Genomic DNA, 57,671 nt, shown 5'->3' on the forward strand with positions numbered 1-57,671 from the left:
GCTAATTTTAACGCTGCTTCATTTGCTTCTGTTCCGCTATTGCAAAAAAATACTAATCTATCTTCCGCGCCAACAATCAGTTCGGCAACTTGATCTTGCAAAGCCGATTCATATAAATTGGATGTATGCCATATACGGCTTAATTGGTTTTGGATTGCATTAGTGATATTTTCCGGGCAGTGGCCCAAATTGCAGACTGCTATTCCGCTTGTGAAATCAAGATATTTTTGACCCGTTTCAGCTGTTACAACGGTCCCTTTTCCTTGGACTAAATCAATTGGAATTCTAGTATATGTTGGGAAGACATGTTTCATTATATCGCCACCTTACTTGTTATTTTAGTGCCTACTGATAAAAGAGAATCAGTAATAATTACTTGTTTAACCCCATTTTCTACGGCAAAAGCAGCACTTGCTAATTTTGGAATCATACCACCCATTATAATACCGGTTGTTTGTAGTTGTTCCATGTCTGAACTAGTTATTTCCGTAAGTATTTCAGATCCATTTCTTACTCCTGGAACATCTGTTAAAAGATAAAGAGCCTCTGCTTTTAATGAACTTGCAACCTCACAAGCTACCGAATCTGCATTTACATTTAACCAGTTGTATTCTTTAGTTACCCCAAGTGGCGCAATAACTGTAATCATATTTTCTCCAAGTAGCTGCTCTATTAAAGTTATTTTTACTTTGGTTATTTCACCAACAAAACCAAGTTCGCAATCACTTACTTGGACAGCTTCGAGCAAACCAGTATCTCCAGCATTTAAACCAATCACAGCCATCCCTCGTTTTTGAAAAGCTGTTGTAATTGCTGGCTGGACCTGACCAATTAATACCATTTTGGTTACGTCTAAAGTGGCTTGATTGGTAATACGCAATCCGTTTTTTGTCTCTACAGGAATGTCCATTGCTTGCATCATTTTCGATACATAATGACCGCCACCATGAACAATAACTATTTTCTTTCCATCAGCTTGCCAATGAGCGATTTGTTCAAAGAAAGCTTCTGTCAAATTATCACTTGCTACCCCACCCAATTTGATTACAATCGTATTTTCCATCTTTTTTCACTCCTTACGTCCGGTAACAAGCATTGATTTTAACATAGTCATAACTCAAGTCGCAGCCCCATGCAGTTCCTGATTCAAGACCGATATGCAAGTCCACTTCGATAACGATATGTTCTTCTTCTAAATAATCATCTAATGCTTGTTGATTAAAAATTGTTTGGTTGCTATGATTTAAAATTTCAATACCACCGATTTTAATCGTAATATTATCTGGGGCAAATCGACCACCCGAATAGCCAATTGCACAAATGATTCTTCCCCAATTACCATCACCACCAAATGCAGCTGTTTTAACAAGACTAGAGGATACTATTTTTTTAGCGATCATTCGTGCATCTTCTGTTTTTGTTGCTCCATTTACTCGTACTTCAATCAGTTTGGTTGCTCCTTCACCGTCACGAGCAATGCTTTTAGCTAAATGTTCTGTCACCGCTTGAAACATTGTTGCGAATTTTTCAAAGTCAGCCGTTCCTTCTTGGAGTAATGGATTTTCTGCACAACCATTTGCCATTACAACGACCATATCATTGGTTGAAGTATCGCCATCTACTGTTATTTGATTGAATGTTTTGTCTACTTTTACTTTTAATAATTTTTGCAATAATGGAGCTGGAATCACTGCATCGGTTGTTATAAAAGCAAGCATCGTCGCCATATTTGGATGAATCATTCCTGAACCTTTTGCAACACCTGACATTGTCACTGTTTTTCCACTTAGTTCTGTTTGAAAGGTAATTTGTTTTTGAAATGTGTCTGTTGTCAAAATAGCTTCTTCAAAATCAGCCGCATTTCCAGCCTGTTTTTCAAGCATATCAATACCAGCAATAATTTTATCCATCGGCAATAGTTCTCCTATAATTCCTGTAGAAGCCACTGCCACTAACTCGGCTGCAATCTGTAAATTTTCAGCAGTTTTAGCACGCATTGTGAGCGCATCAAGCATTCCTTGATTTCCATTACAGGCATTTGCATTACCACTATTTACAATAATTGCTTGTAAATTAGCACTACTAGCAAAAGAATCTTTTGTTACAAAAATCGGCGCGGCTTGCATTTGATTCATTGTATAGACAGCTGCCGATTCTGCTGGTTTTTCTGAATAAATCCAACCTATATCATTTCTCTTCCTTTTTAATCCAGCATGTTTTCCATCTGCGTAAAAACCAATTGGTGAGGCTATATTGCCTTTTATTTGTTTCATCGTCTTCTTCCCCCTTTATGGATAAACTGGGATAAAATTTAATCCATCATTTTCAGCAAAATTAGCGATAATATTTAGGTTTTGAATGGCTTGACCAGCCGCTCCTTTTACTAAATTATCAATAACCGAAATGATCGTGATTGTATTAGTTTTTTCATTATAGGCAAGTCCAATATCACAATAATTCGATGCTATTACTTGTTTTATAGTTGGATAGCAATCCTCTGACTGAATTCGGACAAATGGCGAATTTTCATAAGTCGTTGTATAAAGTGTATGTAATTGTTTTTTTGTTAGTGGATTTTTAGGTTTTACATAGATAGTTGTGAAAATTCCTCTTGTGATGGGGATTAATGAGGTGGAAAATTGAATAGCTGGAATACTCTCATCCCAGCTATTTAACTGTTGCATAATTTCCGGAATATGTTGATGAGCATTCATTTTGTAAAGTGTCATATTTTCATTCGTTTCTGTAAAATGCGTACTAGCAGAAGGGGCTTTCCCTGCTCCTGAAAGACCTGACTTGCCATCCACAATAATAGACGTTGGCTCGATTAACTGATTTTTCACGAGTGGGGCTAAACCAAGTAATGTTGCTGTTGCGTAACATCCCGGGTTAGCGATAAATGTTGCTGCTGTGTTTGTTTGAAATTCGGCTAAACCATATACAGCCTTAGCTAAATAATGCTCTGCTGCTGCACTTTTTCCGTACCATTTTTCATATACTTTACCGTCTTTTAAGCGAAAATCCCCTGATAAATCAATGACGTTTAAACCAGCTTCCAAATATGGCGTGGCAATATCTTTAGAAATACCAGATGGCGTTGCTAAAAAAACAGTTTCACTTTTATCTATAATTTCTGCTGGATTTAGATGATTTAAGGGGCTAGACTCTAAATTTTTTAAATGTGGATAAACATCAGCCAATGTTTTTGAGTGTGTAGAAAAGCTATGTAACGAAGCAATGTCAATCAGTGGATGATGATGAAGTAACCGAATTAACTCCAAACCACCATATCCTGTTGCCCCAATAATCGAAACTTTCATCCTAACCCCTCCCGTTAATTATTAAATGATACTTTTCATTATAATGATGTATATTTATAATGTCAAATGGTTTTTTATTAAATTTTAAAACTATTTTATGCATAAAAACAAATCATTCGTGTATATAGTATACAAAAAACCGTTTACCTTCATAAAAAAGGCAAACGGTTTTTGTTTTAAAATAAATCGGCAAACTCATCTTTGACTTGCTCCGTTTCTGCAATATTCACAGAAATGGTTTCAATTTGTTCAAGTGCTTTACTTATTAATGAATCAAAGTCAGTAAAGCTTTCATAATGCTCGATTTTATCAAGTTTTGGTTTTGTTTTTGGGGATGGTGGTGTAAAAATCGTACAGCAATCTTCAAATGGTTGTACAGATAAATGATACGTATCGATTTTTTGTGCAATTTGTATGATTTCATTTTTGTCCATTGATACTACCGGACGAATAATAGGCGTTGCTGTAACTGCATTAATAGCTAGCATGCTTTCTAGTGTTTGGCTGGCAACTTGTCCTAAACTTTCTCCATTTACAATTGCAAGGCCATTTCTTCTGCGGCGAATCTCATCTGTAATTCTAAGCATCATCCGACGAGTAACAGTCATGATGACGCTCTCCGGAATTTGTTGTTTAATGACCTCTTGAATTTCTGTAAATGGTACAATATGCATCTGCACTTGTCCGCTATATTTAGCAAGTTTTGCTGCTAAATCAATTGCTTTTTGCTTTGCTTGCTCACTAGTGTATGGGGGACTATGAAAATGAACTGCTTCGATTTCCACGCCACGTTTTTGTGCTAAATAACCAGCTACTGGACTATCAATTCCACCTGATAACATTAACATTGCTCGACCAGATGAACCAACTGGAAGACCAGCCGCACCAAGAATAGTTCGGCAAGATAAAAATACGCCTTCTTTTCGAACATCAATAGTTAGCTTCACATCCGGATTTTTCACATTAACTGTTAAATCTGCTATATTTTGAAGTACGTGAGCGCCAATTTCTTGGTTTATTTCATTAGAATCTAGTGGGAATTCACGATGACTTCTTCTTGCCGCCACTTTAAATGTTCCATTCTCTTTATGCGCATCTTGAACTAAAGCGAGTGCTGCATTTTTCACTTCTTCCAAATCCAAATCCACTCGAACAGCTGGACTAAAAGATTGAATCCCAAAAATCGGTTTTAAACGTTCTTCTGCAAGCTGATAATCCGCGCCATTTAAAATAATATACATCCGGTCGCGTTCGCCGTGTATCCGAACTTCCGGTAAATCCTTCATAGCCCGCTTCACATTTTGCGCTAGCTTTGTGACAAACTGTTTTCGGTTTTTTCCTTTTGTAGATAATTCTCCGTATCTAATTAACATTCGATCAAATTCCAATTTATTTCACCACTTTATTTAGATTTTCGATGATTTCTTGCAGTTTTTGAATAAATATTTTTGCTTCTGACAGGCGATTTTCATAAGATAAACTTACTCGAACCGCACCAGTTGCTTCTTCGTCCGTCACACCCATTGCTTTTAATGTGCTACTTGCTAATTTTTGTTTGGATGAACAGGCACTTGTTGTGGAAATGTATATATCTTCTTTTTCAAGTGCATGGACGAGAATTTCACCGCGATGTCCTTTTGCTGAAAAACAAACGATATGTGGTGCAGCAACCACCTTTTTTGTATGAACGGTCATATCGGGCATCTTTGCAATCTCCGTTAATAGAAAATCGCGAATTGTAACTATATCTGTTTGCTTTTGTTGCTGTTCTAAAGCAAGTCTTAGAGCTTTGGCAAGTGCCACAGTTCCAGCTAGATTTTCCGTTCCACTACGGTAACCCATTTCCTGACCACCGCCAATAATTTCAGGATGTAAATGCACATTTTTCCTTTTAAAAAGCACACCTGAACCACGTAAAGCATGAAATTTATGACCTGAAATAGTTAGTAGGTCAATATGATGTTCTTTTATTTTTACAGGGATTTTCCCAATTCCTTGGACAAAATCAACATGAAAAAAAGTATCTGGTCGTTCCGCTGTTAATTGACCAATTTCTCGCAGTGGTTGAATACTTCCTACTTCATTATTTACGCCCATAATGGATACTAAAATAGTGTCATCGGAAAGTGCTTGTTTTAATTCCGTTAGATTGATGACACCACTCTTATCTACTTTTAAATAGGTTACCCTAAACCCTTCTTGCTCTAGCTCCTCCATCACGAGTCGTACAGACGGATGTTCAATGCTTGAAGTTATAATATGTTTGCCGCGGTTTTGATAGCTATAAGCAAGCCCTTTAATGGCTAAATTATTCCCTTCCGTTCCACCAGATGTAAAAATAAGTTCTTCTGGTAAAACTTCTAACATCGTTGCTAGTTGCTTTCTTGAAGTATCCAGTAATTCTTTAGATTTAGCTCCAAAACGATGTAAGGAAGAAGGGTTGGCAAAATAAGTACTTGCCACTTTCGTATATGTTTCAAGCACGGCACTATTTGGCTTTGTTGTCGCACTATTATCGAAATAAATCATACAGACTAGATTCTCCTCCCCAATATTCCACTTATCATTTTATCATAATTCCATTACAATCCAACTACTATTTTCATAAAAAAACAGGATTCCTATAAAAAATAGAAATGCCTGTTTTTGTTTTTATTCAATATCATCTACACTAACTTTAGCTTCATACGCTTTTTCGACTTTTTTAAATGCACCTGTTTCTACTTTTTCAAGCGCTGTTACAGCAATTTCTAACGCTTTTTTGTATTGGTAATCATTGTAAAAGTGATTTTCAGCTTGAACTAATTCATTCGCTAGCTCTTGATTACGTAATCGGTATCGGTTAGCGTACTGGATAACATGCTCGACTAAACGAACATTTTCCATCATTTCTTCCGCTTTTTCTGTCAAATGCGTTAAATCTTCTTCAGCAACTCGCCAATCTTGACTAACAGCTTTCATATTCAAAGGCTTTTCTTCCAAACGTTTTTCTAGCGCATCAATGGACTCTCCCATATGAGCGCGTAACGATAGATACTCTTCCGGAAGTCCAGGCAAGCGTTCTCGTTCCATCTTACGGTCTAGTGTGATAATAGCCCGACGCATACGCTCTGCATCATCACGTGCTTCTAATTCATCTTTACGAAGCGAACGTAATTCTTCAGCAAATTTGTCTTGTTCTGTGCTAATAGTAATAAGTGCTGCATCAATTTCTTTTAATGTATCTTGCGCTGCTGAGTAAGCAATTTCTCCACTAGCTATTAGCGCTGTGAGTTGTTCAAAGTTCTCTTTTGCTTCACTTAATTTAGCACTCGTTTTCAAGTATATAGCTAAATCTTCTTCTCCAACGTGATAAGTTTGCTTCACTTCTGTAATTTGTTCAGCAAGTGCATCAGATACCACATTTTGACGTTGCAATTTATCTGAAGTTGGACTGTGATTTTCTTTAACGAAATGACGTGCTTCTGCTTCATGTTCCAATGTATCATAGAATAAGTCAATTTCTGTGTGCAACTCTTCTATGCCTTGCTCTGCTGCATCCAAATCTAGATTGATTACATTTTGTTTCATTTTATCCATTTGTGTCTTCATCCGAGAAATTTCTTTATCTAGTTCCATTTGAGCTAAATAATAGCCTTTACGAACCATTTCTTCGTAACCAATACGTAGTTTACTTATTTCTTCAGGTAAAATAGTATCTGTCTCATGTAATAATGAAGGAATACGATCCATTTGGCCTTCGATAACTTTCATTTCTTTTTGGACAACTAAAACAATTTCTCGGGCTTCTAAGTGATCGCCTTGGTCTGTTAATAAGTCATATTGATTTAGACTTTCTGCAAGTGTATCTAGTTTTGTTTCAACATAACTTAATGTATCACCTAGTTTAAATCCTCTTGTTAAAACTTCACGGCGAAGCTCTGCAAATTTTTCTTTGGTCATACGGCTTTCTTTTGCATTTTTTTCTTCACTAATAAGTAATTCTTTTAAACCACCAAGAATTTGATCCATTTGTTTTTCAATGACAACAAGCATTTGTTCGATATCATTTTCAACGTATGTAGCAGAACGAAATTTATAACGATCTGTATTCATCTCAGCTTCGAGTAACACTTCTTCTAAATCAGGAAATAATCTTGTTTCAATTTCGTCCCAAGATGTTCGCCATGACTCAAAAAGCGCTTCTGTTTGACCAGTAAGCTTTAACTTTTTGACTTTGGTCAGTTCATCAATCACAGGTCTCTCTCTAAGCTTAATTTTCATTTCTTCTAACTCATTTATTCTTTGGTAATGTTTTCTTTTTAATATGTAGCCTGCACCAATGACCGCAATTACTACGATAATAAAACCAATTAACATGTAGTACATCCAAAATCCTCCCATCAACGTCAACTTGTGAAAGAAAAACAGCCAAACTTGTGCTGCTCATACATTTTTTCCATTATGTACATCTTTCCATATGTAGCCTATTTTATTCTTCCTTTTTAGCTAATTATACACATCTTTTATTTTAACACGATTTGCCAAGAATTACTTGCGTTTAGCGAAAAAAATTTCAAAGCATCCTTTTTTTATTTTTGACTAAAACAAAATTCCCGAAATCCCCTACTGTTCATGCTATACTATAATCATTATTTGAAAAGAAAAGTGGGGATACTTAATGATTGAAATATCAAAAATGACTGGTTCAAAAGAAGAGAATTATGCACTCGCTTTAAAACAAGTGCAAGCAATGATTGCTGGTGAAACAAACCTTATCGCGAATTTAAGTAATGTTTCTTCTATATTAAATCAAGCGCTAACAAATATTAATTGGGTTGGCTTTTATTTACTCGAAAAAGAAACGAACCAATTAGTTCTCGGTCCATTCCAAGGTTTGCCAGCCTGTATCCGCATTCCTCTTGGTAAAGGTGTATGTGGTTCTGCTGCATCCGCTCAAAAAACATATATTGTAGAAGATGTCCATCAATTCCCCGGACATATTGCATGTGACGCTGCTTCAAACTCAGAAATCGTTCTACCACTTGTTAAAAATGGACAGCTTCTTGGTGTGCTGGATATTGATAGCCCTTCTACTGCTCGTTTTGATGAAGTGGATCAATTTTGGCTTGAGAAAATTCGTGATGCCATCGTTCACGAATTACCTAACGAAATCAATTGACAACAGACTACTAATTATACTATACTGGAAGATGTGTAAAATGCAGCTTGAGTGAAATGAATGAGTGTGTTGTTTACCCCCAGATTAATTCTGTGGTATATCGCGTAACCGGCGGCTGCTATGGTGATGGTATATGAAGGTAAACTGCCCTGATTTGGTTTTACGTCACGTTTGTTTTATACCAAAAACAAATAAAAGGAGGAGTCTCTTATGGCTCGTTATACAGGTCCAAGCTGGAAAGTTTCCCGTCGTTTAGGAATTTCACTTTCTGGAACAGGTAAAGAATTAGAACGTCGTCCGTATGCTCCAGGTCAACACGGCCCAACTCAACGTAAAAAAATCTCAGAATATGGTTTGCAACAAGCTGAAAAGCAAAAATTGCGTCATATGTATGGATTAACTGAACGTCAATTCAAAAACACGTTCAACAAAGCTGGTAAATTACAAGGTAAACATGGTGAGAACTTCATGATCTTACTAGAACAACGCCTTGATAACATCGTTTACCGTCTTGGTCTTGCTCGTACTCGTCGTGCAGCTCGCCAACTAGTAAACCATGGCCACATCACTGTAGATGGCAAACGCGTAGATATCCCTTCTTACCAAGTTTCTGTTGGTCAAGTGATTTCTGTTCGTGAAAAATCTGCTAAAAACTCTGCAATTGCTGAAAGCCTTGACGTTTCAAGCTTCGTGCCTGATTACGTAACTTTCGATGCAGAAACTCTAACTGGTTCACTTAACCGTATTCCAGAACGTTCTGAACTTGCTGCTGAAATCAACGAAGCATTTATCGTAGAATTCTACAGCCGTTAATTAGAACTAATCGCCTTGCAAATCATGACTTTTGTTGTGATTGCAAGGTTTTTTGTTGCAAAAAAACACTCGCTTGAAAAATGTAGTGAGACCCAAAAGTTAGAATAAACACCAATCAAAGAAATCTGCGTGGTATTTTTATTCAGTTATCCATCGCAGTACTGAAAAGAACTAGGTTGCTTAGTTCTTCCCCATTTAGATAGGCTTTCACTACTTTTCCTTGAATTCATCATATTTAGCCAATTAAAATACGCCTTTAAAGTTGGATTAAAAAATCTAACTTTAAAGGCGCACTACAAATTGGTATTCTTCCTCATATTACTAACTATGTCTCAGCTTGTACTACGTCGCTTTATCAGCTTCACTAACAAAATAATAATAAGTATGGGCACGAGCACCATTATAGTTTGCGCTGCACCTAAAACCAGAGCCCCAATAATAGTTGATACATTCACATCAATAATTAGCATAATATCCATAAAGCTAAGCATTATAAAAAGCGACATTGCTACAATTAAAATAGTTTTTTTCATTAATTTGTCCTCCCTCTCCCATGCACCTATCGAACTACAGATGACTCACTCACCTTGCCCAAATGATGACATTCCAGATTTACGCGAATGTATTTCTCCTCCACTACGAGCCCATTCCCTTTATACGTAATGCCCGATTTAGCTGTAGCTTGTTGATATACTACTCTTTTCTTAGTACTCGGTTTTTGTACGCTATTTTTTATTACTTATAAGAAACTAAGAAATACTTCTTCTTCCCACGTCTTACAATCGTAAATTTATTTTCGATGCGATCACTTTCACCAATAGCTTTTTCTAAATCTTGCACTCGCTCGCCATTAATGTATATTGCCCCATTCATTACATCTTCACGAGCTTGGCGTTTTGATGGTTCAACCCCGAGTGAAACTAACCAATCTACTAAATTCATTTCTACATTTTCTGCTTCAAAAGTAGGCACATCTTTGAAACCTTGTTCGATTTCTGTTGCAGTAAGAGCTTTTACATCCCCACTGAATAATGCTTTAGATATTTTGAGTGCTTGAGCAAGGGCTTCCTCACTATGCACGAATTTAGTCATTTCAGCAGCTAACGTTTTTTGTGCTGCTCGTAAATGCGGTTCTTCTTCCACTTGTTTTGCTAAATCAGCAATTTCGGCTTCCGTCAAGAAAGTGAAGTATTTCAAATATTTCACGACATCACGGTCATCGGTATTAATCCAAAATTGATAAAACTCATATGGCGTTGTTTTTTCTGGATTTAACCAAATTGCGCCACCTTCTGATTTACCAAATTTAGTTCCATCGGCTTTTGTTAATAAAGGAATAGTTAAACCAAAAGCTTTGGCATTTTCTCCTTGTTTTTTACGAATTAAGTCAAGTCCGGCTGTAATGTTTCCCCACTGGTCACTGCCACCAATTTGCAGACGACAATCATTAAATTCATATAAATGATTAAAGTCCATTGCTTGCAAGATTTGGTAAGCAAACTCTGTAAAGGAAATCCCTACTTCTAAACGACTTGCAACAATATCTTTCGAAAGCATTGTATTCACATTAAATTCTTTTCCATAATCACGCAAGAAATCAAGAATGCTGAGCTCTTTCGTCCAGTCATAGTTGTTTACCATGCTTGCCGCAGAATCACCTTTGAAATCAAAAATCTTTCCAAGTTGAACACGCAAACTTTCGACGTTTTTACTAATTTGTTCCATTGATTGCAACTGACGCTCTTCTTTTTTACCACTTGGATCACCAATTGTCCCTGTTGCTCCGCCGACTAAAATAATCGGACGGTGCCCAGCGTTTTGAAAACGACGTAATATCATAAATGGAATTAAATGCCCAATATGCATGGAATCTCCAGAAGGATCAATCCCACAATAAAGCGAAATTTGTTTTTCCTCAACCCATTTACGTAGTCCCTCTTCATCCGTTTGTTGATAAATGGCTCCGCGCCACTCTAATTCATCGATAATATTCATTTTCATCAGTCTCCTTTATTTTTTTGAAAATAAAAAACGTCCCTTCGCCAGCTAAACTAGCGAAGGGACGTTGTAATTAACGTGGTACCACCCTACTTTTAGGAAAAATTCCTACTCAAGTAAAATAACGGCTTAACACCGGTCGCGCCATTATCCTGCGCAACGTGACTCCGGGATGTAATTCGACTACTTACCTCTACTAGTTTTCACCACCCACTAGCTCTCTAAAAATAAGAATAAGTAACTACTTCGTCCGTTCATTGTCATTTTCATTATAGAAAGTATACATACATTTATAACATATTGATAAAAATGATGTCAACTTTTTATTTTTCTTTTGTTGTACCGCGAAGTTTTTCGCTATGTGGCAAGATAACCGTTTTTTCGTCTACTTCTTCGTTTGTCATTAATTTTGTTAGTAAACGCATCGCTACTGCACCAATATCATACAACGGTTGTACAATTGTCGAAAGCTGCGGGCGAGACATTAATGTTAGCTTCGTATTATTACTAGTCATTACCTCTAATTCTTCTGGAACTTTAACTCCAGCATCAAGCGCAGCATTTAAAATACCAATAGCTAATTCATCATCCGCTACAACTACAGCATTTGGTTTTTTTGCAAGCGTACTTAACTCTGCCCAAGCTTTAACTCCAGCATTGTAGTTATATTTCGCTTCAATAATATAATCTTCTTGGTACTTAATACCAGCTTCTTTAAGCGCTTCTTTATAACCCGCAAGTTTCATTTCACTATTTACTGGCTCATTTAAAGGACCACTTACAAAAGCGATTTGTTTATGACCATTATTTACAAAACGTTTTACCGCTTCTTTGGTTGCTTGTTTGTAGTCAATATTAACAGAAGCTAATTTATTTTCCATATCCACTGCTCCAGCTAAAACAACTGGTGCTGGTGAACGATCAAATTCTTCTTGCAATTGTTCTGAAATACGTTCGCCCATATAAATAATACCGTCCACTTGTTTGCCGAGAAGTGTATTTAGTACTTGAAGTTCTTTATCCTCATTTTCGTCTGAATTGCTAAGAATAATATTATATTTGTACATCGTTGCAATATCTTCAATTCCACGAGCAAGTTCTGCGTAGAATACGTTAGAAATATCTGGAATAATTACACCGACAGTCGTCGTACGTTTGCTAGCAAGTCCTCTAGCTACAGCGTTTGGACGATAACCTAATTGATTAATCACATCCAATACTTTTTTTCTTGTTACTGGTTTAACATTCGGATTGCCGTTGACTACCCGAGACACTGTTGCCATGGATACATTTGCTTCCCGCGCAACATCATAAATTGTTACATTCATCCCTATTCACTCTCCATATCAATTATTTTAATGGCTCTCTATACCATTTGAAAACGGAATCATACTAGCCTTCCTTTAATAATACGATAACTTTTTTCGATATGCAATTGTTTTCACTCTTTATTTTCATTTATTTTCATATCAAAACAGCATTATAATTTACATATAAATGCCGATTAAGCATTACTATTTATTAGCAAAATAAAAAACCTTGGCGTACCAAGGTTTTTAGAAATTATTTGATTTTATGAGGAACTAAATTACTAGCTAAAATTTCTTTCCAAAAAACTTCAAATTCAGGTATATCCATTTGTTGAGCTGAATCAGATAATGCTACTGCTGGGTCAGGATGGACTTCTGCCATAACCCCATCCGCTTCAATTGCAAGAGCAGCTTTTGCACAAGGCAATAACAAGTCTTTTCTACCTGTAGAGTGTGTTACATCCACCATTACCGGTAAATGAGTTTCTTTTTTCAATATAGGTACTGCAGAAATGTCTAATGTATTTCTTGTCGCTTTTTCGTATGTGCGTATACCACGTTCACAAAGAATGATTTTGCCATTCCCTTGTGACATAATATATTCAGCGGCACCAATAAATTCTTCAATTGTAGCCGATAAGCCACGTTTTAGTAAAATTGGTTTATCTACTCGACCTGCTGCTTTTAATAATTCAAAGTTTTGCATGTTTCTAGCACCAATTTGAATAACATCCACATAGTCAAGTGCTACTTCTATATCAGCTGGTGTAACGATTTCACTAATAACTGCCAAACCATATTCATCAGAAACACGTTTTAGAATTTTTAAACCTTCTAGTCCCAATCCTTGGAAGTCATAAGGGCTAGTACGTGGTTTAAATGCTCCACCACGGATGAGTTTTAATCCCTTAGCTTTAATTGACTCTGCAACTGCTGCTACTTGTTCGTAAGACTCTACAGAACAAGGACCAAAAACAAATACCGGTTCACCATTTCCAATTGGCAAGCCTTTTACTGTAACAATCGTGTCTTCTTTTTTGTTTTTTCGAGATACAAGTAATGCTTTAGAGTGATCATCTTCTTGAAGTTCTAATCCTGCTTTAAAAATTTCTTTAAATAATTGCTGAATCGTACTATCTTCAAAAGGACCATTATTGGCTGCGAGAATTGTATTAAGCATTTCTCTTTCACGCAATGGATCAAAACGAAGAGAACCTTGCGTCCCTTTAATTTTCCCAATTTCTTGTACTAAATTCGCACGTTTACTAATTAATTCTAGCAAATCAATATTTAATTGATCTACCTGTGTTCTTAATTCCTCTAAATTTGCGTTAACCATGTAACTTCCACCCTTCTAAAAATCTGCTCCAAGATTATTTCTCATTATAGAGGAAAACAGATGATTTGTCACGAATCTACTTTTATACTTAATCGCTTTTAAGTGTTAAAGTGGATAATGTAAATCTAATACTAACATGTTATTTAACAAATTTCAAGTAGCGATTCACTTTTTCTTTCCAATAAAAAAGCCAACTTCCAATTTTAGATTTTTAGTCTAATATTGGTAAGTTGGGCTTTTTTTAATCTTGCTATTTCTAATTTACTTATTTAACAGCTTTTTTTGTATCAGCTGCTACTTTTTTAGCGGCATCTTTGCCTTCATCTAACGCTTTTTTGGATTCAGCTTTTGTTTTATCAGCTGCTTTTTCTACATCGCTAGCTGCTTCTTTTGCTTCACTTTTTACTACTTCTACTGCTTGTTTCGCTGCTTCTGCGTTTTCTTCTTTATTTTGAGAAACGACATCTTTAACAGCTTTTCCTTGTTTAGCAACTGTGTCTGCTAATTTACCAGATTTGTCTTTAACTACATCTACAAATCCACCAGCAGAATCAACTAATTTATCTTTTGTTCCCTTTGCTATGCCACTAATTTCGATACCTTTTTCGTATGCAACGTCTTTCCATTGGTTGCTTTTTTCTTTCAATGTATCTACTTGAGTATTTAAGTCTTCACGTAATTCTTTACCTGATTTCGGTGCTAAAAGAAGTGCTGCCGCTGAACCAACGATTGCTCCAATTAAACCACCGATTAGAAAATCTTTTGTATTAATACCATCTTTTTCTGCCATGATAAATCCCTCCAGATTATATTAGAAATTTGATTGTTCAGATGCTTCTTTTGCGGCTTCTTTCGCTGCTTTATTTGCTTTCATTTTTTCTCTAAAAGAAAGAATGGAATTGCTAATGGAGACAGCTTGAGAAATCTTTGCTTCATTTTGTTCTACTTTATTTGTTGCTAGTGTTGCTAATTCGCGAACAGATTGGCTTAATCCTAATAAAGATGTTCCAATATCACCAACTGCATCAAAAACTGGATCTACTTTCGCAACTTTACCATTCACGTCTTCTAGAAGTATATTGGTTTTATCAAGTAATTTTTGTGACTGACCTGTAATACCTTGTACTTCTACTGTTATTTTTTCTAATGATTTAGCTACCTCGTCCATTGTTTGGGAAGTTGATTTTAATGTTTTCCCCAAATTGATGGCAATAACTAAAAGTGCTATCGCAGCGATCAATGCTGCAATATACAAGATTACTATCATCTATCCACACCTCCATGTTCTTTTTTCTATACCCTGAGCATTTCCCTCTAAAACTTTCTTCCCCTAAGAAATCTATGTACTTATTGTAAAAAAGAAAAGGTATTAGCTTCATTTTAGCAATTAACTGCAAAAAAATAAACTAATAAGAAAGAAACTTGGCTAATTAATTACAGATGGTTGCTTTTGGTTAAATTTAGAGTAAAATAGATAGGAGCAACTTTTTGCTTATTTTTAATTTCAGGGAGGTCAAAAGATTGAGAGATTCAAGAATTGAAAAATTAGCACATAATTTAATCAACTATTCCGTCAAACTTGGTGCTGGAGAAAAAGTTTTGATTGAAAACTTTGGTGTCCAAAAAGAGCTGGTGATGGCTTTAGTGGAAGAAGCATATAAAGCAGGTGGTTTCCCGTTTGTTTCTTTGAAAGAACCACAAATCGACCGAGCGTTAATGCTTGGAGCAGATAGTGAGCAGTACGAAAAGATTGCTGAGTTTGAAGGTAATGTGATGAAAGAAATGGATGCATACATAGGTTTACGCGCAGGAGATAATATTAATGAAACATCCGATGTTCCTGCTGATAAATTAAAAATTCATGGTGATACAATTGGTAAAATGCATTCTAATATTCGCGTCAAAAACACAAAATGGGTAGTGCTTCGTTATCCAAGTTCATCTATGGCTCAACTTGCAAAAATGAGTACAGTCGGATTTGAAGATTTCTACTTTAATGTATGTAACTTAGATTACGGAAAAATGAGTGCTGCGATGGATGGCTTAGTAGAACTTATGAATAAAACAGATAAAGTTCACTTAGTTGGACCGGGAACAGATTTAACATTTAGCATTAAAGATATTCCCGCAATTAAATGTGCTGGTGAAATGAATATTCCGGACGGCGAAGTATTCACTGCCCCTGTACGCAACTCTATTAACGGGAAACTTACTTACAATACCCCCTCCCCTTATCAAGGATTTACTTTTGAAAATGTTTCTTTTACTTTTAAAGATGGAAAAATTGTAGAAGCAACTGCCAATGATACTGCTCGTATTAACAAAGTTTTAGATACAGATGAAGGCGCTCGTTTTGTTGGAGAATTTGCGATTGGTGTCAATCCATTCATCCATGAACCAATGCAAGATATTCTGTTTGATGAAAAAATTGAAGGAAGTTTCCATTTTACACCTGGTCAATGTTATGATGAAGCCTTCAATGGTAATCAATCAGCAATACACTGGGATTTAGTAAATATTCAACGCGCTGATTATGGCGGTGGAGAAATTTATTTTGATGATGTGCTCATTCGTAAAGATGGTATTTTCGTACTTCCTGAATTAGAAGCATTAAACCCAGAAAACTTAGTATAAAAATAAGCGCTTAGGAATTTATTTCCTAGGCGCTTTACTTTTTTATACAATTGTTTTTTCACCAGGTTGCCAATTAATCGGGCATAGTCCACCAGTTTGTAAAGCTTGTAAAACTCTTAAAACTTCATCGACTTCGCGACCGATATTATTATGATGCACTACCTCGTATTGAATTTCACCTTTAGGATTAATAATGAAAAGACCACGCAATGCGACACCCTCTTCTTCAATTAACACCCCATAATCACTTGCTACTTGATGGTTTGTATCAGCTGCAAGAGGATAATTCAACTTGCCAATTCCACCTTCTTTAATCGGCGTATTTGTCCATGCAAGGTGAGAATGAATGGTATCTGTTGAAGCACCAATGATTCTCGCATCTAAAGCATCAAATTCATCTGAACGAGCGGAAATCGCTACAATTTCTGTCGGACAAACAAATGTAAAGTCCATTGGATAGAAAAACAGAACTGTCCATTTATCATCTTCTATATTTTTTTCTAGACTTACTTTCCCAAAAGTCTGATTGGGCATAACAGCTTCCATTTCAAACCTTGGAGCTTGTGTGCCTACTAAACGTTCTGCCACTTTTATCCCTCCATTTAATCTATGTAGTTGTATTTTGTATCACAAGATATATTTTAATACACGGATTAAGTAGTGTAAAGCTTTAATTTATAATAATTATAAACAAGTAAAGAGCATGCCAACAAATAGGCATGCTCTCGTTATTTATTAATTAATAGCACTTTTTTTTAATTCAGTATCGGTCAGTGCTTCTTGGCTTAATACTTTTTCGTAAGCAGCTTGGAATTTTTGAACATCACCAGCACCCATAAATAAAATCACTGCTCCAGGATATTTCAAAAGTTCTTCCGTATGCTCTTCTTTTATAATGTGATTACCTTTTGTTTTATGTGCCAAATCAGCAATCGTTAAATTGCCTGTTTTTTCGCGTGCTGAACCAAAGATATCGCAAAGATAAACTTCATCCGCTAAATTTAAGCTATCCGCAAATCCTTGTAAGAATGTGCGTGTACGTGTAAATGTATGCGGTTGGAATACAGCGACAACCTTTTTATCAGGATATTTTTGTCGTGCAGCATTCACTGTTGCACGTATTTCTGACGGATGATGGGCATAATCATCTACTAACACTTGATTGCCTTTTTCCGTGATACTAAATCTTCTTTTAACACCCTCAAATGTTTTTAATTCGGCTTTAACCTCTTCTACAGGTAGTCCTTCATAATCACATAAAGCGATAACACTTAATGCATTTAATACATTATGATCTCCGTACGCAGGAATTTCAAAAGAAGCTAAAAACTCATCGCGATGATAGACATCAAAACGTGTTCCAGTCGTTTCTTTAATAACATTTTTCGCTTGGAATTCGTTGTCTTCACCAAAGCCAAAATAAATGATTGGAATATCTAATGAAAGTTTGCGAAGTTCTGCGTCGTCCCCAAGTGCAAAAACAGCTTTTTTCACTTGTTTTCCAAGTGTTTCAAACGCGTTAAAAACATCATCCACACTCTTAAAATAATCTGGATGATCCCAATCAATATTCGTCATGATAGCATATGTTGGTTTATAAGCAAGGAAATGGCGTTGATATTCACAAGCTTCCAGTGCAAAATACTCAGCACCTTTTGTTCCACTACCTGTTCCGTCACCAATTAAGTACGAGGTAGGACGAATTGCACCAACTACATGGGAAAGTAGACCTGTTGTTGATGTTTTACCGTGCGAACCTGTAATAGCAATACTTGTGTAACCGTCAATTAATTGACCTAAAAATTTATGGTAACGAATAACTGGAAGATCTAATTCCACCGCGCGCTCAATTTCCTCATGTGTATCTGGAAATGCGTTTCCTGCAATAATTGTTAGCCCACTCTTTATATTATCCGCCGAAAAAGTAGTAATCGGAATTTGCTTTTCTTCTAAAGCTTTTTGTGTGAAGAAATATTTATCTACATCGCTTCCTTGCACTTGAAAACCTTTATCATGCAGAATCTGAGCAAGTGCACTCATTCCTGACCCTTTTATTCCAACAAAATGATAGATAGTCATTATTTGAACCCCCATTAATTTATCTTGAAGAGGGTGCCTAAAAAAATATGTTAACAGTTAAGCATTAAGTCTTAACTTTGAAAACAGTATAAATCGTTCACTTTCTAGACATCATCTTACGTTCCAGTTGTGTTTTTTGTTTATATTCTTGCTGTATCAATAATTCACCAGCTTATTATATCACTTTCCATGTAAATAGAAAAACCTTTCATCAAATATAAGAGAAATGACTCATAAAAATAGGCAAAAAATGCAAGACAGGTGAAGTATCATGTTAGTTTAGTACTATGAAATTATGTTTCTTTATTTCTAAGTTTCGCTAATTGATCTTTTGTGATAATTACATCCCGTGGTTTGGAACCATTGATTCCGGAAACAATTTGATGATTTTCAAGCGATTCCATCAATCTAGCTGCCCGGTTATAACCAATTCTAAAATGTCTTTGTAATAAAGAAGTTGATGCGGCATTTTGACTTAATACAAAATCACAAGCCTCTTCAAATAATTCATCTGTATTTTCTTTTGCGGTTTCTTTGATAAGAAGTTCCTGTTCTTCAAAAATGTAATTAGCCTCACCTTGAGTACGAACATGTGCAACAACAGCATCGATTTCTTCGTCACTAACAAATGTCCCTTGTAGTCGTACAGGTTTACTTGCACCACTTGGCAAGAAAAGCATATCCCCTTTTCCAAGTAGTTTTTCAGCCCCACTTGAATCAAGTATCGTTCTAGAGTCGATTTGCGACGATACAGAGAAAGAAACACGTGTTGGTATGTTAGCCTTAATAAGACCTGTAATTACGTCTACAGATGGTCTCTGTGTTGCTACAATCATATGAATGCCACACGCACGGGCTTTTTGAGCAATACGGCTAATAGATTCTTCTACATCATTTGGCGCTACCATCATTAAATCTGCTAACTCATCAATTACGATTAAAATATAAGGTAATTTTTCCCCTGTGTGATCTGGATGACTTGCATACTCATTATATTTTTCCATATTTCGAACACCTGTATGGCTAAATAATTGATAGCGGCGTTCCATTTCTTCTACTGCCCATTTTAATGCGACTGTGGCTGCTTTTGCATCTGTAATAACAGGACTTACAAGATGTGGAATTCGGTTATATGGTGCTAGTTCTACCATTTTCGGATCAATTAAAAGTAATTTTAACTGGTCTGGTGTCGCTTTATAAAGCAAGCTTACAAGGAGTGAATTGATACAAACACTTTTACCCGACCCTGTCGCCCCTGCAATTAAACCATGGGGCATTTTTTGCAAATCAGTAATAATTGGAGTCCCTGAAATGTCTAGTCCGAGTGCAGCAGTAAGCGGTGACGTAGACGATTGAAAGGCTTCTGTGTTCATTAATTCTGAAAGCATTACTGGACGACTCGTCTGATTAGGAATTTCAATACCAACTGTGCTTTTACCAGGTATTGGCGCTTCAATTCGAATATCTTTCGCAGCCAAGCTTAATTTAATATCATCTGTCAAATTAGTTATTTTGCTAACTTTTACACCTTTTTCTGGTTGAACTTCAAATCTAGTAACAGCTGGACCTTGTGTTCTATTAACAACACTTGCATGAACATTGAAATTTTCTAATGTTTCATTTAACATTTCTTGCTGCATTTGAAGCCACGAGTCATCTTCTCTTTTCGAGACCGGTGGATGGAGCAAGTTAAATTCTGGAAATTGATAGTTACCAACAGTTTCTACTACTGGTTCTTTTGGCTCTTCTCTTCTTATTGGTTGTTCTGATATGACCTGCTGTTCAGGAATCTCTTCTTCTTTTTGAAGTGCTTGTTTATCACTTCTTACCATCATTACATTAAATGGAATTCTGCTTTTTCGTAATTGTTCTTGTCTATTATTTTCTACTTGTGTTGCTTTTTCAGGTGGTGCAGCAGTTGTTTCTTCTTTTATAAGTGAGACTCGCGATGTTTTCGGTTCATCTGTAACTGGCTCTGTCGGTTGCTCTGGCAAAACAGCAGGAATCTCTTCTGCGATAACTGCTTCTTCTATTTCTTCTGGGATAGTTTCTTTTATTTGCTGCTCAATTTCAGTATCAAATGCAATTGTTTCAGCTTCTGCTAAATCTGGTGAATCTACTGGTGCAATTGTTAAGTCTTCGCGTATTTCTTCTATTTCTTCTGACTCGTTTAGCTCAAATTCAAATCTACTAGGTCTTTTATTAAAAGCATATACTGGAGACGGAACATCTGTTGCTGCAAAAGGTCGTTTTCGCACTTCTTCTTTTGCTGCTATTGGTTCTGTTTTTTGTTGTACTGGATTCATTTTTGGTGTTTTTTGTGTTGAAATATTTTGTGGTTTATCTGGTATTAAGGGAAATCGAAATTCACCTTTTGGATATTGATAGACCATTTGCGTTTTCATAGGGCGCTTCATTTGTTGCATTGGCTTTTGTTTTAAGGTCGGCTTGGGCTTACTTGTTACTGGCCGTGTATTTCTTATAGTACGATTTTCTTTTGTTTTTATTGCGGTCACATTGTTGCTTTTTGGCGCCTTCTCTGGAGCACTTTTTACTTTCTTTTCTGCTTTTTTAGCAGGTGTCTTTTCATATGTATCAATTTCTTCGTCCATATCTCCAAAGAAAAAATCTTTAAACCATCCCATTCATAATCACCCTATAATTTAATTTTCTTGTTTGATTCTAACAGACAAAAACAAAATAATCCATGACAAAATTGTGAATATGCTTTATTTCGAGTCATATTCGTTATAATACCTTGCTATCACAAGCCTCAAACCTGATATAAGTTTTTGTTATATAGCGAAAAAATATTGTTTTTAATACGATTTATAGATATTTTGTATACAATTATCGGTTTCATAGTAGAACATTTAAATGAGTTTCACAATATTGTAATATAAGCAAATAAAAAAACATCTGATTTAATATCAGATGTTCAAAAACGGTTATCTAGATTAGAAACTAACTGGAAAAACGTCTCCAGTAACTGCGGAATCTTCTAAAACAAGTATCCCCTTTTCCGTCGGTGCATTAGGAATCGCTAACTCTCTTGCTGCACAAACCATCCCAAAGGAATCTTCTCCTCGTAAATTCGATGGTTTTATGATCAATCCACTTGGCATAACAGCACCAATCTTAGCAACTACTACCTTTTGTCCCACGTCTATATTGGGTGCACCACAAACAATTTGTAATACTTCCTCACCAACGTTAATTTGACAAACATTTAGTTTATCTGCATTAGGATGCTTCTCTTTCGACTCTACATAACCTACAACAAATTTAGGTGATAAATCAGCAACAATTTCAGGTTTAAAACCCGCTTTTTCAATAACTTGATTCATTTTAGCTACTAATTCTTCTGTTAGTTCCACTTTTCCATTTGCAGTAATAGCAAAGTACTCGGAGCTATTGAAAATATTAAAACCTGCTAATTCATTTGTTTCTCGGTTAAAAATTCTTGTTACATCTCCACGGCGTTCCCACTCGCGATTTTCGAAAGTTACTTCTCCCGTTTCGATTAGTAGTGTATCCCCTACTCCATTTTTGTTATAAAATGCGTTTACTATCACGTCTTCTACTCCTTTAGTCTGTTTTTTGCCATTATAAATATCGGTTCCAGTTTACCATTATTATACACAAATGGCAAAGAGGTAATTGGTACAAGTCCATCCGCAAAGAAATCCATTGTCATATGAGCAAGAACATCATACCCTGTATTATCCTGAATATCACCAATAATTAAGACATCTTGATGCGGTACCGCAAGCACCATTTCTCCGGTCAATTTTTTACGCATTTCAGCTAAAAACGATTCATTTAACAGCCTACTTGCATCATAACCATCATTCGTTCTTACAAAATAAAAATCATTTCCATTGACCGAATCTTTCTTAAGCGGTACTTCCAATTTCGCCAAATTAAGAAAGGCAGCCGTTTTAATAGCTTCTGATGTTATTCCTTCTTGTTGCAACATATCTTCCTCAATAAAACGGTAAGATTTACCTAAATCAAAAGCATAAAAAAGCTGTGTTTCGGCTGTATGTGGTTCTGTTAGAAGTTTTGTTCCCGTTTTTGTTTGATTTGGAAAAGAAGTGGCACGAACAACTGGATATATACGCTCCATGTTATTTTTAAGCGCCACTTCACCCACCGCCGCTCGAAAGCCTTCTTCAACATAATAAACAATTTTTTGGATAGCCGCCTCTCCATCATTTTCGTAATTAGCAATAATTTGCGGAATTGTAAGGCTCACTTTTTTATCCGCTTGCATTACTAGAAGCGTATCATTGTCACGATTATAAGAAAACTGTCGATTAGGCGCATTTAATTCTTTTTCAAGTCGTTCTTTCATTTTTAATGTAGTCATTTTCGCCAATAGTTGCCTCCCCTTCCCTGAAAAACCGGCACTTTTTAAATCGCAGCTAGAAAATCATTAATTTCTTCTTTTGTTTTTCGATCTTTACTAACGAAACGCCCCACTTCTTCTCCATCTTCAAACGCAAGAAAACTAGGGATTCCAAAAATCGCTAAATCAGCACATAACATAATAAAGGCATCTCGGTCAACATGATAAAAAGTGAAATCTTCATTTTCCGCCTCAATCTCTGGCATTATAGGTTCAATATATTTACAATCGCCACACCAATCAGCGCTAAACATAAAAACAGATTTACCTTCTGATTTAATATCGTTAAATTGTTCTACAGATTCTAAGTTTTTCATATTTATGCTCCTTCTCTTCATATTCTAGTTAAATCGTACCGTCAAAAAAAGCTTTCGTCCAGAATAACGCTCAATATATTTACGTAAGAAAAAAGTTCGGCTTTTACGAAAAAGCCAAACTTTTCATCTCACTTTAGAACGCGCTTTTTTCCGCTTTTGATAATCACCATAATATCCAAAAATCAACGTTAGCGCCCCTGCTACAAAAGTAGTTATAATCCAACCAAATTCCGTTGCTCGAAAATAGGAGACTTTTACAGCATAGCCTAGAAAAAAGACAAGACTTGCTGTTACAAGGATAGCCCCCACTAAAAGCACTGGATTTTTTACAATTTTATGCATTGTTTTTGATAGTTTCAAAAGTCGTTTTATCTAATCCACGAATAAGGGTTGTAATCATTTCTTTCGCAGCCGCATAATCATCCACATGTAAAATGGAATTAGTAGAATGGATATATCGTGCTGGAACACCAATGACAGCGCTAGGAATACCACTTAACGATGTATGGACTTTCCCTGCATCCGTGCCACCTGGTGAAACAAAATATTGATATGGAATATGGTTTGTTTCTGCTGTATCTAATAAAAACTCACGCATACCACGATGCATAATCATTGTCCGGTCAAAAATTCGCAATAAGAATCCTTGACCAATCTGGCCAAATTGCGATTTATTTCCAGTTGTATCATTAGCCGGGCTAGCATCCAGCGCAAAGAATAGGTCTGGTTGAATCATATTAGCACTAACACCCGCACCGCGCAAACCTACTTCTTCTTGAACATTCGCTCCGGAAAATAATGTATTAGGTAATGATTCACCTTTTAGTTCTTTTAAAAGTTCAATGGCAAGACCAACACCATAACGATTATCCCAAGCTTTTGCTAAAATTTTCTTTGGATTAGCAAGTGGCGTAAATTCAGCAACAGGAACAATAAATTGCCCAGGTTTAATCCCGATTTTTTCGGCATCTGCTTTATCATCTGCACCAATATCAATCAATAAATTCTTCGGATCAGTAGGTTTGCTTCGTTCCGCTTCTGACAACAAATGTGGCGGAACAGAGGCTACCACTCCAATGACTGGACCATTCGGCGCCATCACCTGTACTCGTTGTGCTTGGAGAACTTGCGGATTCCAACCACCAATTGTTTGAAAACGAATCATTCCATTTTCTGTAATTTGCGTTACCATAAAACCAACTTCATCCATGTGCCCAGCAACTAGCACTCGCGGACCATCTGCTGCTCCATTACGTACACCAAATATACCGCCTAGTCCGTCTTGGATTATTTCGTCTGAAACAGGTGTAAGTTCTTTTCGCATAAAAGCACGAATTCGATGCTCATCTCCTGAAGTTCCCTGTAATTCCGTTAATTCTTTAAACATCGCCAACGTTTCTTTTTCCATTAATAATCAACTCTTTCCGTCTGAAATCTCTTTTATTATAACAAATATTACGCGTTCATGCTCATAATGCCTTCCATTTTTTCGAAAGCGTGTTCAAAAAAACTTTTATAATCAAAAATTTGTAGTATAATGGTTAAAAGAGATGCGTATAGTTGCTTTTACTATGCCATTTTAAAAAAAAGTATAGGAAAAACACTAGGGAGGCAAAACAATGAACTGGAAAGCTTTCATTGCCGGCGTAGGAGCAGGTGCAGCAGCTGGACACCTTGTTTATCATTATTTTCTAAACGATAAGACAATTTCAGGTGATGTTATTTTAGAAAATGTGAAAAACGCATTTAAACAAGACGGACCAATTGAGGGTTCATGGATTCAACTTAAAAAACAACACTACAAAAAATTTGCGATTGATACTTTTGTTTATCACGGCGGCATCACATGTATTCGTGAAGGGGAGAAAAAACAATACGAATTTATTGCCGATGCTAACACCGGAACAATTATCGATGTGTATTTAGCTTAATGGTTTAAAACAAATTAAAAAAGAGATTCTCTACTATTCAAGTGGAGAACCTCTTTTTTATTATTTCATTTCTTTCCAAATTGCAATCATTTCATAAGCAACGTCCCGCAATGTATAGGTCGTCATAAACTGGTCTTCCGCATGCATAAATAAAATCGAAATTTGAACGTCTCCACCGTCTGCCTCTTTTTGAATTAATTGAACATGATTTTTATGTCCTTCACTCAAAAATTCATTCGCTTCATCTATTTTCTGATACGCTTCATCAAACTTTCTTTCTCTACCAAGTTTCATCGCTTCTATGATACAACTTCTTGCTGCTCCAACCGAGCTAATTATCTGAAATGACGCAAGTTCCATACCTTCCATTTTGTGTTAACCTCCTACGATTGTTACTTGACCGACTAAATTTGTATCAGAACTTCCGCCAACGAAAACCTGTATACCGCCCGTCTCCATTTCATATTTATTATTTATAGACCAAATTTCAAAAGCCGTTTTATCTAATTCAAATGTTATTGCTACTTTTTCATTAGGCTCTATTCGAACTTTTTTAAACGCTTTTAATTCTTTCTTTCGTCTCGTTATACTCGCTTCCATATCGTGAATATAAAGTTGCACGACTTCTTCTCCTGTTATTTCAGAAGTGTTTTCAACGGTAACGGTAATTGCTACGGTTTCTCCAGCTAACAAAGAGGAAATCGTTACAAATTCTTTTGGAATATTTATATCCTGGTAAGCAAACGTACTATAACTTAAACCGTAACCAAACGGATAAAGCGGCTTTCCAGTTAAGTCAAAATAGTCTTCCTTATATTCCACTGCTTTTTGATTATAATAAACTGGTATTTGACCAGAAGATGCAGGAATACTAACAGGAAGCTTGCCTGATGGATTATATTGACCAATTAGAACTTCCGCTATTGCTGCTCCTCCCATACTACCTGGATACCAAGCTGTCAGAATCGCATCTGCTTCTTTACTAATCTCTGGAATAGCAATTGGTCGACCTTGTATCATTACAACAATAACCGGTTTATTAGTACGTTTCATCGCACGGAATAAATCTAACTGCACTTCTGGAAGAGCAATATCAGATACATCCACATTTTCTCCAGCATCCATATTCGGACCCTTCGAACTAACTGCACCGTTATTTAAAAATTCCATATTGAAGTTTCTTGCACTTGAACCACCAAGCACTAGAATAATAGCGTCTGATTTTTCTGCCATCGCTTCTGCCTGCGCAATACCACCGTCGACTTCTTCGCGAATATCCGAACCTTTTTCATAAAATAATTCCCATTCTTGCGGAAGAATATTTTTTAGTCCAGCTAAAACAGTCACACATTCTTCTTCATTTTGAGGAGCTGTATAATCTCCAAGTTGATTGTAGAGTGCATCTGCATTCGGGCCAACAATCGCTAGTTTTTTACGCTCACCTTTTAACGGTAATGTATTAGCTTCATTTTTCAAAAGGCAAATTCCTTCTCTAGCAGCTTGTAAATTAAGTTTTTTCCAATTAGGAGACACATCTGGCATTATTTCATCGACAAAAGGATTTTCAAATAGCCCAAGTTCAAATTTCACTCGTAAAATTCGGCGGACCGCTTGATTGACCACTTCTTCCTCCAAGACGCCCTCGGTTACACTCGCCTCTAAAAACGGAAAGACATTATCCCATAAACTTAAATCTACACCAGCTTCTATCGCCATTTTAGCGGCTACTTTAGGATCCGGATTTAATTTTAATAATCGATCTAATGCACAACCGTCTGCCATCACAATTCCTTTAAAGTCCATTTCTTCTCGCAAAATGGTTGTTAGTAGCTCTTTATTCGCATGACAAGGTACACCATCAATCTCGTTATACGCAGCCATCACACCTAAAGCGCCACTTCTTATTCCAGCACGTAAAGGCTCTAAGAAAATTTCTCTAAGTTCTCTTACACCAATCGAAACTGGACCAGAATTATGACCACCAACAGGTTCTCCCTGTGCTGCAAAATGTTTTAAAATTACAGCAACTTTACTATCTTTTTGAAAACCTGTTGTAATGGCAGCCGTTAATTCTGCGGCAAGATATGGGTCTTCTCCGTAACATTCTTCCGCTCTTCCCCAGCGTGGATCGCGAAGAATATCAAGCGCTGAAGCAAGTGCCAAATGAACTCCTTTTTCAGAGATTTCTTCGGCAATCGCTTCCGCTACTTGTTGTTGTAATTCTGGATGAAATGAAGCTGCTCGCGCAAGGTTTACAGGATACGATTCACTATCTAGCGCCTGATGACCGTGTGGAACTTCTTCCGCTAATAAAACCGGAATTCCTAATCTTGTATTCTCCATCACATAACGCTGAATCATATTAGCGACTTTTGCAGAATGCACTCGTGAAATACCAGTATCCTTATTCATTTTCGACCATGGATCAGCTCGGAATAGACCATATAAAGCACCTATCCCTTCAAAACGAGCTACCTCTTGTTTAAAATCATCTGTAATTTGAAATACCTCTCCATTTCTCGAAAAAGCATTCCAACCATACATGCGCTGATTCAATTGCCCACATTTTTCTGCGAGCGTCATCTGGGAAATCAAGTCTTCTACACGATCTTCCACAGGCTTTGTTTTATCTAAATAAATTGCCATTAGCTTTCCTCCTTGCGAGAGTATTACGTTTTACTTCAGTAGATCCAATGCGACATCTAGTACTTTCTCGCCATTCATCCGTCCATAATCAACGACATCAATGACTGTAACTGGAATATTTCCGCTTACTACTTCCATCACTTTATCTTTCATATAACTAACTTGTGGCCCAAGCAAAATAACATCTGCTTTACGCCAGTTTTTCTCAAAGTCCGTTTCAGAAATAGCCCAAATAGATACTTCTAATTCACGTTCTTCTGCAACTCGTTCCATTTTTCGAACAAGAACACTTGTAGACATTCCCGCATTACACATTAACATAATATTTTTCATTAATACGTCCTCCTATGCCGCTTTTACTCGATCGTTCGCTTTTAAGAATGGTAAATATAGAAGTACACAAACGCCGATTAAAAAGATTTGGAATACAGCTGCACGCCAGTCTCCACCAGTCGCTAGGAATCCTGATGCCACAACCGGAGTCGTCCACGGAACCATAACTACAACTTCAGAAATCAATTGGAGTTTTGTCGCTATATACGCTAGACCTAAACATAATGGTGTAGAGATAATAAATGGAATCATTAAACTTAAGTTATAAACAATTGGTAGTCCGAAAACAACCGGTTCATTAATATTAAATAGACCTGGAGCAGAGGAAAGTGTTGCAATTTCACGATAATCTTTACGTTTAGACCAGATAAAGATAGCGATTAATAAGGCAATTGTATTTCCGCCTCCACCCATAACACCAAAAATATCACGGAAAGTTGTGTTAATAATATGTGGAATTTCTGCATGATTAGCAAACGCCGTCATATTTTCTTGCATATTAGCGAGTAGCACAGGATCCATAATCGGACCAAGAATACCACTTCCAGCAATACCAATAGAATATAGCATTTGAGAAATTGTCATTAACGTTAAGAATCCAGGCACACTTGTTACAAGGAATGTTAATGGTTTTTGAATAAGTGTACTAATTAATGAATACAAGTTTAGACTGAATAGTGTTGCCACTAAGAAAGAGATAAATGCAAAAATAAGAACTGTTAACATTGTTGGGATAAGTACATTAAATGATTTAATAACTGCTGGTGGAACACTATCCCCTGAAATACGAATCTTCATTTTTTCGCTCTTTGAAAGACGAATAAATACTTCTGTTGAAAGTAATGCCGTAACAATACCAACAAACATCCCTGCAGAGCCCATTAATGAAAGTGGTAATACACCAGTCACTTCAACTGTTTTTTCTGCGCCCATTGGAACTACTTCTGTAATAGCAGGTACAAAAATAACAATTAAAGCAATCGTCATAAGTGCTGGAGCAAAAGGATTTTCAAATTTACGATTTTGCGCTAGGAAATAAGAAACGGATGCGCCAATTAAAATAGTGATTATTCCAAGCGTCCCGTTTACAATACTATTACCTAGGTTTTGCCAAGTAGTTAGTGTTTCTGAACTAATAATGGCGGACATAAAACCATCCGGCTTGATAATTACGTTATTAATTAAAACCATAAATCCTGCTAACATAATAAAAGGTAAAATAGTAGCAAATGCATCACGCATGGACTTCAAATGAATTTGATTTCCAAGCTTCTGTGATAACCAACTTAATTTCTCGATGAATTTTTTCAATTTCTTAAACCTCCTTAGATATTACAATAAGTGTAGCGCTTTCTTTCTAGTAAATAAATCCAGTCTTTTTCCCCATTAAATTAGTAGATGCGGAAATAAAGAAAAAAACTCCCATTTTTCTGTTTAAAAAGGAGCTTTTCTTACTGCAGTTATCTTCTTAAATCGTTCGCAGCACACGCATAAAGCTATCAAAATCGGTTACTCGTTTAAGTTCATTCATCGCTTTAGGGTTTTCTACTAAATCGCTAATTAGCGTATAGAGCGTCGCCAATCGCTTTTGTTCTTCATTTTTTACCGCTAACATAAAAACTACTTGCGCTCGCTTTTCCTCGTTCCAATCTACTCCAGCAGGACAAATACATACTGCAATAACTGTTTCTAAAACTTCCGCTTCCACTGGATGAGGGGCAGCAAGTCCATTTCCCAAATAAGTCGGCACAATTTCTTCGCGTTCAATAAGTGACGGCAAGTAATCAGCACCAACTAGCTGCTTTTGTCGTAAAAGTCCCGCTAAATCAGCTAATATTTCTGCTTTATTTGTTTTCGTACTAATTAAAAACAGTCCTTCACGAAAAATTTTTTCGAATTCTAATTGGTTTTCTGCTTCATCTGTTTTCAATAATAAAGAAATGTTTTCAATATCTTCTTTCGTTAAAAATGGCGATACTTGGACTACTGGATGTCGCGTTGTTTGCAATGGAACTGTTGAAATAACAAAGTCACAAGAGGTACCCTTTGTTTTATAGTCCTTAAATGAATATACTCCGACAATATCCAAGCTCCCAGCAAATTGTTTTCTTACTTTAGACTCAAGTAATTGGGATGTTCCTAGCCCAGAAGCACAAACTATTAACACTTTTTGCTTTTGATGTACAAATTCTTTATCAAGTCCATATAAAAAATGAATGGCTAAATAACCTGCTTCCGCCTCATTAACCTCTGTTTTCAACTCTGTTTCTAATACATCTTTTGCCACTAGACCTAGTTCAAACGCAAATGGATAGTTCTCTTTTAAATTTTCCAAATAAGGATTTTGGATGTTCATTTTAAATTTAATTCGATTAATGGCTGGTTTTAAATGCAGCGCAATATTTGAAACCATCTTTCGGTCTTGTTGAAAGTCATAACCATACAGCCGTTTAATTTGCTCTAATATTTTATCCACAATGATATATTCACGGTAATTATTAAATCCACTTTTCCAATTTTTCGCGCTTAAATGTAATAAAATATAGGAAATCTCACTTTCTGGAAAATGAATTTTTTCCGCAAGTTCAATTTCTTTCATAATTGTTTGTGCCGCTCGTAATTCAGACATACTAAATTCAATATCTTCTAAATCGGTTGCCGTAATATAACAGTTTTCTTTGACACGTGAAACGGCAATTGCAATATGGATAATTAAATTTTTAACGGAAATATCTGTCATATGAATATTATATTTTGCTACATTGGAGACAACAATTTCGAGCATTTTTTCTAAACTTACATCATGAAAAAAAGTTCTTTCTGTTTCCGTGATTAGCGGGGTAGCAGATTCTGCAAGTAAATATCTAGAGTAACAAAAACGAATTGCTAACTCTGTCCCAGAAATCCGGATACCGTAACCCGCCCTTCTTTCAACGGATAATGAATAATCTTTCAGCTTTTCCTTTACTTCTAAAATATCGGAATTTATGGTTGACTTACTGACGAAAAGTTCTTCTGCAAGTGTTTCCAGCTTAACGTAATCATTTTTTAATAGTAAATAACGAATAATATAATCTGCTCGCTCTTCTGCAAACATGGGAACAATATTCATATTTGATTGTCCGGTGGAATCGTCTAACAGCAATTCTTGAAGTGCCTTTTCATCTTCTATAATTAAACGATAACCTACACCTGGAAGAGATTCAATTTTGTTTCCAGCAACTTGTAGTAAAGGATTAATAGCCTTAATATCATTCCGAATTGTTCTAGGGGTGACCGCTAATGATTCACCGATCTCTCTTCCACTAATATAGGACATTCTTAAATAAAGCATATGGACTATTTTGCGCCATCTTGGCAATAATAATTGGGAACTACTCATCCGGATTATCCTCCTCGCACCAATAACATCACTCTAACCATAATAGACAATTAACGAATATAGCTGTCTATTTTCTTTTTAACGATTACTTCATCTATTTCGCCTTGCTTAATAAGCTCTTTCATCTGTTCAGTGTAAATCACTTTTGCTGCTGCGTCCATTGCTTTTTTTACTGCACCAATTTGCTGCATAATCATTTCGAAGTCGCGTTCTTCTTCAGTCATATTTTTTATTGAGCGCACATGCCCTTCAATTTTAGCAAATCTTGTTATCAATGCTTTCCGATCAACCTGTTCCACTTATATACCCCCTTACAGTATTTACAGTTAATCCCCCTACCCGGGTTATTAATTTGGCTTCATTGAGCGATTTATAATTCTATAATACCATATAATATAAATACCCTCAAAAAAAGAAGCGTTTAAACACTTCTTAAGTTCGGTTATTAATTTGGTAACTCTGCTGAATATCTCCATTTGCAGCTATTTTAACAGCCCGGAATCTTGCATCATGATAAGATAAAAACCAATAATTTTCTCCAAATGTTTTTTCAAAAATAGTTTGTTTTGCGGCAATGGATGTCATTGGATAATCATCATATGCGGTAACCCAAAGAACATTTTGGTGAGCAAATGTTGGAAAAATATCCGCCATATGAACAGCTTTTTCTCCGTTTGATTCCAACCAAATAATTGCATGTCCCTCACTATGCCCTCCAGTAAGTTCCATTTTTATCGCTTTATTGATTTGTATTTCCTTTTCAAAAGTATGAATTTGTGACTCAATTTGCTCCCAATTTTCTTTCCAGTATGTCGCCTTGGAACGAATGTTTGGTTGTTGCATTTCATCCCATTCCGTCTTAGAAGTCCAAATTTCAGCGTTTTTAAAAACAGAATGGTAACCTTCTTTAGAAACACCTGTCAAACCAAGCACATGATCAAAATGTAAATGTGTCATTAAGACATAATCAATATCTTCTGGAGAGACACCTAGTTTAGCTAAATCTTCCAGTACGTGTGATTCTTCTGTCACACCATAATTACGTTTTTGTTTTTCTGTTAAACGATTATTCCCTATTCCACTATCAATTAAATAATTTTTTCCTTCAAATCGAAAAAACATTGGATCCGTCACAGTCGCAAGCTGATTATTTTTATTTGCTGGATATTTTTTCTCCCAAAGCGGCTTAGGTACAACACCAAACATCGCACCTGCATCAAAATGTGTGTAACCGCCTCTTAACCAATATATCGTAATATCACCAATTTGAATTGTATCCATTATACATTCCTCCCTTAAAATATAAAAACCAGATGCAGTAAATGCACCTGATTCATCCTTCGTCTCTATCAAATTTTGCTTCAAGCCGATAAATCGGAAATCCTTTAGCTGAAAATTTTTCTTCATATTCAGTTTTGATATTTCCTTCATAATCGCTATTATGTAAATCAAGCGAAACAAAAGTGAGTAGCATATTATAGGCAGAAAACGCTACTAATGAATATTCAAATAAGCTGCGATTATCTGTTTTAAAATGAATTTCTCCTGCTTTCGGTAAAAGTCGTTCATAAATAGCAAGGAAAGTAGGATTGGTTAGACGACGTTTTGTATGGCGTTTTTTTGGCCACGGATCTGAGAAATTAAGATAAATTTGTGCTATCTCCCCCTTCTCAAAACATTCTTCCAATAATTTAGCATCACGAGCCACTAAACGTAAATTGGGTACATCTGCTTCAATTGCCTTATCTAGCGCAGAAACAAGAACACTTTCAATCATTTCAATGCCAATATAGTTAATAGCTGGATTTGCTTTTGCCATTCCGCTTATAAACTGTCCTTTTCCAGAACCAATTTCGATATGAATTGGATGATCATTACCAAATACTTCTTGCCATTTTCCTTTTAGGTCTTCTGGGTTTTCAATATAAATTGCTGGAAATTCTTGCAATCTGTCTTTAGCCCATGGTTTATGTTTTACACGCATCGTTCTTTACACCTCATCATCTTCTATTGCATTTTGAAAAATTTGTTTTGCTCGTTCATTCGCTTCAAACGATTGATTTAAAGTCAACTGCATCACCGTTTGGCAAATTGTATACCATTTTAATTTGCGATGTAAATCCGGCGTTAAGGTTGTCCCATATTCAGAAAGCCACTTTTCCCACTCATTACGTGGAATATATTGGTATAAAATCATTCCAATATCATTTGCAGCATCTGCAAGCATTGCACCGTCCCAATCTACTAGAAACAATTCATTCTCCTCAGAAATAATCCAATTATTATGATTTACATCTCCATGACAAACGACATAATCCGTCTGTCCAATTGATGGAAGGTTTAAATCCAAGTATTGTATTGCTTCTATCATAGAAGGTGTCGTATTACTATAGGCAGCTACTTCTGTTTTTAACCGAGCCAGTAGTTGTTCTGCTGAAAAATAACAATTCTCGATTTTTTCTAGCATATGTTGCAAAGTTTCTGAATGATGAATTTTAGCAAGCAAGGCAGCCACCCTACTTCCATTCATTTCATCCCGCGTTAAAATATGACAGTTTACCCATTTTTGCGCTGTAATTACATCGCCATTTTCCACACGTCTTGTCCAAACAAGTTTTGGTACAATATTTTCTACAGAAAGTGCAGCTAAAAAAGGCGAAGAATTTCTTTTTAAAAAGAATTTTTCGTCTTCATGCGTTGCAACAAATGCTTGACCAGTTTCCCCACCAGCCGGCGCTATGTCATATTCTCTCCCAAAAAAATTATCTTTCATTTACATACACACCTTTTACTAGCTCTTTGCAACTTCCCTATGCCCTTTAAAAATACTTCCGAACAAATTGGTAACTATTCATGATTTTACTTCTCTTCACTCTTCTAGTCAAGTCAACATATGTTCGTTATTGCAATTTTTTATTTAAAAACACTACAAATAGAAGTATAAAAAAACCACCTAGGAAAATCCGATTAGACACAGATTCAACAGGTGGTTTTTCTAAATAATAATTATATTTATTCTGTTTTTTCGACGATTGGTTCTCTTGTGCTATTATTTTTTTTAATAAAGAGCGCTAAAATGCAAGCAACTACAGAAAGAATTCCTGCTACTAAAAAGGCTGTTTCAATTCCGTGAATAAGTACATGATTAGCAATCTCCGCTTTTGTTTTACCCATGACATCACTTGGGCCCATGTTTTTCGCAAAACTAGCTGCACTTTTTGACATAATAGTAATCAATGCTGCTGTTCCGATAGATCCTGCTACTTGCCTCATTGTATTAAACATTGCTGACCCGTGGGATGCAAGATTAAGTGGTAGTGAGTTAAGTGCAGCAGTTTGGAGTGGCATCATTACCATGGCCATTCCCGCTGAACGAATTGTTTGAATGATGATAATATACGTTAAAGTAGTAGATTCATCTAAACTTGTGAACATAAACGTAGAAACCGCCATAATGACCAAACCGACTAATGATAAATATTTCGCTCCAAATCGGTCAAATAATATCCCAGTCACAGGAGAAAGTATCGCAGTCACAAGCGCTCCTGGTAAAAGGACAAGCCCCGACTCAAGTGGAGAGAATCCACGAACTGTTTGTAAGAAAATTGGTAGTAAGAGCATTCCGCCAAAAAGCCCCATAACAACAAAGAAACTAATCGATGTCGTAAGCGCAAAAGTCGGATATTTAAATACTCTAAAGTTAAGAAGTGGTGCTTTGGAGCTTGTTTGATAACGAATAAATAATCCTAGTACAACTAAACCAAGAATAATAAATCCAGCTACTTTCCAAGTTAACCAAGCATGATCACCTGCATTACTAAATCCTAATAACAAGCTACCAAACCCAACTGTCGACATAATTACACCAAGAATATCGAGTTTCGGGAAAGTCCGCTTCCCAACATTTTTAAGTAAGAAAATTGCTACTACAATATCTAAAATCGCAAACGGAATAATAATAAAGAATAAATTGCGCCAATCATATTGTTGAACAATCCAACCTGAAAGTGTCGGACCAATTGCCGGTGCAAAGTTCATCGCTAAACCAATAAGCCCCATCGCCCGACCTCTTCGTTCCATCGGGAATAAATTTAATACAACAACGGTTAATAGCGGCATAACAATCCCCGCACCAACTGCTTGGACCATTCTCCCAGCTATTAGCATTGTATAGTCCGTTGCAAATCCGCCAACCGCTGTACCAATGGCAAAAGTAACCATTGCAAATAAATAAAGTTGACGTGTTGTAAATCGTTCAATCAAAAATGCCGTCATTGGAATCATGACACCATTCACTAACATAAATCCTGTGGATAACCATTGTCCTTGACTTGCTGTAATCCCAAAATCTCTCATAATACTTGGTAGCGCGACATTCATCAACGTTTGGTTGAGAATCGTAACAAAGGCGCCCATTAGCATAACAATTAAAATACCATTACGCTTCACTGATGTACTTGCTGCTTTCATATTCAATCTTGTGCACCTTCCCTTTCTAAAATGGTAATTATTTCTTGATGAATTTCTAACATTGCTTGAAGTTTTTCTTCCCCAACTTTTAAAATTGGTTCTAGACGATTGAAGAAAACATGATACGTTTCTGCTGCTTTGCTAGCACCTTTTTCAGTAAGCGCTAAGCTAAGTGCACGACGGTTACTTTCATTACGAGTACGCTCTAAAAAACCAGCTTTTACTAAGCGATCCACAATTCCAGAAACTGTACTTTTCCCCAATTTCATTCGTTCAGCTAGTTCTCCAAGTGTTAATTCAGATTCTCGCTGCAACTCTCTAATGGCGAGTAATTGCGTTGTTGTAATTTCTCTATTAGCTGCTTCTTCCGCTAATACATGGTGTGTTTTTCGTTGTACTTCGCGAAAAGAGAAAATCACTTCTTTCACTAACTTTTCTTCCATTATTTCCCCTCCGTACTGTTCGCAAGCAAATGTTTCGTATGCGAACTATTATCCTTTTGAATTATACACCTTGAAGAATATTTGTCAATCCCTTAAATTAAGCTGATTTCGAGTGAAAGCGCGGTCATTAAGCTCCCCGTAATAAAATAAAAGTTATATAATTTTTTACATATATGATACCCAATAAAAAAACCTTCCCGTTTTAAAGGAAGGTTGGAAGATTCATTTATTTAGCTACTGCTAATTCTCCGCAAGAACGAACAATTTCTTCAACAAAATAGCTATGCAATTGTGCGGTAATTGGTCCACGTTTTCCATCGCCTACTTGTACACCATCAATATGTGTAATAGGTGTAATTTCAATTGTTGTACTGGAAATAAAAACTTCATCTGCTTCACGAAGATCTGTCAACGTAAAATCAGCTTCTCGTACAGGAACTCCATTTTTTCTAGCAACATCTAAAATTACTTGGCGCGTAATACCATTTAAAATTAAATTATCTGCCGCATGTGTCCACAATACGCCATCTTTTATGATAGAAACATTAGATGCGGAACATTCGGTAACTTGTTCCCCGCGGTGTAAGATAGCTTCTAAAGCATTTTGTTGATGCGCTTTATTTTTTGCCATAATATTACCTAGTAAGCTTAAACTTTTAATATCACAACGTAACCAACGAACATCTTCTTCTGTAATGGCTGTTCCACCTTCAATAAATTGCTTTTCATTTCTAGGAACTTCGCGTGCTGCTGCTGTAAGTACTCCTTCCAGTGGAAAATCGTCAGGAATTACATGATTACGAGGATTTTGAACGCCACGAGTAACTTGTAAATAAACATTACCAGTATGAATGTTATTGGCTGCAACCAATGATTCTATTAATTTACGAAGTTCTTCTTTAGTGTAAGGAATAACCAAATCAATTTTTGCTGCACTCGCATATAAACGCTCGATATGCTCATCATATGTAAAAAATTGGCCATTATACAAACGAACCACTTCATATACACCATCGCCAAATTGATAGCCGCGATCTTCTACATCAACTGAGGCTTCATCTCTTTCCACTAAATGGTTATTTACTAATACTTTCATCTCAAGACACTCCTTGCTAGTTAATTTGTTGGAACTATCTAAAAACTTAATTAAATAGAGAAACTGCTGCAAAACTAAGCTTTGCAGCAGTTAATTTTTTCAATTATAACCCTTACTTTGCTAATTTGTAAAGTGCTTCGGCATAAATTGCTGTAGCTTTTAATAAATCATCAAAATAACTGAATTCATCTTTTTGGTGCATCGTATCTTCACGGCCTGGGAATAGTGCGCCAAACGCCACACCAGTCTCCATATGACGCGCATAAGTTCCGCCACCAATCGCAAGTAAAGTAGCTTCTTCACCTGTTTGTTTCGTATAAACTTCTTGCAAAGTTTGAATTAAAGGATGATCTTTTGGCACGAAAAGTGGTTTAGAATCACTGTAATGCGTATACTGCGCATTATATTCATATACAACTGTTTGCATTTTATTTTTTAGTTTGTCCATATTAGCTGTTACTGGATATCGGAAATTAAGTCCAAATTTTCCACCTTCTGCAACATCATAACGAATTACACCAACATTCATAGTTAATTCGCCACTTTCTTTATCTTCATAACTAATACCAAGTTTTACGGCACGAGAATCACCAAATAAATAATCACGACCAAATGTAACAAAATCATTTGCAGCACCAGTTAGTTTAAATTTACCTAAAAAGGCTACTAAATGAAGACCGGCATTAATTCCATTGTTAGGTTCCATCGCATGCGCGGACTTACCAACAAAATTAATTTTGACAGTTTTGCCATTTTCTTCTAATGTTCCTTCTACTGGGTGGTTAGCAAGGAAATTTTTGAAACTGCTTGAAAGTTCATCAAAGTCTTTCACGTTTTCGATAATTGCACTAGCATGATCTGGTACCATATTGTAGCGTTCGCCTGATTCGAAACTTAGTAAACGAAAGGCTGCTTCCCCACTTGCCTCTCCGTCTTTAAAAGATACATCTAATTCAGAAATACCTTTTTCTGCATGAATTATTGGGAATTCAGCATCTGGAACAAAACCAAGCGTTGGTTGTTCTTCTGTTTCGAAATAACGTTCTACACAGCTCATTCCGCTTTCTTCATCAGAACCAATGATGATTCGTACACGACGAGAAAGTGGCAAGCCTAATTCTTTGATGATTTTTAATGCATAATAACCTGCGATAGTTGGTCCTTTGTCATCTGCCACACCACGAGCATAAAGTTTTCCATCACGCAAAGTTGGTTCAAATGGTCCATTTGTCCAACCATCACCAACTGGGACAACATCCACATGACCTAAAACGCCAACAAGCTCTTCTCCTTGACCGTATTCTAGATGTCCTGCTACATTACCAACTTCTTTTGTTGTAAAGCCATCTTTCTTACCAAGGTCTATCATATAATCGAGTGCTCGTTTCACATCAGGTCCAAACGGCGCATCTTCTGTTTTTTTACTATCATCGCGAACACTAGGAATGCGAAGTAACCCTTTTAAGTCTTCTAGGAAATCATCTTTACGAGATTCCACTTCTTTTTGCCAATTAATTTCTGTCATCAATATTCCCTCCTTCAAACTTATCTTCTCTATTGTAAACTGTTTTTACGCAGCTTGGAAGCCGTAACTCCTTATTTTCTCATAAAACCTTTAATTGCTTCCATATCCCAGCGTTCCATACGAGAGGAGAAAACAATATCCATCCATTGTAAGCTATCCTTTTCAAGTGGTAAAAAGCGATACGCTTCATGTTCTTCTGATAGTTCAATTGCTCCGGTTTCCGGCATTTCAACTAAATAAATAACACCTGTAATTTGGTATTCTTCCTGAAAAAACTCCCATGTATCATATAAAATAAATGGCTGCACTTGTAATTTCGTTTCTTCATAAACTTCTCTAAAAAGTGCTTCCCCGTGTGTTTCACCGTAATTCATCCGTCCACCTGGGAGTTCAAAAACTTCTCCTTCGACACCTTTCTTTTTAAGCGCGAGAAATTTTCCGTCCTTTACGATGACGGCTTTTACGGCAGGATATATAGGTTTCATTTTACAAAAGCCTCCTTATCATTTAAGATAAACATGATTTATCTGTTCTTTATTTTACCCGGTTCGGTAGATAAAAGCCAGTGTCATAAGGAGGTTTCACAAAAGTGAAGAAAATTACACCAAAAGCAATGTGCGCCTGGATTCCAAAACGAGAAGATGAAACGCATAAGGGAGATTATGGTCGTGTATTAATAGTCGCTGGGAATAAGCAATTTGGTGGCGCTGCAATTATGGCTGCTGAAGCATGTGTTAAAAGTGGAGCTGGCTTAACAACGGTTGCTTCTGATAGCGTTAACCGCCCCGCCCTTCAAACACGTATTCCAGAATGTATGTTTATTGATTATGAAAATATCGCCAGTTTAAGTGAACAGATCCAACAGTTTGATACGATTTTAATTGGTCCTGGTCTTGGTTTAGATGCTTATGCAGAAGAAATTTTCCAATTGGTATTACAAAATGCTACCGACAAACAGCAAATTATTATTGATGGGGATGGCATTACAATTTACGCTAAAGGAGAAATTCCTCGTCCTGCTGCAAAATTAACTTTCACACCACATGCAGGAGAATGGGAACGGCTCAAAACGCTTGTCCCAAAAGCAGAGACAACCACAGAGATTGCGATGACTTTAGATGCCACCATCGTGCTAAAAGGTCATCGAACAAAAGTATATGCTGGAGAATCAGCATGGCAAAATATTTATGGAACTCCCGCGATGGCTACTGGCGGAATGGGTGACACGCTTGCAGGAACCATTTGTGGTTTAATGGCTCAAACAGAAAAACCAATAATTGGAACACTTGCTGCTGTTTTTCTGCATAGTTACATCGGTGAAATTCTTGCAAAAAAACGTTATGTCGTGCTTCCAACCGAAATCGCGGAAGAACTTCCAACATATTTGAAAATTTTTAGTGAAACAGATGAACATGCCTAAATAATAAGAAGCTACTCTCTATAAAAAGGAGCAGCTTCTTTTTTAAGCTATTTTTTTAAATTTATTTGCCCATAATGCTAATTTTTTACCCCAAAGGAAGTAGCAGCCAATAGAGCAAAAGACCACTGCATTTCCAATCAAGAAGCCACCAACCACATCACTTGGGAAATGAACACCTAAGTAAACACGAGTACACATAACAAACACTATGACAGAAAGCGCTAAAACAGCAATTGTAATACGTAACCATCTTTTACTCACATAGAGAATTAGGAAAAAAGCAAGCATTCCATAGAAAACTGTTGAACCAGTTGCATGTCCGCTTGGAAAGCTAAAACCGCCTTGTTCAATTAACTTATATGTCGGTCTTGGGCGCTGAACAATATTTTTAATAATAGATGGGATCAACGCACCACCCACCAACACTGTGCCACCAAACCAAATCGCAATATCAACTTTTCGCAAATAAAGCAAAATGACTATTCCAACTACAGTTAACAGACAAATCGTTGCTACCCCACCAATATCAGTTAAATATGAAATCGCCGTAGTTTTAGTATCTGTTATTCCGACTCGAATAATGCTATTCCAGTAATGATCAAATGTTTGTATCCAGTTTGCCTTCGTCATGACTCCTGACATAAAAAGAATAAAGCCAAGAAGACCAACGCCGCTAATAATAAATGGTGTTTTTTTCATATAATCCTCCTAGCGAATCCTTAATTTTTCACGTATTCTCGTTCCACGTGGACCAAATAACTTATCAGATAGGTGTAATTTAAACGCCATATAACCATAAAAAACTGCACCTATTCCACCACAAATTGCCGTTAAAAAGAATGCTGACATTTTATGATTTGGGCTAATAAAGTTTGCGAGACTCATATAAAGCCCAATAACAACCACACCCATTACAGCAGTCATTCCGATAAATAAGACCGTTCGTCGCATAATAATTTTGAAAGAAAAATGCACATATTTTTTTATAATAAGTAACATAAAAACACATGAAACGGCGTAACCCGCTCCTGTTGCCAAAATCGATCCTTTTGCTTCAAATAACATAATAAGCGGCATTTGCAATACAGATTTTGTAAGCAAACCAAGTAATAAACCAAGCACGGTAAAGCGTTGTTCATCAATCCCTTGAAGTACAGCAGCAGCAACACTAAATAAGGAAAATAAAACCGCAATTGGCGCAAATAATTGTAAAAGTTCTGTTCCATCATTACTCGGTGCAAAAAACACTGTAAATAATGGCCGAGCGAGCATTGCAATCCCAAAACAAGCTGGGATAGTTAAAAATAACAAAATTTGAAAAACATCATTCAGTTGCCGTTTCACTTGCGCGTATTCTCTTCTTACATAAGCTCCTGTCACAAGTGGAACTAAAGCCATTGAAAAAGCGATTGCGAGTGTTCCAGGAATCATAATTAGTTTTTGCACATCAAAGTTAATGATTGCTACATAGGAATTAACCATCGCCGGTGTTATTCCAATGTATTCAAGCACACGCCCTAGAGTAAATTGATCAATTAATTGATAGAGCGAGGTTGCTGATCCAACAATAATAAAAGGAATGGCTGAAAGAATAATATCTTTATATAGCCTAGGAATAGAAAGCTGGACTGTTCCACGATCCTCTAAAAGCATTTCATCTAGTCCTGGTTTTCGTTTATAAAAATACCAAAGTAATAAAAGCAAACTGGCAAAAGCGCCAACAAATGCCGAGAATGTCGCTACACTAACCGCAGTAACTACATTTCCATCAAGCACATACATCACAATAAATGTTCCTGAAAGCAAAAACATAATTCGGACTACTTGCTCTAATACTTGAGATACAGCAGAAGGTCCCATCGAATTATAGCCTTGGAAAAATCCACGTAATAAGCTCATTACTGGAATAATAAGTAGAGCAAAACTTACAGCACGTATAACCTGAATCCCATCTTCTAAACTATATCCGCCTTCTAATTGTTGCATCTTAGCAAGGGTCGGTGCGAGTCCATACATTGCTAAGAAACAAACTATTCCTGAGAAAATCATTAAGTAAACACCAGTTCTAAATAAACGTCGACCAACCGCATATTCTTCCATGGCATTATATTTTGCTATATATTTTGCAACAGCAAGTGGTATCCCCGCAGTTGCAACACTTAAGAACAATTGATACGGCACATAACCGAAATTATATAGAAGCGCTGGTTCATCTCCTCCAATAATCGCATAAAACGGAATCACGTACAATATTCCGAGCACTTTAGAGATTAATGTCCCAAGCGTCAGAATAAAAGTTCCTCTGAGCAGTTTTGAACCCATCGTCTAACTTCCTTTACATTAAATTATACATCCTTGTTTACTTTACCATTATCTGTTTTAAAAAAAAAGAACAAACCTAAATAAATATTGGCTTGTTCTTTATAAAACGTTTAATTCAAATGAAGTTTTTGACGAATTTTTTGCATCCGATCGCCTAGAATATAGTCAAGCAAACCAGCCTTCGCAGCAAGAAACGCATAAATATATGCTCCTACACCAGCAGATAAGATAACAATAAACAAAGCAGAAAATCTTACTTCCGGGTTTAAAAATAGTGCTAAGCCATGATAAACAAGCCAAACAACCGCAAGCATTACAAAACTTATTCCTAAAATTAAAACTAAACGACGGATAATATATTTAAATGAATAATTTGCATATTTTTTAATGATGAAAATGGTAAACACCACTGAAACAATATAGCCAAGACCTGTTGCAAGCGCGCCACCCTTTGCACCAAATAATAAAATAAGCGGCATTTGTAATACGGATTTTGTTAATAATCCAAGTAACAAGCTAAGTACTGTATATCGTTGTTCATCAATTCCTTGTAAAATCGCTGCAGTTACACTAAATAAAGAAAAGAATACCGCAAATGGTGCAAAAAAGCGAAGTAACATTGCTCCATCGGCATTATGACCATAAAATATGGTGTAAAGCGGATCAGCAAGTAACGCTATTCCTAAACAAGCTGGTACAACGAGAAATAGTAACACTTGAAAAACAGCTGTTAAATAATGATGTACTTCTCGCATTTTCCCTTTATTAAATGAAGCTGCAACTAAAGGAACTAATGTCATCGAAAATGCTAAAGCTAGCGTCCCGGGAATCATAATAATTTTTTGAACGGAAAAATTAAAGATGGACAACAAATCTTCTGCTGCTTTGCCAGATACTCCGTCATATGTTAGTACACGTGCAAAAGTAAATAAATCAATTTGTTGATATAAAGACATCGCCATACCGACAATAATAAAAGGAACCGCAGATATGGAGATTTCTTTTAGCAAATGGAAAGTTGATACTTGTAAACGATTATCACTTGTCGCTATCATTTTCTGAATTCCCGGTCGTCGTTTTTTATAATACCAAATAAGACATAGCAAACTAAAGAATGCACCAACGAAAGCTGCAAAAGTGGCTAAACTCATTGCGGTTACAAGACTTCCATTAATTAAATGAAGCACAATATAGGTACTAGCAAGCAAAAATACAATTCTCGCTATTTGCTCAATAACCTGTGAGACAGCAGATGGCCCCATAGAGTGAAACCCTTGGAAATAACCACGTAGCAAGCTCATAAACGGAATAATTAGTAAAGCAAAACTCACTGCTCGAATCACACTTGTAATATCTTCTATACTAGTTCCACCACTAACCTCTTGCATTCCGGCTAAAACAGGTGCAAAAATATACATAATTAAAAAACTAGCAATTCCTGTAAAAATCATTAAACGGGCACTTGATTTATACAGCCTTTGACTTAGCGCATACTCATTTAATGAATTATATTTTGAAATGTATTTGGCAACTGCAAGCGGAACACCAGCTGTCGCAATATTTAAGAATATTTGGTAAGGAACATACCCATATTGATAAAGTATAGTCGCATCTTCTCCACCTGCAATCCAGTAAAATGGAATAACATACAGAATTCCTAATATTTTAGATAACAATGTCCCGGCTGTTAGTACTGCCGTTCCTCGCATTAATTTTGAACTCATAATTTCTATTACCTCAATTGATTTTTTATTGAACGTTTTTTGTGTTTAGTATGTAAAAAAATCACGCAATTGCTACTTTTACTGCATTCTCCTAAGATTTAAAATGCAAGAAACGCTTAACGCAAGTAGCACAGCTGGTAAAATAAGCGAAATAAAGTTCATGTTAGTATTAATGAATGATAAAATCACGCCTAATACAGTAAATGCCATATAAAAATAATAAACTATTGGCGAAATAATATTCCCTTTTCTAAGTTTGGCATAGGAAAGAAATAACATAATCGTAAATGCTATACAAATTACCGCCATAATAGTTGTAGTCATAATAGTGTTTTGAATAAGGGCAGTTACACTCGCATTAGCAAGTACCTCTTTTCTTTGCTGAAGTGAAAAAAGACTCACAATCGAAATAGTACTTAATACAGCTTGGATAGTTGATATTATCGCAATTCCTAAAGTTATATTTTTAGTATTATTCAACATTCTAGCATGTGTTGGTTTTACTTCCGCAGTCATTCCTACAACTCCTCTTTATTAATCTATACACCAGACTTTACCATATTTAAAGAGAAATTGTAAGTAGAAATTATCATTTGACTTCAATACTTGCAGCTTGTTTTAAAAAATCCCCAAGTTCCGTTTTACGGTTCTCATGTAACATTTGCACTACTTTGCTACCGATAATAACCCCATCACAAACAGCAGCAAATTTTTCCACATGCTCTACTGTGGAAACCCCAAATCCAGCTAGAACCGGAACAGGACTAATACGCTTTAAATAAGTTAAATGCGCATCAATCTCAGCATCAAAATCATTTCTCACGCCAGTAGTGCCATTGACTGTTACAGCATAAATAAAGCCCTCCGCTTGATTGGCAATTTCTGTAAGACGTTCTTTAGGGCTAGTGAGTGATACAAGCGGAATTAATGCGATGTCTGTTCCTTTGATTTCTGGAGTAATAAGCTGTTGATGTTCATAGGGTAGATCAGGAATAATTATCCCTTTAACAGGCGTTTTCTTAAGTAATTCGACAAATTTAGGAATTCCTAAATGAAAAATTGGATTAATATAGCTCATTATAATTAGCGGTATTTGGACTTTGCTAGAGGCTAATTGTGTTAAAATAGCTTCCAGACTAATTTTTTCTTTTAAAGCACGTAATCCAGCCAGTTGAATAACCGGCCCATCTGCTACAGGATCAGAAAAAGGAATACCAATTTCAATCGCACTTACACCGGATTTTTCAAGAAATAATAATTGCTCTTCCAAGTGATTAAGTCCACCGTCCCCTCCCATAATATAAGTAACAATTGCTGGATGTCCGGACTTATTTATAAGTTTTTCTGTTAAAGTTTTAGTCATTTGTTTCTCCCTCCAAACGTGCTTTTAATTGATTAACATCTTTATCGCCTCGGCCAGATAAACAAACAATCATACTTTCTTCTGGTCGCATTTTTGCAGCAAGTTTTACTGCATAACAAATCGCATGAGAACTTTCTAGTGCTGGAATAATCCCTTCTGTACGGCAAAGTAGTTGAAATGCTTCAACCGCCTCATCATCTGTTACTGAATGGTACTCTGCCCGGCCCATATCCCGAAAAAAACTATGCTCTGGGCCAATTCCTGGATAGTCAAGCCCTGCTGAAATAGAAAACGCCTCGATAATTTGTCCGTTTTCGTCTTGTAAAACATCCATCATCGCCCCGTGCAAAATACCAATTTCCCCTTTAGAAATAGTCGCCGCATGAAATTCTGTTTCAAGTCCATGCCCAGCTGCTTCCACCCCGTACATTTGAACATTTTCATCTTCTACAAAAGGATAAAACAAGCCCATCGCATTGCTTCCACCACCAACACAAGCAACAATCGCTTCAGGCAGCTTTCCTTCTGCTTCTAAATGTTGTTTTCTTGCTTCTGTTCCGATAACACTTTGGTAATCACGAACGATTTCTGGGAATGGATGTGGCCCAAGAACCGATCCCATAATGTAGTGTGTATCTTCCACATTCGCCACCCAAAAGCGCAATGCTTCATTGACAGCATCTTTAAGTGTACGACTTCCCGCTTTTACGCTAACAACTTTCGCACCAAGTAATTCCATTCTAAAAACGTTGAGCGATTGGCGCTTTACGTCTTCTTCTCCCATAAAAATAGTACATTCCATATTAAATAGTGCTGCTACAGTTGCGGTTGCTACACCATGTTGCCCAGCGCCTGTTTCTGCTACTACTTTTTGTTTTCCCATTTGTCTTGCTAGAAGAGCTTGCCCAATTGTATTATTGATTTTATGTGCGCCTGTATGATTTAAATCTTCTCGTTTTAAATAAATTTTTGCTCCGCCAGCATACGCAGTTAATTGTTCAGCAAAATAAAGTGGTGTTTCTCGCCCAACGTATTCTTTTAAATAATAATTTACTTCTTTTTGAAAAGCGGGATCTGTTTTAGAAGCTTGATACGCCTCTTCTAGTTCTTTAACTGCTTTCATCAATGTTTCTGGTACAAATCTCCCACCAAATCTTCCGTAAAAACCATTTTTATCAGGGGCGTTATAGTTCATCATTGCTCGTCTCCTTTTACTATTTTAATAAATTTTTTTATTTTTGTCGGATCTTTTTCGCCTGCCGTTTCAACACCAGAAGAAATATCTACTGCAAATGGAGAAAAACGAGTAATTGCTTCTGTTACATTATCCGCATTTAATCCACCAGCTATAATTAATTTTTCTGTTGTTAATAAGTTACAGTTAATTTTTTCCCAATCAAAGGTTTTCCCACTACCACCCTCATATTCTTCCGCAGGCGCATCAAGTAAAATATACGCATTTGGATAATCCTTTATATTATTCGGAACTATGCCATTTTTCACTTGGAAAGCTTTAATTACTTCTACATCTGTTCGATTAGCTTGTTCTGTAGATTCTTGACCATGAAGTTGAACAATATCTAGCGGAACTTTTTGAATTGCCTCTGTTAGTTCTTCTTCTGTTGGATTAACAAAAACACCTACTTTTTTAATAGCAGCTGGAATATTTTTAGCTAATTGGTGGGCTTCCTCCACTGAAACATTTCGTTTGCTTTTAGCGAATACAAAACCAATCATATCTGCGCCATTTTCGACTGCCGCCTGCACATCTACCGCTTTTTTTAAACCACAAATTTTTACTAGCATCGTTTCACCTTCAACTTTCTTGCTGCTATTTCAGGAGTTTTCTCTCTCATAAGCGCTTCTCCAACGAGTACAGCATGATAAGATTCTTTTACTCTTTCTACATCTGCTGCAACTTTAAATCCTGATTCGCTAATAAAACAAGCATCCGAAGCAAAATCAGAAACAAGTGCTTCACTCACGGCAATATCTACTTCAAAGGTGTGCAAATTACGATTGTTTACCCCAATTAATTTAGCGCCAATTTTCTGGGCAACCGCTAATTCCTCCGCATTATGAACTTCTACTAAAACTTCCAAATCAAGTGATAATGCCTGATGAAAAAGTTGTTTAAGTTTCTTTTCTCCTAGTGCTGAAATAATGAGCAAAACTACTGTTGCACCAGCGTTTCTAGCACGAATCAATTGTTTTTCACTTATAATAAAGTCTTTACATAACACTGGTATTGTCACGTTACTTGCAACTTCTCGTAAATCAGTAATAGAACCTTTGAAAAAAATCGGATCTGTTAAAACAGAAATCATGGAAGCTCCTGATGCTTCATAGGCTTTAGCTTGCGTAACTGGATTGACATTCATATTTATTTCTCCTTTGGACGGGGAGGCTCGCTTTACTTCCGCAATCAATTGCATTTCAGTCGTATGAGCTTTTAAAAAATCATAAAAAGAATACGTTTCTCGCTTTTCTAGCAAATCTTCTTTTGGCATTTTAGCAACTTCAACTGCTTTTTGAGCTAAAATTTCTTCTAAAAATGTCATTTTACGAGCACCTCTTTTTGATAGTTTATTAAATCGGTCAATTTTTGTTTAGCAGCGCCACTTTCCACTAATTCACGAGCTAATTCAACGCCCGCTTTTACTGAATTTACTTTTCCATTTGCAAATAATCCGAAACCTGCATTAAATAGAACAGTATCCAAATAAGCTCCCGGCTCCCCGTCTAGCACGCTTCGAAGTATTTTAGCGTTTTCCTGTGGAGTTCCGCCGTTAATGGCTTCTTGTGGATAACTGGCTAGCCCCACATCAGCCGGCGTAATGGTATGCAAGCTCACTTCACCATCTTCATATAATGCAAAATGATTTTCTCCTGCCAAGGAAGCCTCATCCATAAAGCCAGCTCCATTTAATACTAATGCCCGTTTACGACCGAGTTCTCCTAATACTCGTGCTGTCTGCTCTAATAAATCACGGCGATAAATCCCCATTAATTGTGTCTCCAAATGTATTGGATTAGATAACGGTCCGATTAGATTAAAGATTGTCGGTGTTCCTAGTTCTTTCCTAACATCCATTACATATTTCATATTTGGGTGGACATGCGGGGCATATAAAAAAGCAATCCCTACATGTTCCAGTAAATGAGTGACATCTTCTGGTTGCATATTAATATCAATTCCTAGTTCTTGACATACATCAGCACTTCCAGAACGACTAGAAATACTTCCATTCCCAATTTTAGCGATTGGAATACCAGAAGCTGCGATAACAAAAGCAGAAGTTGTACTTATATTAAAACTATTCGATTTATCTCCACCAGTTCCACAATTATCCATGGCAGTTCCAGCAGGGAATTCAATTGGGGTAGCCACATGTTTCATAACCTCTGCTATACCCACCATCTCTTCCGCTGTTTCACCTTTTGCTTTTAGTGCCATCAAGAAAGCTGCAATTTTTATTTGGGAAAGTTTCCCTTCAAAGATGGCTGTTGCGATACGATTCATTTCTACTTTTGATAAATTTTGTTGGTCATATACTTTTTGTAATAATTGTTCCATTTGGATGCACTCCTTCTACTATAGTAATGAAATTTTTCATCATTCGTTTTCCATCAACTGTTCCAATCGATTCCGGATGAAATTGAAATCCGTATACTGGATAATTTTTTAGCTTCATCGCCATCACTTCTGCATCATCAGTTGCAACAGCTAACACCTCTAAGTCCTCTGGCAAATTATTTTTATCTACTATTAAAGAGTGATAACGCATAACGGGCATTTCTTCTGGCAAATCTGCAAAAATTGCTCCTGCTGTTTGACGCATAATGGATACTTTGCCGTGTCTAATTTTCTTCGCTTGCTTTACTTCCCCGCCAAAAACTTCACCAATTGCCTGGTGCCCTAAACAAATGCCAAGGACTGGTTTTACTTTTGCAAATTTGGCTACAACTTCTTCTAAAAGTCCTGCTTCACTTGGTTTTCCTGGTCCAGGAGAAAGAACTATACCGGATGCTTGATCTGCTACTTTTAACAAATCAGCCGCATCATTTCGCTTCACTACCACGTGCGCATATTCAGCTAAATACTGTTCCAAATTAAAAGTAAAAGAATCATAATTATCTACTAGTAAAATCATTCTCCCACCTCCAAAAGCGCTTTTGCTTTTTGCAATGTTTCTAAATATTCACTTTCCGGATCTGAATCATAAACAATCCCTGCACCAGCCTGAACATATGCTTTTCCATCGTGCAATACCATGGTTCTAATTGAAAGTGCAAAATCCGAATCGCCATTTTTTGTTAAATAACCAACAGCTCCAGCATATGGGCCACGCTTTACATTCTCCCATTCATATATTCGTTGCATCGCTCTAATTTTCGGTGCGCCACTAACAGTTCCAGCTGGCAATGTTGAACGAAGCGCATCCATCGCCGTAAGTCCTGGTTTTAAGGTCCCTTCCACTACTGAAACAAGATGCATTAAAAACCGGTACCTTTCAATCGTTAAGTAAACTGGTACTTCTACAGAACCGATAACAGCAATTTTGCCAATATCGTTTCTTCCTAAATCAACCAACATTCGGTGCTCTGCCAATTCTTTTTCATCTGCTAATAATTCGTTTGCAAGTTTTTCATCTTCTTGCTTTGTTGCACCACGCCTTCTCGTTCCAGCAATTGGATTTGTAATCACTTGCCTGCCCTTAGTTTTAATTAAGCTTTCTGGCGATGAACCGATTAAAACAGTGTCGATAAAATCAATAAAATACAGATAAGGTGATGGATTTAATAAACGTAATTTTCGATAATAATCAAATGGAGAAATAGTAAAATCAGCTTCTAGTCGTTGCGATAATACTACTTGAAAGAAATCCCCCTCTTGAATATAGCTTTTTGCCTGTTCGACTAAGCTCATATATTCTGCTTTTGTATAATTGCTTTTAAAGGTCATTTTAGGAACATTAACTGCTGCATGTTCTTCTTTATTAGGTGTCAATAACTGCCGCTCCATTTGGGCAAGTGCCTCATCCAGTTCCTTCTCAGTTCTTCCGGAGTAACAATTATCTTGCACTAATATTAATTCCTCTGCTTGATGATCCATAATAACAAAAGCTTCATATACATAGAATCGAATGTCTGGCATATCTCGTTTCTCGGTTGGAATTTGTCCTAAGTTTTCATATAAAGCAATAACGTCATAACCAACATATCCAATTGCTCCTGAATCAAGTGGCAATTCGCTTTCATTTTCTTTGGCTTTTTCAATGAATTTTTCAATTTCTTTTAAAGGATCCATCACTTTTTTATGTTTTCCATCTAGATAGTAATTGTTTTGATAAACCTTGATTTCATGGACAGGATTTAAAGCTATAATGGAATACCTGCCAGCATCTGCATCTTTTGCCGCACCTTCAAGTAAACTTTTTCCTTGTCCCTCTAATCTTAGAAATGCTAATATCGCTGTTAATGTATCTGCATCCATTTTTTTAGATTTTCTCATTTAATTCATCCTCTCTTAATGAAAATAAAAAAAGCCCTCAGAAAAAGCGCAAAATAATGCTTTTTCTGAGGGCGAGTTATCGCGGTGCCACCTCAAATTAGGAGAAAACCTCCTATCTCAGTGCTGAATGATTCAGCTGCTCGATAACGGGAGCTACCGTTTACCCCTACTACTTGTTTCAAGGTATCACGCACAAGGCCCATTCCTATCTCACCAATTTATTAGCTCGCACCACACGCTAACTCTCTTTAAAATTGTCGAGAAAGTACTATTCTTGTTTAATGTTTTTACTAAAATAAATAAAAAAGGATCTCTCTCCAAGCCTAGCAAAAATACTAGACAAGGACGAGAGACCCGTGGTACCACCTTGATTAACTGCAAAAACAGTTCACTTAATCCATCCAAATTTCGAATGGTTGCCTTGTGTAACGATAAGGCCTAATCGCTGCAACCTACTAAGGAAAACCCATTCGGCCGAGAGCTCAGAAGTCCATTCACATCATGTCCGCTACTGACTCACACCAACCGCCAGCTCTCTAAAAGCATTCATCATGTTACTTACTCTTCATCATAGCTATCACTTTTTACTTGTATTCATCTTACATAAGAAAAATCTGAAAGTCAAGAAAATAAAATTGTTTTTTATAAAAAATATGTAAATTGTTATAAATAAACAAATAAGCAAAAAGAACTATTAGGTGTTCCCTATAACCCACATTGCAAAACCATGACAATGTTTCTATTAAATCAAATCTTCGTTATGATAATAACCATTGCATTACCAATTAGTTAAAGATGTTATTTCTCTAAAAAAAGCATGATAAAAATTCTCATTCTACCTATATCTAAATAACTAAAACAGCCATTTCCAAAAGGACTATTCACTCATTTTAATCAATTTGTGAATATTTTCACGTGAAATACTGGACAAACTTTTTCTGATGGCTTATACTAACGGTGTAATCAAATAAAACAAAAGAACATAGCACAGCAACAAGCTAAATTTTTTTGGATTATCAGGGACAGAAAAAGTCTGCTATGGACGTTTTAAGTCCCGAACAAATATTAGGAGGTTCTGGAAAATGGCAATTAAAGAAAATGCGGCCCAAGAAGTATTAGAAGTTCAAAAAGTGATTGACAAACTAGCAGACAATGGACAAAAAGCATTGAAGGCATTTGAAAATTACAACCAAGAACAAGTAGACAATATCGTACATGCAATGGCGCTTGCCGGACTTGACCAACATATGCCCCTTGCAAAATTAGCAGTAGAAGAAACTGGACGTGGATTATACGAAGATAAATGTATTAAAAATATCTTCGCAACAGAATATATTTGGAATAGCATCAAAAACAATAAAACAGTAGGTATCATTAATGAGGATGAACAAACTGGTGTGATTGAAATTGCTGAACCAGTTGGTGTGGTTGCCGGCGTTACACCTGTAACAAACCCTACTTCCACTACTCTTTTCAAAGCAATTATCGCTATTAAAACACGTAACCCAATCATTTTCGCCTTCCATCCAAGCGCTCAAGGTTGTTCATCTGCCGCTGCAAAAGTTGTCTATGATGCAGCAATCGCAGCTGGAGCACCTGAACATTGTATCCAATGGGTAGAAAAACCTTCATTAGAAGCAACGAAACAATTAATGAATCATGATAAAGTTGCACTTGTACTTGCAACTGGTGGTGCTGGAATGGTTAAATCAGCATACTCAACTGGTAAACCTGCACTAGGCGTTGGACCAGGTAACGTGCCAGCTTATATTGACAAAACAGCTAAAATCAAACGTTCTGTTAATGATATTATTCTTTCTAAATCTTTTGACCAAGGTATGATTTGTGCTTCTGAACAAGCAGTCATCGTAGACAAAGAAGTAGCCAAAGAAGTAAAAGCTGAAATGGAAGCTAATAAATGCTATTTCGTTAAAGGCGCTGAATTCAAAAAATTAGAAAGCTATGTCATCAATCCTGAAAAAGGAACACTTAATCCAGATGTAGTTGGTAAATCCCCTGCATGGATTGCAAATCAAGCTGGTTTTAAAGTTCCAGAAGACACAAAAATTCTTGTTGCTGAAATTAAAGGTGTGGGCGACAAATACCCACTATCTCATGAAAAACTTAGTCCAGTTCTTGCATTTATCGAAGCAGCTAACCAAGCAGAAGCATTTGACCGTTGTGAAGAAATGTTAGTATACGGAGGACTTGGACATTCTGCAGTTATTCATTCTACAGATAAAGAAGTTCAAAAAGCCTTTGGTATCCGTATGAAAGCTTGTCGTATCATCGTTAACGCACCAAGCGCTCAAGGTGGTATTGGTGACATTTATAACGGCTTCATCCCTTCCCTAACACTTGGTTGTGGATCTTATGGTAAAAACTCTGTATCACAAAATGTAAGTGCGACTAACTTGCTGAACGTTAAACGTATCGCGGATCGGAGAAATAATATGCAATGGTTTAAACTTCCACCAAAAATCTTCTTTGAAAAATATTCCACTCAATACCTTCAAAAAATGGAAGGCGTTGAACGTGTATTTATCGTAACTGACCCAGGTATGGTGCAATTCAAATACGTTGATGTAGTCATTGAACATCTGAAAAAACGTGGCAACGATGTAGCTTATCAAGTTTTTGCTGATGTTGAACCAGATCCATCTGATGTAACAGTTTACAAAGGTGCAGAATTAATGAAAGACTTCAAACCAGATACTATTATCGCTCTTGGTGGTGGTTCTGCAATGGATGCTGCCAAAGGTATGTGGTTATTCTATGAACATCCAGAAGCTTCATTCTTCGGCTTAAAACAAAAATTCATTGATATTCGCAAACGTACTTTCAAATATCCTAAACTAGGTGGAAAAGCAAAATTTGTTGCGATTCCAACAACAAGTGGTACAGGATCTGAAGTGACACCATTTGCCGTTATTACTGATAAAGAAAACAACATTAAATACCCTCTTGCTGACTATGAACTAACACCAGATGTTGCAATTGTCGATGCACAATATGTAACAACTGTTCCAGCACATATTACTGCTGACACTGGTATGGACGTTCTAACTCACGCAATTGAATCTTATGTATCTGTTATGGCAAGTGATTATACACGTGGTCTATCCATCCGTGCAATCGAACTTGTTTTTGAAAACTTACGTGAATCCGTTCTTACTGGAGACCCTGATGCTCGTGAAAAAATGCATAATGCTTCTGCCTTAGCTGGTATGGCGTTTGCTAATGCTTTCCTAGGAATTAACCATAGTTTGGCACACAAAATCGGCCCTGAATTCCATATTCCTCATGGTCGTGCAAATGCTATCCTTATGCCACATGTTATTCGTTATAACGCACTTAAACCTAAAAAACACGCGTTATTCCCAAGATATGAAAGCTTCCGTGCAGATGAAGATTATGCTCGTATCTCTCGTATTATCGGCTTCCCTGCTGCAACTACAGAAGAAGGCGTTAAATCACTAGTAGATGCAATTATTAAACTTGGTAAAGATGTTGGTATCGACATGAGTCTGAAAGGACAAAATGTTGCTAAAAAAGACTTGGATGCGGTAGTTGATACACTTGCAGATCGCGCATTCATGGACCAATGTACTACTGCCAACCCTAAACAACCTTTAGTAAGCGAATTAAAAGAAATCTATCTAGAAGCTTACAAAGGTGTCTAAAACTAGCTAACTTGTCCACTATTAATATAAAAAAGTTAGAAGAAAGCGCAAGTCCATCCCAGGGCTTGCGCTTTCGCTTTAATATAGAAATGAGTATAATAGTTTTTGAATGGAGTTGATAACAATGACACAAACAGTCATCCCCTACCTTACTTTTAATGGAGAAGCGGGTGTTGCCCTTGAATTTTATAAAAAAGTTTTCCAAGCTGAAATTACCAATACACGTTATTTTCATGAAATGGAAGGATTTTCTGGTGACAAATTTTTAGGAGAGCGAATTCTTCATGCAAGACTAACCAAAGATACAAACGATTTATTCTATTTTTCCGACACATTAGATGATGAAACAGATGCAGGTAACCGGCTTTCTGTTGCAGTAATTTTTGACACAGAGGAAAGTTTTGTCCATGCTTTTGCGCTACTATCAAAAACTGGTACAATCGAAATCCCCATCCAAGAAATCTATGGGGGTAGTAAATATTGCCAACTAATTGATCATTATAGCATCCATTGGCATCTTAGCTTCGAAAAGCAGACTACAACTAAAGTCTGATACTTTTCCGTCCTTGAGTCGAATGTAATTAGTACTATAAATAAGTATACTTTATAGTAGATAAATTAAAGGAGTGAGTTCATGAGTGAAACTGTTTTACAATTAGAACATGTCACAAAGAAAGTTGGACAAAAAGCCCTTGTTAAAGATATCAGCTTTGATATTCAAAAGGGTGAAGTATTTGGTTTGTTAGGCCCTAATGGCGCTGGAAAAACCACTATTATTCGTTCGATTGTTGGTCTAATTCGTCGTACGGAAGGAACTGTTTTTATTAATGGAAAAAATGTTGATACCGATTTTAAAGCAGCAATTTCAGAAGTTGGTTCCATTATTGAAAACCCAGAGTTCTATATGTATATGTCTGGATGGAACAATTTAAAACAATTTGCACGGATGAGTCAAAAAACAATTACAGATGAGCATATTCGAGAAATCGTTGAACTTGTCAAATTAACTGGTGCAATTGATCAGAAAGTTAAAACCTATTCTCTTGGTATGCGTCAACGTTTAGGTGTTGCTCAAGCGCTTATTCATAGTCCTGCCCTACTTATCTTAGACGAACCTACCAATGGACTTGACCCTCAAGGAATGGCAGAATTTAGAAATTTAATTCGTGATTTAGCAACAAACGGAACAGCTGTTTTAATCTCTAGTCATCTACTTAGCGAAATTCAGCAGATTACAGATCGATTCGCAATCATCAATAAAGGCGTGCTAACTCACACAGAAAAAATGAGTGACTTACTAGAAAATAATATCGCTGTTTATAAACTTAAAGTCACCAATCCAGTAGCAGCAAAAGCAGTACTACATAATTTACCAGTCAAAATAATCGCCGAAAAAGATAATTTATTTAAAATTGAAGTCAAACAAGAAGATACTTATTTAATTGCTCGTGCTTTAATTCAAGCAGATATCGATTTATTAGAAATGATTCCAATGCAAGCCTCCCTTGAAGATCGATTCCTAGAGTTAACAAAAAACGGAGGTGAAAATGCATGATTGCTTTAGTGAAAAATGAATTTTATAAATTATTCTTACGTAAATCAAGTTGGATTATGCAAATTGTCTTATTTCTTATTGTACTAATGTTGGCTGTCCTAATGCTTTTCGTTAGCCGTATTGACAGCGAGAGCACTGAACCAAGTGGTGGCGCTGGCATTAATGTTTATTACGATACGAGTGGAGCCCCTGTTAGTGAAGATGATTACTGGAACTCTGCTGATAAAGATGGAAACCCCACCTATAAAACAGAAACCCTTTCTCTAACAGATTCCTTAGCCTACTTAAAACAGCAAGAAAAAGCGGCTAGTTCTAAAGCAGAAAAAGAAGCATTACAACAACAAATAGATTTTTATCAACCTTATGTAGATGCAGGTGAAAAACCAGTAAATAACCCCACTGGTATATCAAGCGCTAACTTCTTCGCTACTCTTGGAAATTCTGCTGCTGTAGCAACGATGCTTGTTGTTATTGTTGCAAGTATGATTGTAGCTACAGAATTTTCAGCTGGTACCATAAAATTATTACTGACTCGTCCATATTCAAGAAGTCAGATTTTATTTTCAAAATATCTAGTTTGTATTTTATATAGTATCATTAGTTCAATCACCTTATTTTTATCAGGCTTTATCTTCTCCTTCATTTTACCATCGCAATCTATTTTTATGCCACTTGCTCCTGAAACAGGTGCAATGACGGCTTGGACTTTTGCTTGGACAATGCTTGGAACAAACTTTTTATTAATGATAGTATATGCAACAATCGCCTTCTTCTTCTCCTCGGTGGTTCGCTCACAAGCGCTTGCTGTCGGTGTTGGTGTTGGAATATTATTCTCTGGTGGTATTATCCGCCAACTACTTCCGATTGCCATTGAGAAATAC

At 36.5% G+C, this 57,671-nt stretch carries 55 protein-coding genes, 1 pseudogene and 3 other annotated features (2 of these 59 running past the window's edge); of the genes and pseudogenes, 9 read left to right on the forward strand and 47 right to left on the reverse strand.

The genetic code is table 11. The features are described from left to right. The 7 genes from argD to ezrA form a co-directional block, all read right to left on the reverse strand. Positions 1-314: the 5' end (the start) of an acetylornithine transaminase gene (gene argD, locus HCJ45_RS02375; RefSeq protein WP_187123915.1), read on the reverse strand. The gene continues 847 nt to the left of window position 1, outside the view; only the first 314 of its 1,161 coding nucleotides appear in the window; it begins with the start codon at positions 312-314; the stop codon falls past the left edge of the window. Continuing rightward, on the reverse strand, positions 314-1,063 hold the full coding sequence (argB, locus tag HCJ45_RS02380; RefSeq protein WP_187123916.1) for an acetylglutamate kinase: 750 nt from the start codon (positions 1,061-1,063) through the stop codon (positions 314-316). Before argB ends, argD begins: the two co-directional genes overlap by 1 nt. 13 nt (positions 1,064-1,076) lie before the next feature. Then, on the reverse strand, positions 1,077-2,273 hold the full coding sequence (gene argJ / locus HCJ45_RS02385; RefSeq protein ID WP_187123917.1) for a bifunctional glutamate N-acetyltransferase/amino-acid acetyltransferase ArgJ: 1,197 nt from the start codon (positions 2,271-2,273) through the stop codon (positions 1,077-1,079). 15 nt (positions 2,274-2,288) lie between these two features. Then, positions 2,289-3,320 carry an N-acetyl-gamma-glutamyl-phosphate reductase gene (gene argC, locus HCJ45_RS02390; protein WP_187123918.1) on the reverse strand — a complete coding sequence of 344 codons (1,032 nt, stop codon included), beginning with the start codon at positions 3,318-3,320 and terminating at the stop codon, positions 2,289-2,291. 176 nt (positions 3,321-3,496) lie between these two features. Beyond that, on the reverse strand, positions 3,497-4,708 hold the full coding sequence (gene thiI / locus HCJ45_RS02395; protein WP_185347329.1) for a tRNA uracil 4-sulfurtransferase ThiI: 1,212 nt from the start codon (positions 4,706-4,708) through the stop codon (positions 3,497-3,499). A 1-nt stretch (position 4,709) separates the two neighbouring features. Next, the gene (locus HCJ45_RS02400; protein ID WP_187123919.1) at positions 4,710-5,849 is read right to left on the reverse strand and encodes a cysteine desulfurase family protein; all 1,140 of its coding nucleotides are present in this window, start codon (positions 5,847-5,849) and stop codon (positions 4,710-4,712) included. 123 nt (positions 5,850-5,972) lie between these two features. After that, positions 5,973-7,688 (reverse strand): septation ring formation regulator EzrA, encoded by a 1,716-nt coding sequence (gene ezrA / locus HCJ45_RS02405; RefSeq protein WP_187123920.1) that lies wholly within the window; start codon positions 7,686-7,688, stop codon positions 5,973-5,975. 292 nt (positions 7,689-7,980) lie between these two features. On the opposite strand from ezrA, the gene HCJ45_RS02410 reads away from it, so the two are divergent. Together HCJ45_RS02410 and rpsD are read left to right on the forward strand one after the other, a co-directional pair. Next, positions 7,981-8,481 (forward strand): GAF domain-containing protein, encoded by a 501-nt coding sequence (locus HCJ45_RS02410; RefSeq protein WP_185347323.1) that lies wholly within the window; start codon positions 7,981-7,983, stop codon positions 8,479-8,481. 210 nt (positions 8,482-8,691) lie between these two features. Continuing rightward, complete coding sequence (gene rpsD / locus HCJ45_RS02415) at positions 8,692-9,294, forward strand: 30S ribosomal protein S4 (protein ID WP_003719890.1); 603 nt, start codon at positions 8,692-8,694, stop codon at positions 9,292-9,294. A 332-nt stretch (positions 9,295-9,626) separates the two neighbouring features. On the opposite strand, the gene HCJ45_RS02420 is transcribed toward rpsD, so the two are convergent. From HCJ45_RS02420 to HCJ45_RS02445, 7 genes and pseudogenes are all read right to left on the reverse strand, one after another. Next, entirely contained in the window at positions 9,627-9,827 is a 201-nt protein-coding gene (locus tag HCJ45_RS02420) for a hypothetical protein (RefSeq protein WP_187123921.1), read from the reverse strand. 26 nt (positions 9,828-9,853) lie between these two features. Further along, positions 9,854-10,027: pseudogene (locus HCJ45_RS14910) on the reverse strand (hypothetical protein); the annotation flags it as partial. Between the two features lie 2 nt (positions 10,028-10,029). After that, positions 10,030-11,289 (reverse strand): tyrosine--tRNA ligase, encoded by a 1,260-nt coding sequence (gene tyrS / locus HCJ45_RS02425; protein WP_187123922.1) that lies wholly within the window; start codon positions 11,287-11,289, stop codon positions 10,030-10,032. A 60-nt stretch (positions 11,290-11,349) separates the two neighbouring features. After that, positions 11,350-11,559 (reverse strand) — a binding site (T-box leader). 56 nt (positions 11,560-11,615) lie between these two features. Beyond that, positions 11,616-12,620 (reverse strand): catabolite control protein A, encoded by a 1,005-nt coding sequence (gene ccpA, locus HCJ45_RS02430; protein WP_185347319.1) that lies wholly within the window; start codon positions 12,618-12,620, stop codon positions 11,616-11,618. A 235-nt stretch (positions 12,621-12,855) separates the two neighbouring features. Further along, positions 12,856-13,941 (reverse strand): bifunctional 3-deoxy-7-phosphoheptulonate synthase/chorismate mutase, encoded by a 1,086-nt coding sequence (locus HCJ45_RS02435; RefSeq protein ID WP_185380637.1) that lies wholly within the window; start codon positions 13,939-13,941, stop codon positions 12,856-12,858. A 265-nt stretch (positions 13,942-14,206) separates the two neighbouring features. Continuing rightward, positions 14,207-14,731 (reverse strand): YtxH domain-containing protein, encoded by a 525-nt coding sequence (locus HCJ45_RS02440; RefSeq protein WP_187123923.1) that lies wholly within the window; start codon positions 14,729-14,731, stop codon positions 14,207-14,209. Positions 14,732-14,752: 21 nt separating this feature from the next. Beyond that, positions 14,753-15,208 carry a DUF948 domain-containing protein gene (locus HCJ45_RS02445; RefSeq protein ID WP_003719894.1) on the reverse strand — a complete coding sequence of 152 codons (456 nt, stop codon included), beginning with the start codon at positions 15,206-15,208 and terminating at the stop codon, positions 14,753-14,755. A gap of 254 nt (positions 15,209-15,462) precedes the next feature. Between HCJ45_RS02445 and HCJ45_RS02450 the strand changes: the two genes are divergently transcribed. After that, the gene (locus HCJ45_RS02450; protein ID WP_187123924.1) at positions 15,463-16,575 is read left to right on the forward strand and encodes a M29 family aminopeptidase T; all 1,113 of its coding nucleotides are present in this window, start codon (positions 15,463-15,465) and stop codon (positions 16,573-16,575) included. 42 nt (positions 16,576-16,617) lie between these two features. Here HCJ45_RS02450 and HCJ45_RS02455 read toward each other — a convergent pair whose 3' ends face one another. The 8 genes from HCJ45_RS02455 to HCJ45_RS02490 form a co-directional block, all read right to left on the reverse strand. After that, positions 16,618-17,163 carry a peroxiredoxin gene (locus HCJ45_RS02455; protein ID WP_185347949.1) on the reverse strand — a complete coding sequence of 182 codons (546 nt, stop codon included), beginning with the start codon at positions 17,161-17,163 and terminating at the stop codon, positions 16,618-16,620. 147 nt (positions 17,164-17,310) lie between these two features. Then, on the reverse strand, positions 17,311-18,654 hold the full coding sequence (gene murC / locus HCJ45_RS02460) for a UDP-N-acetylmuramate--L-alanine ligase (protein WP_185347947.1): 1,344 nt from the start codon (positions 18,652-18,654) through the stop codon (positions 17,311-17,313). 293 nt (positions 18,655-18,947) lie between these two features. Beyond that, positions 18,948-21,299, reverse strand: a complete 2,352-nt coding sequence (locus tag HCJ45_RS02465; RefSeq protein ID WP_187123925.1) for a DNA translocase FtsK — start codon at positions 21,297-21,299, stop codon at positions 18,948-18,950. 312 nt (positions 21,300-21,611) lie between these two features. Further along, entirely contained in the window at positions 21,612-22,229 is a 618-nt protein-coding gene (gene ytpR, locus HCJ45_RS02470) for a YtpR family tRNA-binding protein (protein ID WP_187123926.1), read from the reverse strand. Between the two features lie 5 nt (positions 22,230-22,234). After that, positions 22,235-23,035 carry a DUF1444 domain-containing protein gene (locus tag HCJ45_RS02475; RefSeq protein WP_185380628.1) on the reverse strand — a complete coding sequence of 267 codons (801 nt, stop codon included), beginning with the start codon at positions 23,033-23,035 and terminating at the stop codon, positions 22,235-22,237. A gap of 35 nt (positions 23,036-23,070) precedes the next feature. Then, a complete protein-coding gene (locus tag HCJ45_RS02480; RefSeq protein WP_185347939.1) occupies positions 23,071-23,382 on the reverse strand; it encodes a thioredoxin family protein in 312 nt (103 codons plus the stop codon). A gap of 123 nt (positions 23,383-23,505) precedes the next feature. Continuing rightward, positions 23,506-23,724 (reverse strand): hypothetical protein, encoded by a 219-nt coding sequence (locus tag HCJ45_RS02485; RefSeq protein ID WP_187123927.1) that lies wholly within the window; start codon positions 23,722-23,724, stop codon positions 23,506-23,508. Then, positions 23,717-24,790 (reverse strand): M42 family metallopeptidase, encoded by a 1,074-nt coding sequence (locus HCJ45_RS02490; protein WP_185347935.1) that lies wholly within the window; start codon positions 24,788-24,790, stop codon positions 23,717-23,719. Before HCJ45_RS02490 ends, HCJ45_RS02485 begins: the two co-directional genes overlap by 8 nt. 211 nt (positions 24,791-25,001) lie before the next feature. Between HCJ45_RS02490 and HCJ45_RS02495 the strand changes: the two genes are divergently transcribed. Then, positions 25,002-25,313, forward strand: coding sequence for a PepSY domain-containing protein (locus HCJ45_RS02495; protein WP_187123928.1), 312 nt, complete (start codon positions 25,002-25,004; stop codon positions 25,311-25,313). A gap of 60 nt (positions 25,314-25,373) precedes the next feature. On the opposite strand, the gene HCJ45_RS02500 is transcribed toward HCJ45_RS02495, so the two are convergent. The 14 genes from HCJ45_RS02500 to HCJ45_RS02565 all read right to left on the reverse strand — a co-directional run bounded on the left by HCJ45_RS02500 (position 25,374) and on the right by HCJ45_RS02565 (position 39,693). Then, positions 25,374-25,682 (reverse strand): PTS sugar transporter subunit IIA, encoded by a 309-nt coding sequence (locus HCJ45_RS02500; RefSeq protein ID WP_187123929.1) that lies wholly within the window; start codon positions 25,680-25,682, stop codon positions 25,374-25,376. A gap of 6 nt (positions 25,683-25,688) precedes the next feature. After that, on the reverse strand, positions 25,689-27,959 hold the full coding sequence (locus HCJ45_RS02505) for a glycoside hydrolase family 3 C-terminal domain-containing protein (RefSeq protein ID WP_187123930.1): 2,271 nt from the start codon (positions 27,957-27,959) through the stop codon (positions 25,689-25,691). A gap of 30 nt (positions 27,960-27,989) precedes the next feature. Beyond that, positions 27,990-28,292, reverse strand: a complete 303-nt coding sequence (locus HCJ45_RS02510; protein ID WP_185347930.1) for a PTS sugar transporter subunit IIB — start codon at positions 28,290-28,292, stop codon at positions 27,990-27,992. 12 nt (positions 28,293-28,304) lie between these two features. Next, a complete protein-coding gene (locus HCJ45_RS02515; RefSeq protein WP_187123931.1) occupies positions 28,305-29,603 on the reverse strand; it encodes a PTS sugar transporter subunit IIC in 1,299 nt (432 codons plus the stop codon). 157 nt (positions 29,604-29,760) lie between these two features. Then, entirely contained in the window at positions 29,761-31,674 is a 1,914-nt protein-coding gene (locus HCJ45_RS02520; protein ID WP_187123932.1) for a BglG family transcription antiterminator, read from the reverse strand. A 50-nt stretch (positions 31,675-31,724) separates the two neighbouring features. Further along, entirely contained in the window at positions 31,725-31,973 is a 249-nt protein-coding gene (locus HCJ45_RS02525; RefSeq protein WP_187123933.1) for a metal-sensing transcriptional repressor, read from the reverse strand. Positions 31,974-32,106: 133 nt separating this feature from the next. Next, entirely contained in the window at positions 32,107-32,955 is an 849-nt protein-coding gene (locus HCJ45_RS02530) for a YtnP family quorum-quenching lactonase (protein WP_187123934.1), read from the reverse strand. Between the two features lie 52 nt (positions 32,956-33,007). Further along, the gene (gene trmB / locus HCJ45_RS02535) at positions 33,008-33,658 is read right to left on the reverse strand and encodes a tRNA (guanosine(46)-N7)-methyltransferase TrmB (RefSeq protein ID WP_187123935.1); all 651 of its coding nucleotides are present in this window, start codon (positions 33,656-33,658) and stop codon (positions 33,008-33,010) included. A gap of 6 nt (positions 33,659-33,664) precedes the next feature. Then, a complete protein-coding gene (locus HCJ45_RS02540; RefSeq protein ID WP_187123936.1) occupies positions 33,665-34,447 on the reverse strand; it encodes a phosphotransferase family protein in 783 nt (260 codons plus the stop codon). A 239-nt stretch (positions 34,448-34,686) separates the two neighbouring features. Beyond that, positions 34,687-36,150: a multidrug efflux MFS transporter MdrM gene (gene mdrM, locus HCJ45_RS02545; protein ID WP_187123937.1), complete on the reverse strand. Its 1,464-nt coding sequence runs from the start codon at positions 36,148-36,150 to the stop codon at positions 34,687-34,689. Then, positions 36,147-36,587, reverse strand: coding sequence for a MarR family winged helix-turn-helix transcriptional regulator (locus HCJ45_RS02550; protein WP_187123938.1), 441 nt, complete (start codon positions 36,585-36,587; stop codon positions 36,147-36,149). The genes mdrM and HCJ45_RS02550 overlap by 4 nt, the downstream gene beginning before the upstream one ends. A gap of 226 nt (positions 36,588-36,813) precedes the next feature. Further along, on the reverse strand, positions 36,814-37,683 hold the full coding sequence (gene dat, locus HCJ45_RS02555) for a D-amino-acid transaminase (RefSeq protein ID WP_185347905.1): 870 nt from the start codon (positions 37,681-37,683) through the stop codon (positions 36,814-36,816). Positions 37,684-37,795: 112 nt separating this feature from the next. Then, positions 37,796-39,208: a dipeptidase PepV gene (gene pepV, locus HCJ45_RS02560; RefSeq protein ID WP_185395572.1), complete on the reverse strand. Its 1,413-nt coding sequence runs from the start codon at positions 39,206-39,208 to the stop codon at positions 37,796-37,798. Positions 39,209-39,279: 71 nt separating this feature from the next. After that, complete coding sequence (locus tag HCJ45_RS02565) at positions 39,280-39,693, reverse strand: NUDIX hydrolase (protein ID WP_185395571.1); 414 nt, start codon at positions 39,691-39,693, stop codon at positions 39,280-39,282. A 104-nt stretch (positions 39,694-39,797) separates the two neighbouring features. Between HCJ45_RS02565 and HCJ45_RS02570 the strand changes: the two genes are divergently transcribed. Then, entirely contained in the window at positions 39,798-40,628 is an 831-nt protein-coding gene (locus HCJ45_RS02570) for an NAD(P)H-hydrate dehydratase (RefSeq protein ID WP_185395570.1), read from the forward strand. A 42-nt stretch (positions 40,629-40,670) separates the two neighbouring features. Here the strand turns inward: HCJ45_RS02570 and HCJ45_RS02575 are convergent, their stop codons facing one another. The 11 genes from HCJ45_RS02575 to trpE form a co-directional block, all read right to left on the reverse strand. Then, complete coding sequence (locus HCJ45_RS02575; protein ID WP_185395569.1) at positions 40,671-41,327, reverse strand: phosphatase PAP2 family protein; 657 nt, start codon at positions 41,325-41,327, stop codon at positions 40,671-40,673. A 9-nt stretch (positions 41,328-41,336) separates the two neighbouring features. Beyond that, the gene (locus tag HCJ45_RS02580; protein ID WP_185395568.1) at positions 41,337-42,950 is read right to left on the reverse strand and encodes a putative polysaccharide biosynthesis protein; all 1,614 of its coding nucleotides are present in this window, start codon (positions 42,948-42,950) and stop codon (positions 41,337-41,339) included. 110 nt (positions 42,951-43,060) lie between these two features. Further along, on the reverse strand, positions 43,061-44,674 hold the full coding sequence (locus HCJ45_RS02585) for a putative polysaccharide biosynthesis protein (RefSeq protein ID WP_185395567.1): 1,614 nt from the start codon (positions 44,672-44,674) through the stop codon (positions 43,061-43,063). Between the two features lie 78 nt (positions 44,675-44,752). Then, a complete protein-coding gene (locus tag HCJ45_RS02590; protein WP_185347886.1) occupies positions 44,753-45,190 on the reverse strand; it encodes a hypothetical protein in 438 nt (145 codons plus the stop codon). A 73-nt stretch (positions 45,191-45,263) separates the two neighbouring features. Further along, complete coding sequence (trpA, locus tag HCJ45_RS02595) at positions 45,264-46,037, reverse strand: tryptophan synthase subunit alpha (protein WP_185395566.1); 774 nt, start codon at positions 46,035-46,037, stop codon at positions 45,264-45,266. After that, the gene (gene trpB / locus HCJ45_RS02600; protein WP_185395579.1) at positions 46,030-47,232 is read right to left on the reverse strand and encodes a tryptophan synthase subunit beta; all 1,203 of its coding nucleotides are present in this window, start codon (positions 47,230-47,232) and stop codon (positions 46,030-46,032) included. Before trpB ends, trpA begins: the two co-directional genes overlap by 8 nt. Further along, a complete protein-coding gene (locus HCJ45_RS02605; protein WP_185395565.1) occupies positions 47,232-47,843 on the reverse strand; it encodes a phosphoribosylanthranilate isomerase in 612 nt (203 codons plus the stop codon). Before HCJ45_RS02605 ends, trpB begins: the two co-directional genes overlap by 1 nt. Next, the gene (gene trpC / locus HCJ45_RS02610) at positions 47,837-48,598 is read right to left on the reverse strand and encodes an indole-3-glycerol phosphate synthase TrpC (protein ID WP_185395564.1); all 762 of its coding nucleotides are present in this window, start codon (positions 48,596-48,598) and stop codon (positions 47,837-47,839) included. Before trpC ends, HCJ45_RS02605 begins: the two co-directional genes overlap by 7 nt. After that, positions 48,595-49,614: an anthranilate phosphoribosyltransferase gene (trpD, locus tag HCJ45_RS02615; protein ID WP_185395563.1), complete on the reverse strand. Its 1,020-nt coding sequence runs from the start codon at positions 49,612-49,614 to the stop codon at positions 48,595-48,597. Before trpD ends, trpC begins: the two co-directional genes overlap by 4 nt. Further along, on the reverse strand, positions 49,586-50,191 hold the full coding sequence (locus HCJ45_RS02620; protein ID WP_185395562.1) for an anthranilate synthase component II: 606 nt from the start codon (positions 50,189-50,191) through the stop codon (positions 49,586-49,588). The genes trpD and HCJ45_RS02620 overlap by 29 nt, the downstream gene beginning before the upstream one ends. Then, on the reverse strand, positions 50,188-51,552 hold the full coding sequence (trpE, locus tag HCJ45_RS02625; RefSeq protein ID WP_185395561.1) for an anthranilate synthase component I: 1,365 nt from the start codon (positions 51,550-51,552) through the stop codon (positions 50,188-50,190). The genes HCJ45_RS02620 and trpE overlap by 4 nt, the downstream gene beginning before the upstream one ends. Positions 51,553-51,616: 64 nt before the next feature. Then, positions 51,617-51,843: a binding site (T-box leader), on the reverse strand. Between the two features lie 47 nt (positions 51,844-51,890). Continuing rightward, positions 51,891-52,133 (reverse strand) — a binding site (T-box leader). Between the two features lie 501 nt (positions 52,134-52,634). On the opposite strand from trpE, the gene lap reads away from it, so the two are divergent. The 4 genes from lap to HCJ45_RS02645 form a co-directional block, all read left to right on the forward strand. Then, entirely contained in the window at positions 52,635-55,235 is a 2,601-nt protein-coding gene (gene lap / locus HCJ45_RS02630; RefSeq protein WP_185380613.1) for an adhesion-mediating acetaldehyde/alcohol dehydrogenase LAP, read from the forward strand. A 124-nt stretch (positions 55,236-55,359) separates the two neighbouring features. Then, entirely contained in the window at positions 55,360-55,788 is a 429-nt protein-coding gene (locus tag HCJ45_RS02635; RefSeq protein WP_038407445.1) for a VOC family protein, read from the forward strand. Positions 55,789-55,869: 81 nt separating this feature from the next. Beyond that, positions 55,870-56,790, forward strand: a complete 921-nt coding sequence (locus HCJ45_RS02640; protein ID WP_185395560.1) for an ABC transporter ATP-binding protein — start codon at positions 55,870-55,872, stop codon at positions 56,788-56,790. Beyond that, positions 56,787-57,671: the 5' portion of an ABC transporter permease gene (locus HCJ45_RS02645; RefSeq protein WP_185347867.1), read on the forward strand. 177 nt of this gene lie beyond the right edge of the window; 885 of the gene's 1,062 nt are visible here — the first part of the coding sequence; its start codon is at positions 56,787-56,789; its stop codon lies off the right edge, out of view. The genes HCJ45_RS02640 and HCJ45_RS02645 overlap by 4 nt, the downstream gene beginning before the upstream one ends.

Origin of the sequence: Listeria immobilis (assembly GCF_014322845.1) — a bacterium.
Classification (GTDB): domain Bacteria; phylum Bacillota; class Bacilli; order Lactobacillales; family Listeriaceae; genus Listeria; species Listeria immobilis.

Excerpts from the sequence above, each read along its gene's own strand:
- argB (WP_187123916.1), bottom strand. The coding sequence starts at position 1,063 with ATGGAAAATACGATTGTAATCAAATTGGGTGGGGTAGCAAGTGATAAT.
- argJ (WP_187123917.1), bottom strand. The coding sequence starts at position 2,273 with ATGAAACAAATAAAAGGCAATATAGCCTCACCAATTGGTTTTTACGCA.
- argC (WP_187123918.1), bottom strand. The coding sequence starts at position 3,320 with ATGAAAGTTTCGATTATTGGGGCAACAGGATATGGTGGTTTGGAGTTA.
- HCJ45_RS02400 (WP_187123919.1), bottom strand. The coding sequence starts at position 5,849 with ATGATTTATTTCGATAATAGTGCGACAACAAAGCCAAATAGTGCCGTG.
- ezrA (WP_187123920.1), bottom strand. The coding sequence starts at position 7,688 with ATGTACTACATGTTAATTGGTTTTATTATCGTAGTAATTGCGGTCATT.
- HCJ45_RS02410 (WP_185347323.1), top strand. The coding sequence starts at position 7,981 with ATGATTGAAATATCAAAAATGACTGGTTCAAAAGAAGAGAATTATGCA.
- rpsD (WP_003719890.1), top strand. The coding sequence starts at position 8,692 with ATGGCTCGTTATACAGGTCCAAGCTGGAAAGTTTCCCGTCGTTTAGGA.
- HCJ45_RS02420 (WP_187123921.1), bottom strand. The coding sequence starts at position 9,827 with ATGAAAAAAACTATTTTAATTGTAGCAATGTCGCTTTTTATAATGCTT.
- tyrS (WP_187123922.1), bottom strand. The coding sequence starts at position 11,289 with ATGAATATTATCGATGAATTAGAGTGGCGCGGAGCCATTTATCAACAA.
- ccpA (WP_185347319.1), bottom strand. The coding sequence starts at position 12,620 with ATGAATGTAACAATTTATGATGTTGCGCGGGAAGCAAATGTATCCATG.
- HCJ45_RS02435 (WP_185380637.1), bottom strand. The coding sequence starts at position 13,941 with ATGGTTAACGCAAATTTAGAGGAATTAAGAACACAGGTAGATCAATTA.
- HCJ45_RS02440 (WP_187123923.1), bottom strand. The coding sequence starts at position 14,731 with ATGGCAGAAAAAGATGGTATTAATACAAAAGATTTTCTAATCGGTGGT.
- HCJ45_RS02445 (WP_003719894.1), bottom strand. The coding sequence starts at position 15,208 with ATGATAGTAATCTTGTATATTGCAGCATTGATCGCTGCGATAGCACTT.
- murC (WP_185347947.1), bottom strand. The coding sequence starts at position 18,654 with ATGACTATCTATCATTTTGTTGGAATAAAAGGGTCAGGAATGAGTGCA.
- HCJ45_RS02465 (WP_187123925.1), bottom strand. The coding sequence starts at position 21,299 with ATGGGATGGTTTAAAGATTTTTTCTTTGGAGATATGGACGAAGAAATT.
- HCJ45_RS02480 (WP_185347939.1), bottom strand. The coding sequence starts at position 23,382 with ATGAAAAACTTAGAATCTGTAGAACAATTTAACGATATTAAATCAGAA.
- HCJ45_RS02485 (WP_187123927.1), bottom strand. The coding sequence starts at position 23,724 with ATGCATAAAATTGTAAAAAATCCAGTGCTTTTAGTGGGGGCTATCCTT.
- HCJ45_RS02490 (WP_185347935.1), bottom strand. The coding sequence starts at position 24,790 with ATGGAAAAAGAAACGTTGGCGATGTTTAAAGAATTAACGGAATTACAG.
- HCJ45_RS02495 (WP_187123928.1), top strand. The coding sequence starts at position 25,002 with ATGAACTGGAAAGCTTTCATTGCCGGCGTAGGAGCAGGTGCAGCAGCT.
- HCJ45_RS02500 (WP_187123929.1), bottom strand. The coding sequence starts at position 25,682 with ATGGAAGGTATGGAACTTGCGTCATTTCAGATAATTAGCTCGGTTGGA.
- HCJ45_RS02505 (WP_187123930.1), bottom strand. The coding sequence starts at position 27,959 with ATGGCAATTTATTTAGATAAAACAAAGCCTGTGGAAGATCGTGTAGAA.
- HCJ45_RS02510 (WP_185347930.1), bottom strand. The coding sequence starts at position 28,292 with ATGAAAAATATTATGTTAATGTGTAATGCGGGAATGTCTACAAGTGTT.
- HCJ45_RS02520 (WP_187123932.1), bottom strand. The coding sequence starts at position 31,674 with ATGAGTAGTTCCCAATTATTATTGCCAAGATGGCGCAAAATAGTCCAT.
- HCJ45_RS02530 (WP_187123934.1), bottom strand. The coding sequence starts at position 32,955 with ATGGATACAATTCAAATTGGTGATATTACGATATATTGGTTAAGAGGC.
- trmB (WP_187123935.1), bottom strand. The coding sequence starts at position 33,658 with ATGCGTGTAAAACATAAACCATGGGCTAAAGACAGATTGCAAGAATTT.
- HCJ45_RS02540 (WP_187123936.1), bottom strand. The coding sequence starts at position 34,447 with ATGAAAGATAATTTTTTTGGGAGAGAATATGACATAGCGCCGGCTGGT.
- HCJ45_RS02550 (WP_187123938.1), bottom strand. The coding sequence starts at position 36,587 with ATGGAAGAAAAGTTAGTGAAAGAAGTGATTTTCTCTTTTCGCGAAGTA.
- dat (WP_185347905.1), bottom strand. The coding sequence starts at position 37,683 with ATGAAAGTATTAGTAAATAACCATTTAGTGGAAAGAGATGAAGCCTCA.
- pepV (WP_185395572.1), bottom strand. The coding sequence starts at position 39,208 with ATGACAGAAATTAATTGGCAAAAAGAAGTGGAATCTCGTAAAGATGAT.
- HCJ45_RS02565 (WP_185395571.1), bottom strand. The coding sequence starts at position 39,693 with ATGAAACCTATATATCCTGCCGTAAAAGCCGTCATCGTAAAGGACGGA.
- HCJ45_RS02575 (WP_185395569.1), bottom strand. The coding sequence starts at position 41,327 with ATGAAAAAAACACCATTTATTATTAGCGGCGTTGGTCTTCTTGGCTTT.
- HCJ45_RS02580 (WP_185395568.1), bottom strand. The coding sequence starts at position 42,950 with ATGGGTTCAAAACTGCTCAGAGGAACTTTTATTCTGACGCTTGGGACA.
- HCJ45_RS02585 (WP_185395567.1), bottom strand. The coding sequence starts at position 44,674 with ATGAGTTCAAAATTAATGCGAGGAACGGCAGTACTAACAGCCGGGACA.
- HCJ45_RS02590 (WP_185347886.1), bottom strand. The coding sequence starts at position 45,190 with ATGACTGCGGAAGTAAAACCAACACATGCTAGAATGTTGAATAATACT.
- trpA (WP_185395566.1), bottom strand. The coding sequence starts at position 46,037 with ATGACTAAAACTTTAACAGAAAAACTTATAAATAAGTCCGGACATCCA.
- trpB (WP_185395579.1), bottom strand. The coding sequence starts at position 47,232 with ATGAACTATAACGCCCCTGATAAAAATGGTTTTTACGGAAGATTTGGT.
- HCJ45_RS02605 (WP_185395565.1), bottom strand. The coding sequence starts at position 47,843 with ATGCTAGTAAAAATTTGTGGTTTAAAAAAAGCGGTAGATGTGCAGGCG.
- trpC (WP_185395564.1), bottom strand. The coding sequence starts at position 48,598 with ATGACATTTTTAGAAGAAATTTTAGCTCAAAAAGCAGTTGAAGTTGCT.
- trpD (WP_185395563.1), bottom strand. The coding sequence starts at position 49,614 with ATGGAACAATTATTACAAAAAGTATATGACCAACAAAATTTATCAAAA.
- HCJ45_RS02620 (WP_185395562.1), bottom strand. The coding sequence starts at position 50,191 with ATGATTTTACTAGTAGATAATTATGATTCTTTTACTTTTAATTTGGAA.
- trpE (WP_185395561.1), bottom strand. The coding sequence starts at position 51,552 with ATGAGAAAATCTAAAAAAATGGATGCAGATACATTAACAGCGATATTA.
- lap (WP_185380613.1), top strand. The coding sequence starts at position 52,635 with ATGGCAATTAAAGAAAATGCGGCCCAAGAAGTATTAGAAGTTCAAAAA.
- HCJ45_RS02635 (WP_038407445.1), top strand. The coding sequence starts at position 55,360 with ATGACACAAACAGTCATCCCCTACCTTACTTTTAATGGAGAAGCGGGT.
- HCJ45_RS02640 (WP_185395560.1), top strand. The coding sequence starts at position 55,870 with ATGAGTGAAACTGTTTTACAATTAGAACATGTCACAAAGAAAGTTGGA.